At 68.1% G+C, this 44,540-nt stretch carries 44 protein-coding genes and 6 pseudogenes; 21 read left to right on the plus strand and 29 right to left on the minus strand.

Features of this window, described 5'->3' with window-relative positions:
- A partial coding sequence (locus NQU54_RS41055; protein ID WP_372506325.1) for an MFS transporter occupies positions 1-399 on the plus strand: 399 nt, incomplete at its 5' end.
- Between the two features lie 197 nt (positions 400-596).
- On the opposite strand, the gene NQU54_RS41060 is transcribed toward NQU54_RS41055, so the two are convergent.
- Positions 597-2,030: an MFS transporter gene (locus tag NQU54_RS41060; RefSeq protein ID WP_257635440.1), complete on the minus strand. Its 1,434-nt coding sequence runs from the start codon at positions 2,028-2,030 to the stop codon at positions 597-599.
- 88 nt (positions 2,031-2,118) lie between these two features.
- Between NQU54_RS41060 and NQU54_RS41065 the strand changes: the two genes are divergently transcribed.
- On the plus strand, positions 2,119-2,772 hold the full coding sequence (locus NQU54_RS41065) for a TetR/AcrR family transcriptional regulator (RefSeq protein ID WP_257635441.1): 654 nt from the start codon (positions 2,119-2,121) through the stop codon (positions 2,770-2,772).
- Here the strand turns inward: NQU54_RS41065 and NQU54_RS41070 are convergent.
- The gene (locus tag NQU54_RS41070; RefSeq protein ID WP_257635442.1) at positions 2,750-3,154 is read right to left on the minus strand and encodes a MerR family transcriptional regulator; all 405 of its coding nucleotides are present in this window, start codon (positions 3,152-3,154) and stop codon (positions 2,750-2,752) included. The genes NQU54_RS41065 and NQU54_RS41070 overlap by 23 nt on opposite strands.
- Before the next feature lie 395 nt (positions 3,155-3,549).
- On the opposite strand from NQU54_RS41070, the gene NQU54_RS41075 reads away from it, so the two are divergent.
- The 3 genes and pseudogenes from NQU54_RS41075 (at position 3,550) to istB (ending at position 6,235) form a co-directional block, all read left to right on the plus strand.
- Entirely contained in the window at positions 3,550-5,055 is a 1,506-nt protein-coding gene (locus NQU54_RS41075; protein WP_257635443.1) for a SulP family inorganic anion transporter, read from the plus strand.
- A 126-nt stretch (positions 5,056-5,181) separates the two neighbouring features.
- Entirely contained in the window at positions 5,182-5,469 is a 288-nt protein-coding gene (locus tag NQU54_RS50345; RefSeq protein WP_372506326.1) for a PIN domain-containing protein, read from the plus strand.
- A pseudogene (istB, locus tag NQU54_RS41085) lies at positions 5,466-6,235 on the plus strand (IS21-like element helper ATPase IstB). The gene NQU54_RS50345 and the pseudogene istB overlap by 4 nt, the downstream one beginning before the upstream one ends.
- A 298-nt stretch (positions 6,236-6,533) precedes the next feature.
- On the opposite strand, the gene NQU54_RS41090 reads toward istB, so the two are convergent.
- The 3 genes from NQU54_RS41090 to NQU54_RS41100 form a co-directional block, all read right to left on the minus strand.
- Positions 6,534-7,376, minus strand: a complete 843-nt coding sequence (locus NQU54_RS41090; RefSeq protein ID WP_257635444.1) for a MerR family transcriptional regulator — start codon at positions 7,374-7,376, stop codon at positions 6,534-6,536.
- A 318-nt stretch (positions 7,377-7,694) separates the two neighbouring features.
- On the minus strand, positions 7,695-8,549 hold the full coding sequence (locus tag NQU54_RS41095; RefSeq protein ID WP_257635445.1) for an alpha/beta hydrolase: 855 nt from the start codon (positions 8,547-8,549) through the stop codon (positions 7,695-7,697).
- The gene (locus tag NQU54_RS41100) at positions 8,546-9,772 is read right to left on the minus strand and encodes a metal-dependent hydrolase family protein (RefSeq protein WP_257635446.1); all 1,227 of its coding nucleotides are present in this window, start codon (positions 9,770-9,772) and stop codon (positions 8,546-8,548) included. The genes NQU54_RS41095 and NQU54_RS41100 overlap by 4 nt, the downstream gene beginning before the upstream one ends.
- A 92-nt stretch (positions 9,773-9,864) precedes the next feature.
- On the opposite strand from NQU54_RS41100, the gene NQU54_RS41105 reads away from it, so the two are divergent.
- Positions 9,865-10,461 (plus strand): TetR/AcrR family transcriptional regulator, encoded by a 597-nt coding sequence (locus tag NQU54_RS41105; RefSeq protein WP_257635447.1) that lies wholly within the window; start codon positions 9,865-9,867, stop codon positions 10,459-10,461.
- Between the two features lie 67 nt (positions 10,462-10,528).
- Here the strand turns inward: NQU54_RS41105 and NQU54_RS41110 are convergent.
- The 3 genes and pseudogenes from NQU54_RS41110 to NQU54_RS41125 all read right to left on the minus strand — a co-directional run.
- A pseudogene (locus tag NQU54_RS41110) lies at positions 10,529-10,888 on the minus strand (helix-turn-helix domain-containing protein); the annotation flags it as partial.
- 481 nt (positions 10,889-11,369) lie between these two features.
- A complete protein-coding gene (locus NQU54_RS41120; protein WP_257635478.1) occupies positions 11,370-11,666 on the minus strand; it encodes a hypothetical protein in 297 nt (98 codons plus the stop codon).
- A gap of 319 nt (positions 11,667-11,985) precedes the next feature.
- Positions 11,986-12,377 (minus strand): annotated as a pseudogene (locus tag NQU54_RS41125) (helix-turn-helix transcriptional regulator); the annotation flags it as partial.
- A 93-nt stretch (positions 12,378-12,470) separates the two neighbouring features.
- On the opposite strand from NQU54_RS41125, the gene NQU54_RS41130 reads away from it, so the two are divergent.
- On the plus strand, positions 12,471-12,869 hold the full coding sequence (locus tag NQU54_RS41130) for a VOC family protein (protein WP_257635448.1): 399 nt from the start codon (positions 12,471-12,473) through the stop codon (positions 12,867-12,869).
- A gap of 49 nt (positions 12,870-12,918) precedes the next feature.
- Positions 12,919-13,509 carry a helix-turn-helix domain-containing protein gene (locus tag NQU54_RS50350; RefSeq protein WP_372506328.1) on the plus strand — a complete coding sequence of 197 codons (591 nt, stop codon included), beginning with the start codon at positions 12,919-12,921 and terminating at the stop codon, positions 13,507-13,509.
- Here NQU54_RS50350 and NQU54_RS41135 read toward each other — a convergent pair.
- The 3 genes and pseudogenes from NQU54_RS41135 to NQU54_RS41145 all read right to left on the minus strand — a co-directional run bounded on the left by NQU54_RS41135 (position 13,463) and on the right by NQU54_RS41145 (position 16,444).
- Entirely contained in the window at positions 13,463-14,098 is a 636-nt protein-coding gene (locus NQU54_RS41135; RefSeq protein WP_257635449.1) for an HAD family hydrolase, read from the minus strand. The two genes, NQU54_RS50350 and NQU54_RS41135, sit on opposite strands and share 47 nt — an antisense overlap.
- A gap of 35 nt (positions 14,099-14,133) precedes the next feature.
- Entirely contained in the window at positions 14,134-15,126 is a 993-nt protein-coding gene (locus NQU54_RS41140; protein WP_257635450.1) for an LLM class flavin-dependent oxidoreductase, read from the minus strand.
- A gap of 110 nt (positions 15,127-15,236) precedes the next feature.
- Positions 15,237-16,444: pseudogene (locus NQU54_RS41145) on the minus strand (MFS transporter).
- A 70-nt stretch (positions 16,445-16,514) separates the two neighbouring features.
- Between NQU54_RS41145 and NQU54_RS41150 the strand changes: the two are divergent.
- The 9 genes from NQU54_RS41150 (at position 16,515) to NQU54_RS41195 (ending at position 26,028) form a co-directional block, all read left to right on the plus strand.
- The gene (locus NQU54_RS41150; protein ID WP_257635451.1) at positions 16,515-17,276 is read left to right on the plus strand and encodes a DeoR/GlpR family DNA-binding transcription regulator; all 762 of its coding nucleotides are present in this window, start codon (positions 16,515-16,517) and stop codon (positions 17,274-17,276) included.
- A gap of 1,346 nt (positions 17,277-18,622) precedes the next feature.
- Positions 18,623-20,833, plus strand: coding sequence for a DUF262 domain-containing protein (locus NQU54_RS41160; protein ID WP_257635453.1), 2,211 nt, complete (start codon positions 18,623-18,625; stop codon positions 20,831-20,833).
- 365 nt (positions 20,834-21,198) lie between these two features.
- Positions 21,199-21,399: a hypothetical protein gene (locus tag NQU54_RS41165; RefSeq protein WP_257635454.1), complete on the plus strand. Its 201-nt coding sequence runs from the start codon at positions 21,199-21,201 to the stop codon at positions 21,397-21,399.
- Positions 21,399-22,079, plus strand: a complete 681-nt coding sequence (locus NQU54_RS41170; RefSeq protein WP_257635455.1) for a restriction endonuclease — start codon at positions 21,399-21,401, stop codon at positions 22,077-22,079. Before NQU54_RS41165 ends, NQU54_RS41170 begins: the two co-directional genes overlap by 1 nt.
- A 43-nt stretch (positions 22,080-22,122) precedes the next feature.
- Positions 22,123-22,836, plus strand: a complete 714-nt coding sequence (locus NQU54_RS41175) for a restriction endonuclease (RefSeq protein WP_257635456.1) — start codon at positions 22,123-22,125, stop codon at positions 22,834-22,836.
- Positions 22,837-23,100: 264 nt separating this feature from the next.
- The gene (locus NQU54_RS41180; RefSeq protein ID WP_257635457.1) at positions 23,101-23,409 is read left to right on the plus strand and encodes a site-specific integrase; all 309 of its coding nucleotides are present in this window, start codon (positions 23,101-23,103) and stop codon (positions 23,407-23,409) included.
- A gap of 141 nt (positions 23,410-23,550) precedes the next feature.
- Positions 23,551-23,730 (plus strand): hypothetical protein, encoded by a 180-nt coding sequence (locus NQU54_RS41185; protein WP_257635458.1) that lies wholly within the window; start codon positions 23,551-23,553, stop codon positions 23,728-23,730.
- 315 nt (positions 23,731-24,045) lie between these two features.
- The gene (locus NQU54_RS41190) at positions 24,046-24,756 is read left to right on the plus strand and encodes a tectonin domain-containing protein (RefSeq protein WP_257635459.1); all 711 of its coding nucleotides are present in this window, start codon (positions 24,046-24,048) and stop codon (positions 24,754-24,756) included.
- 486 nt (positions 24,757-25,242) lie between these two features.
- Entirely contained in the window at positions 25,243-26,028 is a 786-nt protein-coding gene (locus NQU54_RS41195) for a sulfite exporter TauE/SafE family protein (protein WP_257635460.1), read from the plus strand.
- A 214-nt stretch (positions 26,029-26,242) separates the two neighbouring features.
- On the opposite strand, the gene trxB is transcribed toward NQU54_RS41195, so the two are convergent.
- The 3 genes from trxB to NQU54_RS41210 are packed head-to-tail and all read right to left on the minus strand — an operon-like array spanning position 26,243 to position 28,342.
- Entirely contained in the window at positions 26,243-27,241 is a 999-nt protein-coding gene (gene trxB, locus NQU54_RS41200) for a thioredoxin-disulfide reductase (protein ID WP_257635476.1), read from the minus strand.
- Positions 27,238-27,657, minus strand: coding sequence for an arsenate reductase ArsC (locus NQU54_RS41205; RefSeq protein ID WP_257635461.1), 420 nt, complete (start codon positions 27,655-27,657; stop codon positions 27,238-27,240). Before NQU54_RS41205 ends, trxB begins: the two co-directional genes overlap by 4 nt.
- 52 nt (positions 27,658-27,709) lie before the next feature.
- Positions 27,710-28,342 (minus strand): arsenate reductase ArsC, encoded by a 633-nt coding sequence (locus NQU54_RS41210; RefSeq protein WP_257635462.1) that lies wholly within the window; start codon positions 28,340-28,342, stop codon positions 27,710-27,712.
- 107 nt (positions 28,343-28,449) lie between these two features.
- Here NQU54_RS41210 and NQU54_RS41215 point away from each other — a divergent pair, with 107 nt between their 5' ends.
- Both NQU54_RS41215 and arsB read left to right on the plus strand, forming a co-directional pair.
- Positions 28,450-28,764, plus strand: coding sequence for an ArsR/SmtB family transcription factor (locus NQU54_RS41215; RefSeq protein WP_257635463.1), 315 nt, complete (start codon positions 28,450-28,452; stop codon positions 28,762-28,764).
- A complete protein-coding gene (gene arsB / locus NQU54_RS41220; RefSeq protein WP_306279608.1) occupies positions 28,755-29,861 on the plus strand; it encodes an ACR3 family arsenite efflux transporter in 1,107 nt (368 codons plus the stop codon). The genes NQU54_RS41215 and arsB overlap by 10 nt, the downstream gene beginning before the upstream one ends.
- Here arsB and NQU54_RS41225 read toward each other — a convergent pair whose 3' ends face one another.
- From NQU54_RS41225 to NQU54_RS49555, 5 genes are all read right to left on the minus strand, one after another.
- Entirely contained in the window at positions 29,862-30,686 is an 825-nt protein-coding gene (locus tag NQU54_RS41225; protein WP_257635464.1) for a TIGR02391 family protein, read from the minus strand.
- Positions 30,687-30,767: 81 nt separating this feature from the next.
- Complete coding sequence (locus tag NQU54_RS41230; RefSeq protein ID WP_257635465.1) at positions 30,768-31,277, minus strand: GNAT family N-acetyltransferase; 510 nt, start codon at positions 31,275-31,277, stop codon at positions 30,768-30,770.
- A gap of 26 nt (positions 31,278-31,303) precedes the next feature.
- On the minus strand, positions 31,304-31,675 hold the full coding sequence (locus NQU54_RS41235) for an ArsR/SmtB family transcription factor (RefSeq protein ID WP_257635466.1): 372 nt from the start codon (positions 31,673-31,675) through the stop codon (positions 31,304-31,306).
- Positions 31,676-31,730: 55 nt separating this feature from the next.
- Positions 31,731-32,558, minus strand: a complete 828-nt coding sequence (locus NQU54_RS41240) for a flavin-containing monooxygenase (RefSeq protein WP_308408536.1) — start codon at positions 32,556-32,558, stop codon at positions 31,731-31,733.
- Positions 32,455-32,781, minus strand: coding sequence for an NAD(P)-binding protein (locus NQU54_RS49555; RefSeq protein WP_306279601.1), 327 nt, complete (start codon positions 32,779-32,781; stop codon positions 32,455-32,457). Before NQU54_RS49555 ends, NQU54_RS41240 begins: the two co-directional genes overlap by 104 nt.
- A 107-nt stretch (positions 32,782-32,888) precedes the next feature.
- Between NQU54_RS49555 and NQU54_RS41245 the strand changes: the two are divergent.
- Both NQU54_RS41245 and NQU54_RS41250 read left to right on the plus strand, forming a co-directional pair.
- Positions 32,889-34,303 (plus strand): annotated as a pseudogene (locus NQU54_RS41245) (NAD(P)-binding domain-containing protein).
- Positions 34,300-35,175 (plus strand): annotated as a pseudogene (locus tag NQU54_RS41250) (MFS transporter); the annotation flags it as partial. The pseudogenes NQU54_RS41245 and NQU54_RS41250, both read left to right, overlap by 4 nt.
- A 79-nt stretch (positions 35,176-35,254) precedes the next feature.
- On the opposite strand, the gene NQU54_RS50355 reads toward NQU54_RS41250, so the two are convergent.
- The 10 genes from NQU54_RS50355 to NQU54_RS41295 form a co-directional block, all read right to left on the minus strand.
- Complete coding sequence (locus tag NQU54_RS50355) at positions 35,255-35,680, minus strand: transposase (RefSeq protein ID WP_372506332.1); 426 nt, start codon at positions 35,678-35,680, stop codon at positions 35,255-35,257.
- 50 nt (positions 35,681-35,730) lie between these two features.
- Positions 35,731-36,177, minus strand: coding sequence for a helix-turn-helix domain-containing protein (locus NQU54_RS41255; protein ID WP_257635468.1), 447 nt, complete (start codon positions 36,175-36,177; stop codon positions 35,731-35,733).
- A gap of 203 nt (positions 36,178-36,380) precedes the next feature.
- Positions 36,381-37,658, minus strand: coding sequence for an IS701 family transposase (locus NQU54_RS41260; RefSeq protein WP_257635469.1), 1,278 nt, complete (start codon positions 37,656-37,658; stop codon positions 36,381-36,383).
- Positions 37,659-38,224: 566 nt separating this feature from the next.
- Entirely contained in the window at positions 38,225-38,887 is a 663-nt protein-coding gene (locus NQU54_RS41265) for an adenylate kinase (protein ID WP_257635470.1), read from the minus strand.
- 52 nt (positions 38,888-38,939) lie between these two features.
- On the minus strand, positions 38,940-39,938 hold the full coding sequence (locus tag NQU54_RS41270; protein WP_257635471.1) for a LysR family transcriptional regulator: 999 nt from the start codon (positions 39,936-39,938) through the stop codon (positions 38,940-38,942).
- Between the two features lie 427 nt (positions 39,939-40,365).
- A complete protein-coding gene (locus NQU54_RS41275) occupies positions 40,366-42,192 on the minus strand; it encodes an AMP-dependent synthetase/ligase (RefSeq protein WP_257635472.1) in 1,827 nt (608 codons plus the stop codon).
- A gap of 46 nt (positions 42,193-42,238) precedes the next feature.
- Positions 42,239-42,739: a flavin reductase family protein gene (locus NQU54_RS41280; protein ID WP_257635473.1), complete on the minus strand. Its 501-nt coding sequence runs from the start codon at positions 42,737-42,739 to the stop codon at positions 42,239-42,241.
- Positions 42,732-43,511 carry an enoyl-CoA hydratase/isomerase family protein gene (locus NQU54_RS41285; protein ID WP_257635474.1) on the minus strand — a complete coding sequence of 260 codons (780 nt, stop codon included), beginning with the start codon at positions 43,509-43,511 and terminating at the stop codon, positions 42,732-42,734. Before NQU54_RS41285 ends, NQU54_RS41280 begins: the two co-directional genes overlap by 8 nt.
- A gap of 12 nt (positions 43,512-43,523) precedes the next feature.
- The gene (locus NQU54_RS41290) at positions 43,524-44,342 is read right to left on the minus strand and encodes an enoyl-CoA hydratase/isomerase family protein (protein WP_257635475.1); all 819 of its coding nucleotides are present in this window, start codon (positions 44,340-44,342) and stop codon (positions 43,524-43,526) included.
- Positions 44,339-44,540, minus strand: a 202-nt coding sequence (locus NQU54_RS41295) for a hypothetical protein (RefSeq protein WP_441005762.1), incomplete at its 5' end; no start/stop codon positions are given. The genes NQU54_RS41295 and NQU54_RS41290, both read right to left, overlap by 4 nt.

The raw sequence follows: 44,540 nt of genomic DNA on the forward strand, positions 1-44,540 counted from the left end.
TCAAGGCCCGCCGTCTCCCTGCCCCGCCGTCTGGACGAACTCGGCATCCACGACACGCTCCTCGTGGCGCTGTACGGCACGGTGCTCGCCTCCGCGGCGGCCAGCCTGATCGGCCTTTGCTACTCGCGGCTCACCGCCCGGTTCGGGCATGTGATGCTGCGGCGGGTCGCCGCCGCAGCGTGGACGGCGGCACTGCTGTTGTTCGCCGTGGCCGGGCACTGGGCGCCGCTGCTGGCGGTCCCGGTGCTGACCGGCGTGGGCAGCGGCGTCACCATGCCCACCCTGACCGTTCTGGTGGATCGAGCTGCACCGGCCGGACAGCGCGGTACAGCCACTTCGCTGCCGGCGACCGCGCTGTTCGGTGGGCAGTTCGCTCCCCGCTGCTGTCCGGCCCGCTGATCGATGCCACCTCGACCACCACGGGCGCGCTGGTCGCCGCGGCTGGATGCGCGGGCATCCTCGCCGCGCTGCTGCGGCTGCGTGAACCTGAATCACCGGACGAGGAAGCGGAGTTGGGTGTGCAGAAATCGCAGGATGCGCCGCTGGGTGATCCGACGTGATGCGTCGGCGGGTAACCGCTGCGCCGGATGTCGGGCTCACTGGTTGGCTGCAGTGCGTGGCAGGGGCGGAAGGGTGAAGGCGAGCGCCGCGACCGCCGTGCAGACGACGGCGAGCGCGGTGAACACCACTCGGTAAGAGGCCGGCGCGCCGGTGGCGGTGGCGGCGAGCGTGACGAGGGCGGCCAGGCCGATGGTGCCGCCGATCTGCCGGGTGGCGTTCATGAGGCCGGAGGCGGCGCCAGCGTCCCGGGGCTGGATGCCTGAGGTGACCGTGGTGGTGATGGGGGTGATCAGCAGGCCCATTCCGGCCGACATGACGATCGCCGGCCCGAGCAGCCCGTCCACATAGCCGCTGCCCTCAGCGATCCGGCTTTGCCACACAAACCCGGTGGCGGACAGCAGCGCGCTCGCGATGATCAGGCCGCGCGATCCCGTGCGGCGCATCGCGGCCGGGGCGAGGCGGGCGGTGGCGATGCCGACCAGCGTGTGAGGGAGAAAGCCGAGCCCGGTGGCGAGCGCCCCGTAGTGCAGGGCGTCCTGCATGTACAGGCTCAGGAAGTACCACATGGGGATGAAGCAGGCTCCGGCCAGCAGCATCACCGTATTACCCGCCCAGACCGGCCGCAGCCGCACCAAGCACGGCGGCACCAGCGGCGCACTGGCGAACCGGGCTTCCACCAGGACGAACGCGGCCAGCGCGAGCACGCCGAGCGCCAGTCCGGCGAGCGTTTCGGGCCCGGTCCAGCCGTGCTCCTCGGCCCGGGAGACGCCGTAGACGAGGGTGCTCACGCCGAGCGTGGCCAGCACCGCCCCCGGGACATCGAGGCCGCCGCCTCCACCGCGCGGCCGGTCGGCGGGCAGCACCCGTACTGCGGCGAGCACGGCCACCGCGCCGATGGGGACGTTGACCAGGAGGATCGACCGCCACGACAGCGACTCCGTGAGGACTCCGCCGATCAGGTTCCCGGCCGCCCCGCCCGCAGAGCTGACCGCGGTCCAGATCGCCAACGCCCGTGTACGGGACGGGCCTTCGGCATAGGTGGTGGTGAGCAGGGTGAGGGTTGCCGGGGCCAGCACCGCGGCGCCCAGCCCCTGCACGGCGCGCATACCGATCAGGATCCCAGGGGTGGTGGCGAGGCCGCCGACCAGGCTGGCCGCGCAGAACAGCACCAGCCCCCACAGAAAGGCCCGGCGCCTGCCGTACAGGTCCGCCAGGCGCCCGCCCAGCAGCAGGAACCCTGCGAAGACCAGGGCGTAGCCGCCCACCACCCACTGCAGGCCGGAACCGGTGAAGCCGAGCGCGCGCTGGATCGAGGGCAGGGCGACGTTCACCACCGACACGTCGAGCACCACCATGAACTGCGCCGCGCACGCAAGCCACAGCACCGACGACCGAGCCCGGCTGTCCCTCACCGTCGCGACCGTGTCCGGGCCGCCGCTGCCGGTGTCGTGCGCCTCGCGGAATCCCATGTCCCTCCCACCCGTCGACCACCGATCCGTTTTCATCGTACAGCGGTACTATAAAACCGGGTTGCCGCGCGAGACCAAGGACTGATCAGTGCCGAAACGGGTCGACCACGCCCAGCGCCGGGCGCACATCACCGACGCCCTGGTCCGCGTCGCCGCCGCCCAGGGGCTGCATGCGGTGACGATGCGGGCGGTCGCCGGCGAAGCCGGGATGTCACTGAACCTGGTGCAGTACTACTTCGAGACCAAGGCCCAGCTGATGCACGCCGTCCTGGAACGGCTGGAACAGCAGAGCCACGAGCGATGGGCACACCGCCTCGACCGGCTGCCGCGTCCAGTGACGGCACGCGCGTTCATCGACACGTTCCTCGCCGAGGCGCTGCCCACCGACACCGCCAGCCGCGCCTTCCACCTGGTGTGGACCTCGTACGCGGTGCTGGCCATGACCGACCCCGAACTCGCCGTTCAGCCCTTCGTCGCAGGCCCCGACCGCCTGGAGGCCCAGCTGGCCGAAGTCCTGGAGCAGGCGCAACGCGACGGCGCCATGGACACAGAACGGGACGCCCCTCGCGAGGCCGCCCACCTGCTCTCCCTCAGTCACGGCCTGGGCACCAGCGTCCTGGTCGGCCAGCGCACCGCACCGGCGGCCCTGAACATCCTGCACGACCACCTGGACCGGCTCTTCACCGACCCGTCACGCGACCGCCTCGGCCTGGAGGCCGCTACGAAGCGGTCCCGCTCGTGAGGCGGCCGGCCAGGGTGGCGGCGAACTCCTCCGCCCGCGCCAGCTGCGTGCGCAGGTCGGCGACCCGCTGCTGCGCGGCCTGCTCGAAGTGCCGTACACGGTCCAGGAGCCGCGCCCGCTCCTCGGCGGGCACCTCGTCGCCGGAATCGAGACGGTCGGTGGCGGCGAGCAGGTCGCGCATCTCGTCCAGCGTGAAGCCGAGCGGCTTCATCCGGCGGATGACCATCAGGCGCGCCACATCCGCCTCGGTGTAGAGGCGGAATCCGCCCTGGGAGCGGGCGGAGGGGATGACCAGGCCGGTCTCCTCGTAGTGCCGGATGGTGCGCAGCGACAGCTCGGTCCGCGCGGCGACCTCGCCGATCTGCATGTGCTCGCCGCTCACGCGCCTGCCTTCCACCTCGTCCATCCTGCTGGCGCAGGAACCGCTTCGATCTCTACCGTAACGTTAGGGTAGAGTTGCCGGGGTGCGGACGGCTGTTCCGTCGCACTCCATGGTGCGGGATCCTCTCCCGTGCCGCCCTGTCGGGGCCGACGACGCCCCCGGCGAAGACCGATGCCTGCAGGAGAGAGCGAGCGGATGCCCATGCTGCCCCGCGCCGCCACCTGCCCGCCATGACCCTTCGCCCCTGAGCAGCCGCCTGCCCGCGGGGCGCTGCCTCCCTTTCGACCTCGGCCCGCCTGCACGCGGGCTTCGCGATGGACCGGCCCGGTCCTCGCACTCCTCCCGCATGCCCCACAGCTGACCGGGCGTGCCCGACCACGACAGGTACCGCCCTCTTGTCTGCTCCTGCACTCTCCCCGGCCGCACGACTGCGCGGCCTCAAGCCCGACTGGATCCACGACCCCAAGGTGTGGCGTACCGAGGTCCTCGCCGGCCTCGTCGTCGCGCTCGCCCTGATCCCCGAGGCGATCTCCTTCTCGATCATCGCCGGGGTCGACCCGCAGATCGGCCTCTTCGCCGCCTGCACCATGGCAGTGACGATCTCGATCGTCGGTGGCCGCCGCGCCATGATCTCCGCCGCGACCGGCGCCGTCGCCCTGGTCATCGCTCCCCTCAACCGCGAGCACGGCCTGGGCTACCTCGTCGCCTGCGTCATCCTCGCCGGCGTCTTCCAGGTCACCCTCGGCGCGCTCGGCATCGCCAAACTCATGCGGTTCGTGCCGCGCAGCGTGATGGTCGGCTTCGTCAACGCGCTCGCCATCCTCATCTTCATGGCGCAGGTGCCGGAGATGACCGATGTGCCGTGGCCCGTCTACCCGCTCATCGCGGCCGGCCTGGTCCTGATGGTGCTCTTCCCGAAGGTCACCAAGGCGGTCCCGGCCCCGCTGGTCTCCATCACCATCCTGACCGTGGTCACCATCGCCGCCGGCATCGCCGTGCCCACCGTCGGCGACAAGGGCGAACTGCCCTCCGCCCTGCCGGTGCCCGGCCTGCCCGACGTGCCCTTCACCCTCGACACCCTGACCACCATCGCCCCCTACGCACTCGCGATGGCCCTGGTCGGCCTTATGGAGTCGCTGATGACGGCCAAGCTGGTCGACGACATCACCGACACCCGCTCCAACAAGACCCGCGAGTCCATCGGCCAGGGCATCGCCAACATCGTCACCGGCTTCTTCGGCGGCATGGGCGGCTGCGCCATGATCGGCCAGACAATGATCAACGTGAAGGTCTCCGGCGCCCGCACCCGCCTGTCCACCTTCCTGGCCGGCTCGTTCCTGATGGTGCTGTGCATTGTCTTCGGGCCAGTCGTCTCCGACATCCCGATGGCCGCGCTCGTCGCGGTGATGGTGATGGTGTCCTTCGCGACGTTCGACTGGCACTCCATCGCGCTGAAGACGCTCAAGCGGATGCCCGCAGGCGAGATCACCGTCATGGTCATCACGGTCGCGGTCGTGGTCGCCACCTCGAACCTCGCCATCGGCGTCGTCGTCGGCTCGATCACCGCCATGGTGATCTTCGCCAAGCGTGTCGCACACCTGGCCAACGTCACTTCGGTCACCGACCCCGACGGCAGCCAGGTCGTGTACGCCGTCACCGGCGAACTCTTCTTCGCATCTTCCAACGACCTGGTCACCCAGTTCAACTACGCCACCGACCCGGACAAGGTCGTCATCGACCTATCCGGCACCCACATCTGGGACGCCTCCTCCGTCGCCGCCCTGGACGCGATCGAGACCAAGTACGCCCAGCGCCGCAAGCAGGTCGAGATCATCGGCCTGAACCAGCCCAGCGCCCACCTCCACGAAAAGCTCAGCGGCGAACTCACCGCAGGGCACTGACCGGCATCACCGCAGCCGACGGCCGCAGGAAGGCACACCCCTGCGGTCCGTCCGTCATAACGCGGGCCCTGCTGGTGCTGGACACTGCACGGTGCCTCCGATCGCGATCCTCAAGGCGCCGCCGACATGGCCGACGCGTGGAACAAGCTCCCGGCAGGATTCCGTACAGGGCTGGTGCAGACACGAACCGAAGGACTGTGCGACGCCCTCACCGGCCAGCCGCGTGCACTACTCACCGAGGCTCTCAGCGACGGGCAGGACACCGGACCACTCCAGGCCCTGCTCAACCGGGCCGCGGTCACCCGGATCGAGGTCGGCCGGATCGAGGTCGGCCGCCGGCCGCTGTCGGTCTATGACGAACTCACCGGCACCCGGCCCATCAACTCCCGCCCCCAGAGCAGGGAATCGTCTTGAGCGAGCTGACCGGCAACCGCATCCGCACCACGGCCACCAAGCTCGGCCTGCCCCATCTCGCCGACGGGCTGGACCAATTGGCCCGCCGGGCTGAGGAGGGCAAGCTCGGCTACCTCGACTTCCTCGACCTGGTGCTGTCCGAGGAACTCGCGGTCCGCGACGACCGCCGCTTCCGCCGGTCTCTGCTGTTCTCGAAGCTGCCGCACCACAAGACGCTTGACGACTACGACTTCTCGTTCCAGCCCGATCTCGACCCAGCAAGGTCAAGGACCTGGCCACCCTCTCCTTCGTCGAGGCCAAGGCCAACGCGGCCCTGCTGGGTCCGCCCGGGGTGGGCAAGACACACATCGCGGTCGCCCTGGCAGTCGCGGCCTGCCGGGTCGGGTTCTCGGTCTACTTCACCACTCTCGACGACATGGTCCGCCATCTCAGGGCTGCCGAGACAGCGGGCCGGCTGACCAGCAAACTCGGCTCCTACCTGCGGCCCGGCGTTCTCGTGGTCGATGAGGTCGGCTACCAGCCCCTCGAACGCGTCGAGGCGAACCTGGTCTTCCAGGTCATCTCGAAACGCTACGAGAAGGGCTCGATCATCCTGACCTCGAACAAGACCTTCAGCGAATGGGGACAGGTGTTCGGCGACGAGGTCCTCGCCACCGCGATCCTCGACCGACTCCTGCACCACTGCGACGTCGTCGCGATCAACGGCCCCAGCTACCGACTCAAGAACCGCCTCAAGGCCATCGAACGGGACACCAACGTGGCCTGACCACTGGCCACGTTCAAACGTACCGGCCCGGCCGCATCGGAGAGTACGCGGACAGACTCGCATCCTCACCCAGCCATGACCTTCACGGAACTGCGGACAGAGCCTTGAAAACGGCCAGGGATGCTCCTCGCATCACTCGCTCTGGTGTTCAACGAAGTGGGGAGTTTCAAAGGAGCGTGGCCCGGGTCGTCGGCTTGGGTCTCCCGCTCGTGGAGTGTGCGGGCCGTGTCGAGACGTCGAGACGCTGGCTTCGTGTCGGTGGCCAATCCGGGATCCTCACGCACGGCCACACCAGCGATCAGCTGCCTGCGGAGAGGCCCCCGTCAAGGAGCTGTGCCGTGAGTTCAATGCACCGCGTCCGGGCCGCGGAGAAGCCGTAGGGCATCTTGGTGACCGCTTCGAAGGCGCTCATCTGGGTGTCCTCCTTGTCGCTCGCCTCGGCGTCGTCGATCTCGAAGAGCTTCTCCTCGGCCTCGTCCATTCCGGCCGCTTCCATGGCCTGTTCCAGGGCCTTGTGGTGAGCGCAGTGCTGCGCGGCGAGTTCCTCGACCTGCGGGTCGTGGGGGTCGACGGTGTCATCGAGGGCGGCGTCGGCCGCGTCGAGGCGGTCTGCCTCGGCCCGTAGGTCGGGGTGGGTGGCCAGGGTGATGAACACGCTGGCCTGAATTGCGGCTCCCAGCGGCCCGAAGATCCGTTCCGTGACCAGCAGGGCGTCCAGGTCGGAGGGGCGCAGTGCGCCAGAAGGCAGGTGGCTGAGCCGGTCCGTGACCAATGGGGAGAGCAAGCCCAGTGGGCTGCCCACGACCCGCAGGCGCTGGACTGCCGCGCGCTGACGCTTGATGTCGGCCTCCTGGGCGGCCAGGGTCTCCTCCAGCCGGCCCAGGACGTCCTCAATGTCCCGGGCTTCGTCGAAGGCGGCCCGCATGTCGTCCAGGCTGATGCCGGCCTCGGACATCTTGCGGATCCACAGCAGGCGGATCATGTCGTCGTAGCCGTAGCGGCGGCGTCCGTCTCCACCTCGCTCAGGCTCCGGCAGCAGACCGATCTGGTGGTAGTGGCGAATGGCGCGCGGGGTGGTCCCGGCGAAGGCGGCGGCATCACCGATCTTGACCTCGCGGGGAGGCGTGACGGAGGGGTACATCGCAGACAGGCCCTTTCGTACTGTGGTGCCCTCGACGACACCACATGCCGCTACGGCATATGCAACTACACACCACCCAGATCCTGACGGGCTATCGGGCGGTCCCTCGCTATTGGTGTCCCGTCCCAGGACAGGCCCGGAACTGGTGGGGAGATCCGTCGAGCAGGTCTGATGGCACCCCGAGCAGGGGTTGGGGATTTTCAAGGAGCCCCATCAACGCTGTCGAATCCAGAGAAGTTGACTCAGATATGAATGCAACACAGATGGCACCACACCGCCGCCCAGCGCGGCGGTCAGGCAGAGCCTCGGCGTCCAGGCTTACTGGGCACGGCAGGTCCTGAGGTAGCTGAGGAACGATGCCTGCAGCCCGGTCACGTGCGTTTCGTGCATGAGTGCGCTGGTGACGGATCCGCTGCGTGAGGTGAGGCGGTGAAGGAACGTGGCCGCGTTCTTCGCGAGATTCTGGTAGACCGCCACGTCTCCGAGGATCTCTCGGTCGTTGAAGGTCACGTGAAGCTTGGTAGCAGGCAGGGTGTCACCCATTGCTTGAAGGCGAGCGAAGACCTGACTGTCTGCATGGACAATGCCGGGGCTGCCCGCGCCGATGCTCTCGAAGAAGGTGCTATTGGTGAGCCAGGCGTAGAGACTGAAGAGTCCGCCGTAGGAATAGCCGAAGAGGCCGTGACCGCTCGGGGCTGTGCCGTAGTCGCGTTCGATCCGCGGGTGTAGGTCCTCGGTAAGGAAGTCCAGGAACATATCCCCGCGGCTGTCGCTCAATTCAGCGAGGTAGGCGTCGGCTTGCTCGCGAGTCATCGTGCCCGCTTCGACCCCCATCTCCACCGCATCGATGTACTCCTTCGCGATGGGTTCGCCGGGGGGCACGAGGTCGCGGTTGCGCAACCTCTCCCAGTGCTCTGCTTCCTCGCCTGCGTAACCCACGCTGACCTGGACGTAGGGCTGAATCGACTGCATGGGGTCCAGTTGCGTGACGATGAGTGGGGCGGTCATGCCCACGGCCCAATTGCCGTCGAGCACGTACACGACAGGCGCTTGCACCGCGGCAGGGTCGTAGCGCGGTGGCGTGGTGACCCAGACGCCGTAGTCGTGCCCACCGCTGGAGCGCATCTCGAAGTAGTCGGTGTGGGCGAGGCAGCCCTGCCACATGGTGCTCATCTGAGGTCCTTCACGATTCGGCCGGCCTGGATTACGAGGACGGCGTTGGTGGGGTCGGAGAACAGTTCTGGGTCTTCGAGCGGGTTGCCGTTCCAAAGAACGAGGTCTGCCTGTGCGCCGGGAGTGATGACACCCACCTGGCCGGACAGACCGAGGATCTCGGCGTTGGTCTGGGTCGCGGCCACGAGCGCTTCCATCGGCGTCTCGAGGGCTGCGCGCAGGCTGAGTTCTCTGCCGCGACGGTCCTGGGCCGGACCGATGAGATCGGAACCCAGCCCGATCCGTACTCCTGCGTGCTTGGCGACAGCGAGCGCCTTCGTCATCTGCTCGCGTGCGCCCTTGGCTCGGTCGCGGGTCGACTCGGCGAGACCGGCTCCGGCGGTGTCGTGCAGCAGTTGCTCGACGACAGCGAACGTGGGCACGAGGGCAACCTCGCGAGCGGCCATCAGGGTCGCTGTGGATTCGTCGAGGCTAGTGCCGTGCTCGACACAGCGCACCCCGGCCTCGACCGCATTTCGTATGCCCTCGTTGTTGTGGGCGTGAACTGTCACATAGGTGTTCCGTGCCGCAGCTTCTTGAACTGCAACAGCGATCTCTTCGACGGTGAACTGGGTGTCGGTCAGTCGATCATGTGCGCCCACCACTCCGCCGGTCACGCAGAGCTTCAGGAAGGAGGCTCCGCGACGGAAGGCTTCGCGGACGTTGTGCCGCAGCTCGTCCGCGTTGCCCGCCATCATGGAGAGGGCGCACAGGCCCGCGATGTGGTGGCTGCTCCACAGCTCGGTGGGTTCCCATTCGGCTCCGTAGTAGCCGTGCCCGCCGATCTGGCACTGAACAGGTCCGCACGACAGGACGCGCGGCCCTCTGACCTTGCCCTTCGCGATCGCGGTGACGACACCGCCGTCGATCCCGCCGGTGTCGCGAACGGTGGTGAAGCCGGCGTCGAGCGTCGCGCCGGCCGTGGCGAAGATGTCCGCCGCGATCTCGGCGGCGCTTATCTGAAACGAGAAGTGCGGCTGGATCGGGCTCGACAGGCCCAGGTGGACGTGAGCGTCGATCAGGCCGGGCGTCATCGTCAATCCCTCGGCATCGAGACGCTCGCCGTGGGCGCTGGAGGCACCGAGTTGGGTGATGCGGCCGTTCTCGATAGTGATGTCGAGGTTGCTGGGATCGCGCCCCGATCCGTCGATGACCGCCGCGCCGACTACATGAGCAGGTCCCATAGTCGATCCTCCGCCGTTGCGAGCTGACTGCGACCATGTGCGAAGCAACACGGAACCGCCAATCCTTCTTTTCCAATGGATAAACTGTGGGAGTGATCCTGTCAACCTCGGAACGCAAGGGCAGCGCGCGCGAGCGACTCCTGGCACGGCTTCTCGACGCCTTCGGCGAGGCCCTTCCCCCGCCGGAGATGTCGCTCCGTGAGATCGCCGCCCGGATCGAGACCAGCCACGCCCTGTTGCGATACCACTTCGGGTCACTCTCGGGCGTCTTGGCCGCCATGCTCAAGGCGCAGCGATCCCGTGACAACGAGGCACTTTTGGAGGCCGCCCAGCAGGGCACCTTCGACGATTTCGTTGTGGCGATCTGGCGTACTTACACCCGGCCGGAGCAGCTGTCGCGTGCCCGCGGCTTCTTCTACGTCGTCGGACTGGCCGCGTACGGCCCCGAGGACTTCCGTGAGTTCGTAGAGTCGATCGGTGACCTGACCGTGATGCTGTCCTCACTCGCGGAACGCGAAGGGCTCGACACGAAGGAAGCGCGGGATGTGGCCACCGTCACCATTGCCGCGATTCGCGGCCTCCTCTTGCAGGAAGTCCTGACTCCCGGAACCCGCTCGGAGGACGCGGTCACCTTGATCCTGCGCATGAGAGAGGGCCGATCCGTTCCACGATCACGCCCGGAGCGTTAACGAGTTGGTGTCTGATAGCGGGTGGGGCGTGTTTGGCCTGGATGTGGCCTGTTTTCAGGTGGTGGTGCGGTCGGAGACGAGGCTGGCGAGTGGCATCCAGCCGCAGCTCGATGCCTTCGGCCCGGGCGTAGGCGAACACGTCGGCCAGAGTCCGTAATCGCAGGCCGGGGCCGCCGGGGACCGCGCACCCCCGCTCGGCCAGGAGCGTACGTATCTCTGCGATCGCACGGGTGATGGTGGAGCGGTCGACGCCGAACAGCAGCCCCAGTACCGAGTGCGGCAGGTCGTGCCGCAGATGGATCAGCGTGGCCACCAGCCGGTCGACGAGGACCAGCTGGTGGCGGGCGCCGGCTCCCGCGGCCCGCTTCCTGGCCCCACCTCGTGCAGCATGGCGACGGGGCTTGCCAACGGCACCGGCTTCAACCGGCCCGAACCCGACCACATCCGCATCGTCACCCTGCCCAGGGTCGACGGCCTCCGCTACGCCATCGAACGTATCGCAGGGTTCCTCGAGACCAAGCGGCGCAGAACCAGGCACGAGCGGCTCCGCCTGGCCCTCTCACCGGAAGGCCCACTCAAGACGTGCCCGCATCGCGAATCAGACATCGCAATATTGGCGAGCAATCTCCTTTCCCCTTGTGCCTTCTACCCTCCAGTTCCTTCTGAGCGGACTGGCAGTCCCCCAAACGTCGTACCCAAACCGAAGGTCTGATCGATTCTCCGACGGGGCCGAAGGACGTATACCGGCCTGCACTGGGAGTTCGGACAGCAGCGCAGGCCGATTGCCGGGGACTCGCTCGGCCCATCGCTGAGCAGGGCCGTCCGGGGGCACGTCAGGATCGCCATACGAGCCTGCGAGGACTCAACGCCCTGGCCACCCGCCCGGCCGTGGTACGGCAAGTTGTCGCTCAGCGGAGGTGGATGTCGTGGATGGACCAGCCGCGGGCCGTCATCGCCTCGACGTACCGTTCGGCCCGTGTGCGGTGCGCGGCGAAGGCGAGCAGGTGTGTGGGGCGGGTGGCGCCCACGAAGACGAGCTGCGCCGCGCGCTGGATCGTGACCAGGGCCTTGGAGGCGTCCTGCTGCCGGCTCAGGAGTCCGAGGACCTCGTGTACGTCGTATTTCTTGCCGCTGCGTTCCAGGCATTCGAGGATGAGCGTGGCCGCGTGTGTTTCGCCCCTTGGCGCTCTGGATCGATCCCGCAACGGACGGCACTACCCCGTGCTCCTCATCGGATAGCGGCTCAAGCGCGGGAGTCGGCAGGGACACGTATGGGGCGTGGGCAAGGGGATCTGCGAGGCGTGCGACTCCTTTCAAGGGGCTCTGGGTGAGGTCGGGCAGCACTCGCAGTAGCCGGTCGGTGAGGGCTGTCCATGTGTCGTTGGTGTCGAGTGGGCTTGTCAGGATGTCGTGCAGGAGCAGGCGTGCCCGGCCTCCGGTGGTAGCCGGGTCTCGGTCCAGTCGTCTCAGCGGTGGCAAGTTGCCGGAGTTGGCGAGTCGGGCTACGTCACGGATTACGTTCCACAGGAGTGTGTCGAGCCGGCGGGCGATGTGCTTGGGCAGCATCCGCCGGATCTTCGCCGGTGCCGTCTCGCTTGCCGTGTGCTCCGCCGTCGTCAACCCTGCCTGGCGCCAGGCGGCTGCGCGGTTGGCGACCAGGCTGGGGGCAGCACGGCCAGCGCCTCGTCGTCGCTGAGCATCAGCGGAGGCAAACGGTACCCGGGGGCGAGCCGGTACCCGCTGTAGCGGCCGCGCACCGATTCCACGGGCACGTCCGGGTCGATGAGCTGGTCCACATAGCGCCGCGCGGTGCGCCCTTCGACGCCGAGCCGGTCGGCGAGCTCGGTCACCGTTCGGGTGCCGCCCGACTGGATCAGTTCCAAGAGTGTCAGCACGTGGCCGGTGGGTCGGGGCATGTCCGCAGCCTGACGCGAATACAGGGCCGATTCTGTCCACTATTTCTCCTAGCCTGCTCAGTGCACGCCTCCAGCACAGCCAAGGAGATTCCCATGGAGTTCGTCTCGATCCGCATTATCACCAGCGACGTAGCGCGCCTCGTCGAGTTCTACGAGCTGGCCACGGGGGCGCGGGCGACGTGGGCCACCGAGGACTTCGCCGAACTCAGGACCGCGGGCGCCACCCTCGCGATCGCCGGCACCCGCACCGTCCCGCTGTTCGCCCCGGGCTCGGCCCGCCCGGCGGACAACCACAGCGTGATCACCGAGTTCCTCGTCGACGATGTGGACCGCGTGCACCAGAACCTGACCGGCGTCGTCACCGACTTCGTCACCGAGCCCACCACGATGCCCTGGGGCAACCGGTCGCTGCTGTTCCGCGACCCCGACGGCAACCTCGTCAACTTCTTCACCCCCGTCACCCCGGCGGCCATCGAAAAGTTCGCACGCTGACACCCCGCACAGCAGCTCACCCGGGAGCCCTGAGATCCCAGGGCTCCCGGTGAACCCGGCCACCGAGTCCAGGAACGCCACCAGCAGGGAACACCGGAACCACCGCCGACCCCCGAAGGGAGGTCTGCGCTTGCGTCTGCGGAGCGACGCCGGACATCCGATCGAACACGTCGCTGCGGAAGCCGAGGTCTCCCGCCGCTGTCTGACCAAGTGGTACGCCCGCTGGCGCGCGCACGGCGAGAACGGACTACTTGGCCACTCCTCCCGCCCCGCCGCCGGCCCCGCCCGCACCCCCGAGGACATCGCCGACCTGGTGGAGGCGCTGCGGCGGCAGACCACACACGGGCCAGCGCGGCTCGCCGCCGGCCTACAGCGGCTGCACGGCGTCACACTCGCGCCCGCGACCGTCCACCGCATCCTGGTGAGGCGAGGACTCAACCGGCTCCGGGACCTCGGCCCACCCGGCTGGCGAGCAGCTGCGCGAGGTCATCCGCTTCGAGCACGACCGGGGCGGCGACCTGGTCCACGTCGGCGTCAAGATGCCGGGCCGGGGGCGTTGCTGCCCCGGGCTCCCCGCATGGCTGTCCGAGGCCCTACCCGGGCGGTGTTGGTCGTCGGGTCGGTAGCCAGGTGTCGATGACTGGTGTTAGTTCGTCGGGTCGGGTGAAGATGTGTCCGTTCATACCGGTGGCCTGTGCTGCGCATACGTTCTCTTCGCGGTCGTCGACGAAGAGGAAGTCGGCGGGTGCGGCCTGCATGGCGACGATGCAGTGGTGGAACGCTGCTGGGTCCGGTTTTGCTGCGTGGATCTTTCCGGAGAAGGCGGCGTGGTCCAGCTTTCCCAGCCAGGGTTGTGTGGCGAGGAAGGCGTCCGCGTGGTCTGCGGGAATGTTGGACAGCAGGGCGACCTCGGTGACCTCGCGCAGGGACCGCACGTAGGCGACCATGCGCTTGTCGACGCGTGACCAACTGCGGATGTCGGCGAGCCGCAGTTCCTCGATCGTGTCGGCGTCGGCGGAGCGTGACAGCCACCGCAGTACGGCCGTCCAGTACTCGGGCCCGGACCACTGCCCGGCGTCGTAGGGCGGACGGCAGGCCCAGTACGCCTCGGCGAAGGCGTCTGCGGGTGTGTTGCACCGGGCGGCCATCTGCGCCAGGGCGCCCGGGCGTTGGTGGCGGGCGATGACCCCGAAGAGGTCGAACAGGACGATGCGTCGGTGGGGCGACATGGTGGTGGGTTTCTCCGGTTCCCAGTGGTTTCGGTTCAGGGGCGGGGGGCCAGGGCGCGGGCGAGCGAGGCGAGGGATGTCAGGGCGTCGGGGCCGGTGGGAGCGAGGACGACGCTGGTCGCGCCTGCTGCGTGGCGGGCTGTGATCGCTTCGTGTGCCTGGCTGGGGGTGCCGGCGATGCTCAGTTGGCGGACCCAGGCGGCGGGCATGGTCCGGGCGAATTGCCGGGCGTCGGCGCAGGCGGCGCGGTGTTCGCGCAGCTGCGTGGCGAACGGCAGGGGGTCGATGTGGACGGCCCAGTCCGGCTCCCCGACGGTACCCAGGCCGTCGCGGACGCGTGCGAGAGCGGCGTCCGCGTCGTCGTCGACGGCGGCGGCGTCGTAGGTGACGACTTCGAGGCCGCTGGGGTCACGAGCGCTGCCCAGGTGTCGTTGTGAGGCGGCGATGTAGGCGGGGGCCGCGGGCTCGGCCAGGAGGAGCCCGTCGGCCACCTCGCCTGCGGCTGCCTGTGATTTCGGGCCGCGTACGCCGAGGATGACCGGGGGGACGATGTCGGGGGTCTCGGTGAGGACGACGCCTTCGCAGCGCACGTAGCGGCCGCCTGCCGGGCCGGGCTCGCCGCGCATGAGCAGGCGCAGCGCGGTCGTGTACTCCTTGATCAGCGTCAGGGGGCTGGCGGGCCAGGCTCCGGCCTGACGCATCCAGTCGGGCATGCCGTGGCCGATGCCGGTGATCAGCCGGCCGGGGTAGAGCTGGGCGAGGGTGGCCAGTTCCATCGCGGCGAAGCACACGTTGCGGGCGCCGGCGGGCATGATGCCGATTCCGACGGTGATGCTTGCCGTGCTGGCGAGGACGGGGCCGGCCTGGGCCAGTCCGCCGCGCCAGCCAAGGTCCTCCACCACCCACACCTGGTCGAACCCCAGCTCTTCGGCTCGCCGTGCGTAGGGCAGCACATCCGGGACGGGCAGGTCGCGGGGGAGCAGGACACCGACACGGCCGCGGGCGGGGGTGGCGTCTGTCTCGGGCATCGACGGCTCCTTCTGGTGGCGGTGGGTTCTCCCCTGCTGGTCCGGCGACCGGCGGGGGGTGTGGAGGGGGCCTGTGCGGCACGGGCGTCAGGGGCGCGCCGCACAGGCGGTCAGCGGCTGCTGCGTGCCACCTCGCGCGTGCGGCCGGATCCGGTACGCAGGAGTCCGGCGGTCGCGGCGGCGATGGCGCACAGCAGGGTCAGCAGCAGCAAGGCGTGGTTCAGTGCCACGAGATGGGTCGGCCAGCCGATGACGGCGGGGCCGGAGAACATGCCGAGGCGGCCGAGCCCGGCGACGCTGGCGCCGGCGGCGGAGGGGCCGGCGCGTCCGGCCGCGCTGAACAGCTGGGAAACGCGGCCGGACAGTCGCGGGCCGGACAGCGCCCGGCCCGCGAACGCGGCCCATATCCACGGCGAGACGGCCACGATCGTGATCCCGACGGCGGCCGTGGCCGCGCCGTAGGGCAGGACGGCCATGGGCCTGGACCGGTCGGAGACGCGGTCGGCGAGCAGCCGTCCGGTGGTCGTCGCCGCCGCGTAGGTGCCGTATCCGACGGCGGCGGTGCTGGCGGGTGCGCCGAGGATGTCCTTCAGGTGCAGAGCGCTCCAGTCGTTGGCGGCTCCCTCGCTCAGCATGACCATGGCGGCCAGGGCGGCGAGGACCCGGATATGTCCGGGGGCGCTGCGTCGCTTCCCGGACTGTGCCCCTTCGCCCTCGGCGGTGGTGGTGGCAGGCGTCATCGCGGTCGGCGGCAGGCGGCGTGCCGACACCGGTGCCGTCACGACGCCCGCCAGTCCCACGGCGCCCATGCCCGTGGCCGGCTCGGGCCGGCGTTCGCGGCGCCCGCTCCGACGAGTGAGGCGATGACACCGCCGGCGGAGAACATGGCGTGGAAGGCCGACATGACGGGCCGGTTGTATGCCTTCTCCACATGCACGGCGTGGGCGTTCATGCTCACCTCGAGCAGGCCGTTGCAGAAGCCGGAGGCCGGCAGGGCACCCGCCGGTATCCGCGGGTTCCGGGGCAGGCCGGGCGGCACCACAGCCGTGCTGGACGGCACGCCGGCGACAGGGAGTACGACGCGCGCCCCGAGAGGGTCGGCCAGACGGCCGGTGACCTGCATACCGGTGAAGGCCCCGAGACCCAGCAGCACCAGCAGGCTCCCCGGCGTCGCGTGGCTGATGCCCACGCGCTCCTCGACGTCGGGGATGTGCACCACCCAGGTGCCCATCAGGGTGCCGCACAGGACGAAGTAGGCGAAGGTCGCCACACGGGCGGATCGAAGCGAGCGGTCCATGCCGACCACCGTAACGAACATATTTTGTGTTTGGAAACCCCCGTAAGTGAACGGTTTGCTTGTTCGTTTTGGGGTGGTGTTCAATCGCGGTATGAGCAACGCAGACCGTCACGGGCTGATCGCGCAGACCGTCAGGGAGGCGGGCAGTGTCACGGTCCAGGCGCTCGCCGAGCTGACCGGCGCCTCGGAGATGACCATCCGGCGCGACCTCGACACCCTGGCCGCGCAAGGTGTCCTCGAACGCGTCCGCGGCGGGGCACGCACCCTGCTGCTCCGGGGGGAGGAGCCGCCCTTCGCGCTGCGCGCCCGTGAGGCCGTCGACGCCAAGCTCCGGATCGCGGCCGAGGTGTCCTCGCTCATCGCCGACGGCGAGACTGTCCTGCTGGACAGCGGCACCACCTGCCTGGAGGTCGCCCGCCTGCTGCGTCAACGACCGGTCACCGTGATGCCCCTGTCGCTGCAGGCCATCCACCTACTCGGCGACGCCCCGGGTCCGACCACGCTGATGGTGCCCGGCGGACACCCCCGCGCTGCCGAGGGAGCCCTGACCGGCCCCCTCACCCTCGCCTCCCTGTCGGCACTGCGCTTCGACACCGCGGTCATCGGCTGCTGCGGCCTGAGCGCGGCGGAGGGCCTGACCGCCTACGACCTCGACGACGCGGCGGTGAAGAAGGCGAGCATCGCCTCCGCGCGCCGCGTCATCGTCGCCGCGGACGGCAGCAAACTCGGCCGCACCGCCTACGCCCACGTCGGCCCCTCCACACAACTGCACACCCTCGTCACCGACACCACGGCATCTACCGACGAGGTGGCCGCGCTCGAAAACGGCGGCACCGTCGTCAAAACCGCCTGACGAGATCCCCGCGCGGACGCACCGCCCGTCACCGCACCGGCACCTGACCGCCGGCGCCATGCTGTACAACCCCACTGATCCTCGCTGCGCTGATACCCCGAGGAAGATGACTGGCGAGGCCCTCGGCGTACGCCTGCGCCTCGCGGTCCTCGCACTCAACTCTCACCAACGGGGTCCTTGCCCGAGCAAGATCAACAACCGCCCGCCGAACCCCGCCGCCCCCCGATCGGCTCGCAGAACCCGTTCTTACTCAAAAGCGGAACCGACCCCCCTTCTGAGACTTGCATTGTGCGGAAATCCGGGCCCATGGCGGACCTTCATCCCCCTCCTCTGCCGACCGGCCAGACGCCGACGACGTCGAACAGCACACCTGTCCGAAGCGCGGCGCCCAGCCCGGCTCGCCGTGCTGCTCACGCGGCGGCGCGGTTGCCTCCGCCTGCCACACCCGCCGCTTCACCATGGTGCCCCGGCTGAAGAAGGAGCTGAGGGTGCCAACCCCCGGCCGGCCGTGGGCCGGGCCGGCCGTGGGCCCAGGCAGCCCGCCGCCGGTGTCGATTGCCCCGGACCTGCCGAGCGCGGACATCCGCATCGGCTACGCCCGCTGCTCGACCCTCGGGCAGGAACTCCACTCCCAGCTCGACGCTCCCAGCTCGACGCGCTCAGCAAGCACGGCATCCCGAGGGACAAGATCTTCAGCGAGAAGATCAGCACTCGTGTCCGGGTCCGGCCCGCCCTCGAGGAGGCGTTGAGGACGGCGCGGGAGGTCAAGGCGCACGCCCCGCACTGCCGGGTCATCTTCACCGTGTACGAGATGAAGCGCCTCGGCCGTGATGCCGCCGAGCTCACCGCCTCCCCGACGGTCCGGCTCCTGCCGCTTCCGCCGGTCTCGGCTCTCTCGCGCACCCTCTTGAGGTGGACGCGGCATTCGCCCCACTCCGCCGTGCCGGATGTGCTGCCGGCCGGAACGGACGCGTCGAGCGGTCTCTCTGCGCGTGCCGCCAGAAGAGCTTCGAGGACCCGCGAGCGGGCGCGGGCCAGGCTGTCGTCCTCGGCGCGCTGCTTCCACAGACCCGTGTCCATCCAGACCAGACGGTCATACGCGCCATGCTGCTGGCGGCTCTCACGGTTCCTCGACCCTGACGGCACCCCCTCGACCCCGTAGGAGCCCCACTCATCCGGAACAGCCGTTGCCTTGAGGCAAACGGCTTCCCTGCTCTCCATCACCGGTGTCCTGGCAGCGCCCGACTTGTGCTCGCTACGGGCGCTGTCTATGCCTGGCTGTAACGGGTTGGCAGCATGGACATGCACGGGGCGCGAGCGGACATGTGGCGGAGGGGAGCGTCGGTATGGGCGTCGACGAGATCAAGTCCCAGGGCTTCAGCCTGAAGGAGCTGTTCCGCGACGTCGCTTACCAGGTCGACTACTACCAGCGTGACTACACCTGGGGCGAGGAAGAAGTACGCACCCTGCTGCGGGACTTGTGCACGTCCTTCTCACACTGGTCGAACGACCCGGCGCTCATCCGCCGGCCGGGCAACGCGCCGCAGTACTTCCTCGGCCCGTTCGTCTACTACGAGAAGTCCAAGAACCGGCGCTGCCTGGTAGACGGCCAGCAACGGTTCGTGACGCTCCACCTGCTCTTCCTCCAGCTACGGGCTCGCGTCAGGGATCACGGAGACGCACGGCGTGTCGACAGGCTGAACAGGGCGATCACCACCGACGGCGCCCACTTCTCCATCGGGATCAGTGATCACGAGCCGGTGCTGCGCGCCATCGATGAGGGCCGTGTGTACGAGACCGGGCTCGGGGACTCCCTGTCCCGCCGGAACCTGTGGGCCCGCGGTCAGCAGATCGAGACCCAGCTGGCGGAGGAACTCGACGCCGACAAGCTCGACAGGTTCACCGACTGGCTCCTGGACCGGGTGGTGCTGGTCGGGATCCGGGCGGCCAATCAGGACCACGGCTACCGCATGTTCGAGACGATGAACGACCGCGGTGCGCGGCTCACCGCCGTCGATCTGCTCAAAAGCCATCTGCTGGCCAACGTCGGGACCGGAGAGGACCAGCTGAACACCCGTTGGCAGGAGATGCTGCGAGAGCTGGCCACAGACCGTGAAGACCCAGGCGCGGCCGCACGCTTCATCAAAGCCACACTGCTGGCCCGCTACGCCCGCCCCGACCATGCCGAGGACCGCCGGCAGATCGACGCCAACCTCAACGTGTGGGTGCGGCACAACGCAAAGTACCTGGGGCTGGTTCCCGATCGCCCCGAGAACTTCCTGGACTTCGTGCAGAGCCTGCTGGAGACGGCACGGCTCTTCAGGCCTTTCCTCGCCGCGAGCCGCGCGCTGAAAAAGGACGGCGACAGGCTGGAGGCGGTGCTGTTCAATGAGCGCAACGGGCTCGGCGAACAGACGGTGGCGATCCTCGCCGCCATCCGCCCCACCGACCCCCCATCCCAAGCCAAGGACAAAGGCCGTCTGGTGGCCGCCTACATCGACCGCTGGTACGTGCTGCAGGTACTACAGGACCTGCCCGTGCAGGCACCCGAAATCGCCGAGCTTGTCCACAGCAGGCTCGTTCCCATGCTGAGGGAATGCCGCACCCCCGCCGACGTAGCAGCCGCACTGGGCCGACTCGCCCTGAGCGATGGCAACGCGATCCCCGAGGCATCGACCCTCGGGTTGCGGGGCAACAACTCGCACCAGATCAGGTACCTGCTGGCCCGCGCCACCGCCTACGTGGAGGAAAGCTGCGAGCGGCCACACGATCTCCTCGCCTACCTCGACAGGACTCAATTCCACATCGAACACCTGTGGGCCAACCATCCGCGCCGGGTCGAAAAGGAAATCCCGGACCCGGTCGTCTTCCGAAGCCTCCGCAACCAACTCGGCGGCCTGGGATTGCTCGAGGGGCGAGAGAACTCAAGCATCAACGACATGCCGCTGCACGACAAAGCCCCCTTATACGCGCGGAGCAACATCCTGCTCGGCATCATCTCGCCGGGATACAACCGCCGTAACCCACTCCTGCGCGACTTCATCAAGACACACCAGCTGGACAAACTCCTCAGGTCGTTCGGGTCGAAAGAGACAATGACACCCGTCATCCAGACCCGACAGAAGCTCTACCTTCACCTCTTCGACCTCATCTGGAATCCCGAACAACTCGGTTTCCCCACCCCGATACCCCAAGACGCTCCGCAACCCGACCAGAATACCGTCCCGCAGCCGCGTGCCACCCCAACCCGACGCAAGACGGCACGCCGTCGCACAGACGTGGCGAAGATGCTCGACGCCCGCATTCTCACAGCCGGAACCCGCATTGTCCTCACCCACCGTTCCATCGACCACTGGGCAACGATCAACAAAGACGGTGGCGTTGTGCTCGACGCCACGGGAGGAACCCCCTACGGACGAGTGGACGAGGCCGGCGCCGTCGTCCGGGGCACCAAGACCTGCCAGGGCATGAAGGAATGGCACATCGAGGATGAAACGGGTGCGCGACTCAGCCTGCGCACCCTGCGAGACCAGGCAGTGGCGGCTGACCGCATGTAGAGCAGCGATGGCCCATGCACGCGAATCGAACACGGCCCTGTTTTCGCCATTTGCGACTCATGCTCGATGACGGCTGGTGACGCTGTTCTTGCAGCTAGGAGCAAACGACAGGGACACAAGGGCGTGCGGTTTCCGATCTTCATGTGAGGTCGAGGTGCCGACCACGCGTTTCTCGACCAATGGTCAGGGTGCCTAGCCGGGAAGAATCGAACGGGACACTGCTTGTCCAGCAAGCGATGGCCTGTTCGTGCTTTACGCGCGTCGCATTTCTTGATCATCCAGCGGTCTTTGTCAGTGCCCGTTGCTACACCAATTCCCAAGGAGCTGTGCCGCACCCGGCGGCCGCCAAGGGGAGGGAAAGCAGCATGCCACCGCAGGGATACCACGTCGTCCGCAGCCACATACGGCGCAACCCGCGCCCTGGTACGAAGAAGATGAGCGGCTGGATGATCGCCGCGCTGATCGCGGGAGTCTGGCTGTGGGGCCAGGTCTTCGGCTTCGGCGAAGCCAAGTCCGATGAGCCGCCTTCGCCCAAGCCGTCGGTGTCCGCCCCGGCGGCACCCTGATGGCCCGGCGCCGACTACGGCTGCGCAAGCCCCGCGGCACCGGCGAGAACATCGCGGCCGCAGTCGTCGCTCTGGCCGCGGTGACCCTGTTGTTCCGGATGGCTCTCGCGGCACAGAGCGCGGTGGTCCGAGGGTGGCCGTTCCTCCTCGTCGTGGCCGCCGGTGGCCTCATCTACGGGCTCTGGCGGCTGCTCCGCTCAGCCCGAGCACGGCGGGCCCGGTCCGACATGCTGGCACGTTTGCGGATCACGCTGGCCGATATCGACGCCATGAACGACAAGGAGTTCGAGATCGCACTGCGGGACCTGCTCATCCGCGACGGGTGGTCGGCCCGCAGGGTCGGTGGAAAGGGTGATCAGGCCGCCGACGTCATCGGTGATCACCCACAGCGCGGTCGGATCGTCGTGCAGGCCAAGCACACCCGCGTCGGCGGGAAGGTGGGGTCATCGGTGTTGTACGCGGTGAAAGGGACGGCCGGGCCGGTCCATAGGGCCGATCACGCTGTCGTCGTCACCAACGGCGCCCTCACCCGGGATGCCATGGCGTGGGGCGACCGGCACGGCGTCCACTGGGCCGACCGGAAGAAGCTGCAACGCTGGGCCGAGAGCGGCGCCGCCCTGGACGAACTGCTCAAAGTCTCCGCGCGCTCCCGCCCGAACCGGTTCAAACGCGCAGCCTGACCGGCAGAGTCCCTGCTCATCATCCATCACGTCTGGGAGTGTGGTGTTCGAAGAAGACGGGTCCCTCGACCCGCTCCTGAAGTTCCTGCTGTACACAGTCCTCACGCTGACCGCGGGCAAGATGCTCTGGGAGTGGCTCACCGAGGACCTCAGCCGGTGGATCACCGTTGACCTGTGGGGCCTGATAGCCGACCACCCGTGGTGGACCGGACTGGTCGTCGCCAGCGGACTGCCCGTGCTTCTCCTGCTCGGCAGGCTCCTGTCCTTCCTGCTCGGTGCCGACACCTACGTCAGCCCGGAGGACACGCTCGCCGATCCGTCTGTCGATTCGGCCGACCCTGATGTGCTGACGTTCAAGATGAAGCAGCTCTCCGCGATGAGTGCGACGGGCTTTGAACAGGCGTGCGCCGATCTTCTGGTCCGTGACGGATTCCGGAGTCCGCGCCGGATCGGCGGTGCCGGGGACCTTGGCGTGGATGTCACCGCCCGTGATGACGAGGACCGTCTCCTGATTCTGCAGTGCAAGCAGTACCAGAACCCAGTCGGATCAGGGCATGTGCAGAAGTTCAACGGGACAGCCCGCCTGCACCACGGAGCCGACTTCCCCATCATGATCGCACTCAACAGCTTCACCCAGCCGGCAGTCGACTTCGCCCGGCACCACCAGCTCATCCTCATGGGCCGCCCGGAACTGAAGAAATGGGCCCACGGCCAGCACCTCTACGACGTCCTCGGCATTGAGAACACGACATGGTGATGCCAGTTCGACCGCCATCCTGCAGCCGCCCTCGCGCGTCCGGGGCTCAGCCGCCAACGATGCACCTAGCGTGCGCTTCTTCACAGGACCAGACAGAAGATCGCACCCCCGTTCCTGGGTGCCGGTCAAATCGGGTGACGGCTGCCCTCCGGGGCGACCGGGGGAGCCATCCCCCTCCTGGCCGCCTACGACTACGAAGAACGCACCTGGAATCCCCCGGCGCCCCTGCTGCTCCAGTGGGACCGCGGCGGCGAGAACTCCCGCATGAGCGGCGAGTTCATCCGCAACGCCCTGGCCGAGGTCCTCGCCTACATCGGCCTGACCGACTCCACCGGCCAGCCACTGGACTTCGCACCCCACGACTTCCGGCGCCTGTTCATCACCGACGCCATCCGCTCCGGCCTGCCACCCCACATCGCCCAGGTCATCGCAGGCCACACCAACATCAACACCACCATGGGCTACCACGCCATCTACCCCACCGAGACCATCGAAGCCCACCGCGCGTTCATCACCCGCCGCCGCGCCCTGCTGCCCGCCGAGGAGTACCGCACTCCCACCGACGCCGAGTAGGAAGACTTCCTCGGCCACTTCGAACGCCGCAAGCTCTCCGTCGGCACCTGCGCCCGCGCCTACGGAACCGCCTGCATCCACGAACACGCCTGCGTGCGCTGCTCACTGCTTCGACCGGACCCAGCACAGCGCGGCCGCCTGGTGGAGATCCGCGACAACCTCCTCGGCCGCATCGCCGAGGCCGAGCGGGAAGGCTGGCTCGGCGAAATCGAAGGACTCCAGGTCAGCCTGGCCGGAGCCCAGTCCAAGATCAGCCAGATCGACAGGGCCCCTCGGACAGGGCCGGTGATGCTCGGCATGCCAGCCCGGGAACCTGTGTGAGCGCTGTATCCGCTGAACGCTCGCTCCTGCCGTCTCTCGGTCTCCCGCGCCGGCCCCGTCCACCCCGGTCGGCAGGGCCGACCTGGTGGGAGGCATGAACCGGCGCTCGTGTCGATCCCTCCAGGGTGGGACAATGCTTCGCGCCAAAGTACCGCCTCCCGAGGCGCTCCTGTCTCCGCCCCACAAGGAGATAGGAATTGAAACACTTACGTACTGACTTATTTGAGATCAGGACAGGCGTTCTCCTGGCTTATCAGCTCATCTCATTGCGAAGGATGACGGCTACTACCGGATTCGAGAAAGGGCGTGCTCGACATGGCGGACTGGGTGAAGGTCGCGGGCGGTCTCAGTGCCATCTCGGTGGGGTCCAGGACGACGGTGTGGGGTGCGAACGCGGCAAGCGGCATCTACCGGTACACCAACTACGACGCGAACCCGTGGATCAACATCCCCGGGGGACTGAGCGACATCGGTGCCGCGGCAGACGGCACCGTGTGGGGAGTCAACAGCGGCAACCAGATCTACCGGTACACCGGAGACCAGGGGACCACAAACTGGGTGGGCATCAACGGGAGCCTGGTCCGCATCGACGCGGGCTCCCGGACGAACGTGTGGGGGGTGGACTCCGCCGGGGCCATCTACCGCTACACCAACTACGACGCCAACCCGTGGATCAAGATCTCTGGCGTCGCCACCGACATCGGCGCGGGCGCCGACGGCACCGTGTGGAGCGTCAACAGCGGCAACCAGATCTACCGATACATCGGGGACCAGGACAGCTCGACCACGTGGAAGAGCGTCCCCGGCAGCCTCAAGCGCATCGCGGTGGGCTCCCGGACGAACGTGTGGGGCATCGACCCCGCCGGAAGCATCTATCGCTACACCAACAACGACACCAGCGGCACCAACCCGTGGATCAAGATCCCCGGCGTCGCCACCGACATCGGCGCGGGCGCCGACGGCACCGTGTGGCACGTCAACAGCGCCGGCGACATCTACCGTTACACCGGCGACCAGCCGAGCTGATTCCGGCTCCGTGCGAGCCCCTTGCCGGGGACGGGCCGGGGGCCCGCACGGATGGCTTGGCCAGTACGCCCTGTACGTCAACTACTCAACCCGGGCGCCGACATCGAAACCTCAGCAGTTCAGAGAAGTGACGAGACCGAACGACACGGCTCCGGACCAGACAGGGCGCGGCATGGGGCACCTCCTCCGCCCCCTGGGGCCTTCCAGCGTAGACACGTCTGCGGCACGGTGCCCTGCTCAGACCGCTGCTGACCTGAGCAGGCGCCGGGGCCGGGTCCCGGCTCACGATGATCGCTCCCCGGAGGGGGCTGCCTCCGCACGGCCGTAACCCCGAGGTGACTGAGCGCCGTAGTTGGCGAGTCTGAGCGTCATGGTCGGCGGGCAAGGTAGCGCCGGGATCGCGCAGGTGGGGAGCACGCTGGGGACTGAGATGGAGGCGATCTACGCTGTTGCGGAAGGGGACAGGCGGCAGGGCGGGGGCATCGGGTGGAGTGGGAGCTGGGGGTGGCCGGCCTCGCGGTCGGGATGCTGATAGCCGTGGTGACCGCGCCGGTGGGAGTGTCCGGGGCGGTGTTCCTGCTCCCGGTGCAGCTCAGCCTCTTCACCGTGCCCAACCCGGCCGTAACGCCCACGAACCTGCTCTACAACGTGGTGTCGGGGCCCGGGGCCTTGCTGCGATACCGACGTGACGGCGCCCTGACGGGACCGCTCGTGCGCCGAATGGTGTTGGGCACCCTGCCCGGCGTGGTCCTCGGAGCGGTCATCCGCGTGTTCGCCCTTCCGGGCCCGCGCGTCTTCCGCCTCCTGGTTGCCATGCTGATGCTGCCGCTGGGCACCTGGCTCATCGTCCGGACCCTGCGTCCTGCGCCCCCGGAGGTCCGACGTCCCGGGCCCGCGCCCCGGGCGGTCACCGCCCTGGCGCTGGCGGTCGGGGTCGTGGGCGGTATCTATGGCGTCGGCGGTGGCTCGATCCTCGGCCCCGTCCTTGTCGGGCATGGTGTTCCCGTTTCCAAGGTCGCCCCGGCCGCGCTCGCCTCCACCTTCGCCACCTCGGTGGTCGGTGCCTCCACCTACGCCGTGCTGTCCCTGGCCCGCAGCGGCAGCATCGCCCCCGATTGGTTCCTCGGTCTGGCCTGTGGCTTCGGCGGTCTCATCGGCGGCTACGTCGGAGCCCGCATCCAACCGTGCATGCCCGAGACCTTTCTCCGCCTCCTCCTCGGCACCCTGGCCGCCGCACTCGGCGCCGTTTACGCGATCAGCGCACTGCGCTGACCTGGCCGATCAGCCTTCACTGTCACGGGACACCCGGGGCTGGCCGGAGTGGCAGTTTCGCCACCACTGGCTTCCAGGCCCTCCCACCACGCCTGTCAAGAACCTCTCCCTCGGATCGGGAACGGATCCCGGGGCGGAAAGCCCAGGATGCGAGGGCGGTGTGGCCGCGCCACACGTGGTCGCACCGCCCGGGATCCGTTTGCTTGCTTGGTGTTCAGGCGACGGGGACCGCCTGCGGTTGCGCGGAGGTTGTGTCTTGGTGGTTCAGGGCGGCGAGGTAGCGTTCGGCGTCCAGTGCTGCGGCGCAGCCGGTGCCGGCGGCGGTGATGGCCTGGCGGTAGGTGTGGTCGACGACGTCGCCGGCGGTGAAGACGCCGGGGAGGTTGGTGCGGGTGGAGGGTGCGTCGACTTTGAGGTAGCCCTGGGCGTCCAGTTCCAGCTGTCCCTTGAACAGTTCGGTGCGCGGGTCGTGGCCGATGGCGATGACCAGTCCGGTGGCGGCCAGTTCGCGGGTGGCGCCGGTGAAGGTGTCGCGCAGGACGACACCGGCGAGCTTGCCGTCTGCTTGTTTGATCTGGGCGATTTCGCTGTCGAAGGCGAAGGAGATCTCGTCGTCGGCGAAGGCGCGGTCCTGCACGGCCTTGGAGGCACGCAGGGTGGAGCGGCGGTGGACGACGGTGACGGAGCGGGCGAAGCGGGTGAGGAAGGTGGCTTCTTCCAGGGCGGTGTCGCCGCCGCCGACCACGATGATGTCGTGGTCGCGGAAGAAGAAGCCGTCGCAGGTGGCGCACCAGGGGACGCCGCGGCCGGAGAGTTCTTCCTCGTCCGGGAGGCCGAGTTTGCGGTAGCCGGATCCGGTCGCGACGATCACGGCCCTGGCGCGGTGGACGGTGGCGGTGGTGTCGGTGACGGTCTTGATGGGGCCGGTCAGGTCGACGGAGACGATGTCGTCGGCGATCAGCTCGGCGCCGAAGCGTTCGGCCTGGGCGCGCATGGCGTCCATGAGGTCGGGGCCCTGGATGCCGTTGGCGAAGCCGGGGAAGTTCTCGACCTCGGTGGTGGTCATCAGGGCGCCGCCTGCGGTGACCGCTCCTTCGAAGACGAGTGGTTTGAGGCTGGCGCGGGCGGTGTAGAGGGCGGCGGTGTATCCGGCGGGTCCGGAGCCGATGACGATGACCTCGCGTGCGTCGGTGCTCTCGGGGACGGCGTTCAGACCTCCGGCTTGGTGTCGATCTCGGCGATCAGCGCCTCGATGCGGGTCCTGATCTCGTCGCGGATGGGGCGGACGGATTCCACGCCCTTGCCCGCGGGGTCTTCCAGGGCCCAGTCGAGATACTTCTTGCCGGGGAAGATCGGGCAGGCATCACCGCAGCCCATGGTGATGACGTAGTCGGATGCCTGGACGGCCTCGGTGGTCAGGATCTTCGGCCGCTGTTCGGAGATGTCGATGCCGGCTTCCTTCATGGCCTCGACGGCGGCCGGGTTGACCTGCTCGGCCGGGATCGAACCGGCGGAGCGGACCTCGACGCGGTCGCCCGCGAGGTGGGTGAGGAAGCCGGCGGCCATCTGCGAGCGTCCGGCGTTGTGGACGCAGACGAACAGCACGGACGCGGCAGGGGTGGAGGACATCGGTTCATCCTTCGCGGATCGGTTCAAGCGGGTGATACGGACACAGGAAGGCTCAGGTGCCCGGGAGAGTGGCGAGCAGCTCGGTGATGTGGGCGTCGATCTCGTCGCGGATGGCCCGGACAGCGGTGACCGAAACGCCGTCCGGGTCGGCGACGGGCCAGTCCAGGTAGCGGCGGCCGGGCACGACCGGGCAGGCGTCGCCGCAGCCCAAGGTGACCACGATGTCGGCGGCCTGGATGACCTCGTCGGTCAGCGGCTTGGGGTAGACGTCCTGGAGTGCGACGCCTGCCTCGGTCAGTACCTGGGCGACTTCCGGCTCGACCTCGGCGGCCGGATCGGTGCCCGCGGAGGACACGACGACGCGCCCGCCCGCACGGAGCCCCAGCAGGGCAGCGGCCATCTGGGAGCGGCCCGCGTTGTGGCTGCACACGAACAGTACGCGCGGTATCCCGGTGCCCGCCGCCTGGGTGTGGGCGAGCGCGTTCAGGCGCTCGGTGGCCAGGCGCTCGGCGAGCACCACCAGGTGCGTGTTGACGTGCGCGGTCTCGGCCAGCCGCAGGTAGGAGTCGGCGAGCAGGCGCTGCACCGTCTCCGGCGAGAAGTGACCGGCGTGCCGGGCGGCCAGGCGGACCGCGCCGGTCGCCAGGCGCTGGTCGGGCAGGGCAGGGGATGGGGATGCGGTCATGAGAACCCTCCACGGGCTTTCGGAGCTGCGGGTGGACGCCGGCCGTCCCGGGTGGCGGCCAGGGGCCGGGCTGGCATCAGCTTCGAATGATGTGACAGTATCAGCCCATGCTGACGTCAGTCGACACTGATCTGATCCGGGTGCTGGCCGACCCGATCAGGATGAAGATCGTGAATCTGCTCGCCCGCGAGACGCTGTGCACCACCCACCTGGTGGAGGAGATCGGCGCCAAGCAGACCAACCTGTCCAACCATCTGCGGGTGCTGCGCGAGGCCGGGGTGGTGGAGACCGAGCCGTGCGGCCGGTTCACCTACTACCGCCTGCGGCCCGACGTCATCGCCACCCTGGCCGGGCAGTTCACCGAACTGGCCGAGACCGCCCGGACCACCGCCGCCGCCGACATCAAGAGGGCCTGCCCGTGAGCACCGCCGAAGAGACCACCAGCCGCCCCGCGGAGGGCACCGCCGCCGGTGTCGTCGGCAAACTCTCCACCCTCGACCGCTTCCTGGCCGTATGGATCCTGGCCGCCATGGCCCTCGGTCTGGGCCTGGGCCGGGCGATCCCCGGCCTGAACGACGCCCTGTCCAAGGTCGAGATCGGCGGCATCTCCCTGCCGATCGCCCTCGGCCTGCTGATCATGATGTACCCAGTACTGGCCAAGGTCCGCTACGACAAGCTCGACGCCGTCACCGGCGACCGCAGGCTGATGGCCTCCTCGCTGGTCATCAACTGGATCCTCGGCCCGGCCGTGATGTTCGCCCTCGCATGGATCTTTCTCGCGGACCTGCCCGAGTACCGCACCGGGCTGATCATCGTGGGGCTGGCCCGCTGCATCGCCATGGTCATCATCTGGAACGACCTGGCCTGCGGCGACCGCGAAGCCGCCGCCGTCCTGGTCGCCCTGAACTCGGTCTTCCAGGTCCTCGCGTTCGGCCTGCTGGGCTGGTTCTACCTGGACCTGCTGCCCGGCTGGCTCGGCCTGGGCGACGGCGAGCACCTGGACATCTCGATGTGGAAGATCGCGCTGAACGTCGTCATCTTCCTCGGCATCCCGCTGCTGGCCGGGTTCCTCACCCGCCGCATCGGCGAGACCAGACTCGGCCGTGAGCGGTACGAGGCCGGCTTCCTGCCGAAGATCGGCCCGTTCGCCCTCTACGGGCTGCTGTTCACCATCGTGATCCTCTTCGCCCTGCAAGGGAAGACGATCACCTCCCAACCGCTGGACGTCGCCCGGATCGCCCTCCCGCTGCTGGTGTACTTCGCCCTGATGTGGTTCGGCACCTTCGCCCTCGGCAAAGCCATCGGCCTGGCCTACGACCGCACCGCCACCCTCGCCTTCACCGCCGCGGGCAACAACTTCGAACTGGCCATCGCGGTCGCCATCGCCACCTTCGGCGTCACCTCCGGCCAGGCCCTGTCCGGAGTCGTCGGCCCCCTCATCGAGGTCCCGGTGCTGGTGGCGCTGGTGTACGTATCCCTTGCCTGGCGACGGAAGTTCAGCGCGCCTGCCACCCCCTGATCACAGGCGCACCAGGACACAGCAGGCGCGTTGCCGCCTCGGGCGGCAACGCGCCTGCCGCTGTTCTCGTGCGATGCCCTGGCTCACATCTCCACCGTGGCCGAGGCCACCCAGCGGGCCAGGACGCTGAAGGCCGCCAACCGCTCCAGCGCCTGGTGTTCCGGCAGCTCGGGCAAGGCCGTCCTCGTGGCTGCTGGGATTGCGGATGCCCGCGTAACACCCCTCGGCGAAGGACATGGCGCCGCGGTGAAGGCTGCGGAAGGTATCGCTGCCGTCATTGGCCATGAGCCGCAGTCGGGGCTGGCCAGGCTTGGGCGGATCCTGGGAGAACACGCTCTTGAAGAGGTTGGTCTCACTCACATCGCGGCGTCCGACCTTGTTCTGGGTCTCGGCGTTGACCTTCTTGGCGGCCGCGGTGACCGCCTCGCGGAAGTGGCCACTCTGCCACAGCGACCGGGCTCCGTCCCACACCCACGGATGCATTGTGGCGGCGCTGATCTGCGGGGCATCATCACCGAGGTGTTCTTTGATCTCCGCATCACGTACAAGGACGACATCGGCCCGCTGAACCGCCTCGCGATGCTGGCACCAGCGGTTGACACGCTTGTTGCGCTCGCTGGGGACTTCGGTCCGCCATCGCGGCAGCACGCGGTCCAGAATCTGCTCTACGACCTGCGCACTGGCGATGATCTCGTCCTGCGGACCGCGATTCGCACGGCCGCTGCTCAAGATGGTGGTCCCGGGAGGATCGGGCGGCCTATACAGCTCCGTCAGTTGCAGGAAACGCGCGAACTGCTCGCGAGCCCAGGCGATGTCGATGCTCATCCGGGCATCATCCACCCAGCCACCGACACCACATCGCCCCACAGCCGCGCATCCCCTTGTCACCGAATGCACGGATCGGCATCAGCCGATGGCCGGGCTGCGCCGCTCGATGAGCAGCACGTCGCGCCACGTGCAGTAGTGCCGGCCGACGCGCTCCCGGGTCCCGATGACCCGGAACCTGGCCCGCTGGTGCACGGCGAGGCTGGCGGTGTTCTCGGGGAAGATGCCGGACTGGATGGTCCAGATCCCGGCCGCCTCGGTGGAATCGATGAGCGCCTTGAGCAGCGCCGAGGCGACGCCCCGGCCGCGGGCGGCGGGGCGGACGTACACCGAGTGCTCGACCACACCGGCGTATGCACAGCGGCTGGAGACCTGGGTAACTGCGACCCAGCCGAGCACCGTCCCGTTTTCGTCCAGGGCGGCGAACCGATGCTCGGGCAGTTTGGCGGCGTCGAACGCCTCCCAACTCGGGGCGGTGGTCTCGAAGGTGGCGTTGCCTTCGTCGATGCCTGCCTGGTAGATCGCCAGCACCTGCTCGGCGTGCTCCGCCGCCAGCGGCACGATCAGCATGCTCGAAGCCCTGCCCGTCATCGCCCCCCCTGTGATTCGGGTTTCCGTCAGGCAGCGGCAGGCAGCGCGATCAGCTTGCCCATGGCCGCGAGCACGGACGGCTCCACCCGGTAGTACACCCACGTGCCGCGCCGCTCGGAGGTCAGCAGCCCGGCCTCCTTCAGCTTCTTCAGGTGGTGGGAGACCGTGGGCTGGGAGACGCCGACGTCGGAGATGTCGCACACGCACGCCTCTCCACGCTCATGCGAGGCGATCGCGGAGAACAGCCGCACCCGGACCGGGTCGCCGAGCGCCTTGAACATCCGTGCGGCCGTCTCGGCCTCCTCGGCGGTGAAAGGGCGCTCGGTCAGCGGCGGGCAGCACGGCGCCACCGGCTCGTCCTCCAGCAGCGGCAGCACCTGCACCTGGGTATTCGACATGCGTCTATGTTGACATACATCGAACCAAGCGAGCCCGTGGCCGATGGCCACGAGGTCAGGGCCGGCCCAGGGCGGCCAGGCGCCGGGCGACACGGTCCGCGTCGCGGCCGACCCCGCGCAGAGAAGCCGAAGACAGGCTGCGCTGCCATTCCAGCCCCACAAACGCCAGGCCGGGATGTGCGTGGGCGAGCCCGTTGCGATGGCGCGGGCGTCCCTGTGAGCCCAGAGCCCTCAGGGGGGCGAGGTAGCCGAGGTCGGGCCGGTAGCCCGTGGCCAGCACAATGGTGTCGATCTTTTCGGACAGGCCGTCCGGCCAGATGACCTTGGAGCCCTCGACGGTGGTGAACATCGGGCACCGGTCTGGGGCACCTGCGGCCACAGCCGCCCGGTAGCGGCCGTCGTCGATGACCGCCATGGTGGCCGGAGCATGCTGGAAGCGCCCCAGCGGTGCGATGTCCAGGCCGGTATTGAGCCAGAAGTGCAGGTCCCTCCCTCCCGGAGGGCGCTGCTCGAACCACTTGACGGGAGCGCGGGAGGCGAGACTGACCCGGGCGTGGCCGGCAAGTTCGGCTGCGACCTGCACGGCGGAGTTGCCGGCGCCCACCACCACAACCCGCCGACCGGTAAAGGGCTTCGGATCATGGTATTGCGCGACGCGCAGGAGCGTGCCGGTGAACGAGTCCAGACCAGGCAGGGCGGGCCGGTTCGGGCTGGCGAAGCCCCCGGTTGCTGCCACCACCGCACGGGCAGCCAGCTGCGATCCGTCCGCCAGGGTCATCTCAAACCCCTCCCCGTCCCCGTCGCCGCGGACTTCGTCCACGCGGTGACCGGTGCGGACCTCCGCGTCCGGTCGGTCGGCGTAGCGCAGGAGGTAGTCGACCACCTCGTCCCGCTGCGGGTCGCCGCCGAAGGGAAGGCCGGGAAGGGAGCTGTACCGGGCTGGGGAGAACAGGGTGAGGCTGTCGTAGTACCGCGGCCACGACCCGGCCGCCCGGTCGGATGCCTAGCACCACCGGCCTGATCCCGCGCTGCCGCAGGGCATGCGCTGTGGCCAGCCCGGACTGCCCGCCGCCGATCACTGCGACGTCAACGCGCTCCATCAACATCAACAACCTCCTTGATTTGATAAACGTCTATGTTGATGTTCATCGAATCAGGGGCCATGCTGGTCGCGCAACACATCGGCAGATGTCGAAACACGCAAGGAGTCACCGTGAACGCGCCCGCCATCACCGAGGCCACCGCCGAGCTGCCCGTTGTCGTGATCGGAGCCGGACCCGTTGGTCTGGCCGCCGCCGCCCACCTGACCGGCCGCGGCATCACGCCGCTGGTCCTGGAGGCCGGGCAGGCCGCAGGAGCGGCGGTGCGCGAATGGGCACATGACGGCTGTTCTCGCCCTGGGGTGAAGTGGTCGACCCGGCCGCCGAGAAGCTCCTGGCTCCCACCGGCTGGATGCGCCCCGATCCGGCGGCCTACCCCTCCGGTGGCGACTGGGCTGAGCAGTACCTGGAGCCGCTCGCCGACGTTCTCGGCGACAAGGTCCGCTTCGGTGCCACGGTCACCGGTGTCTCCCGGTCCGGCCGCGACCGGATCGTCGACGCCGACCGCGAGGCCCAGCCCTTCGTCGTACACGTCGCCTACGCCGACGGTCGCGAGGAGCGCATCTTCGCCCGCGCGGTCATCGACGCCTCCGGCACCTGGACCACCCCCTCCCCGGCGGGCGCCAGCGGCCTGCCCGCGCTCGGCGAGAAGGCGGCGACCGGCCGCATCACCTACCGCGTCCCCGATCTGAAGGACCCAACTGTCCGCGCCCGGTACGCGGGGCGGCGTACCGCCGTGATCGGGTCCGGTGCCTCCGCGTTCACCGCGCTCGCCTCCCTGGCTGAGCTCGCCAAGGCCGACGACGGCGCCGGGACGAAGGCAGTGTGGATCCTGCGGCGCGGCATCTCCGGGGCCACCTTCGGTGGCGGGGAAGCCGATCAGCTGCCCGCCCGCGGCGCCCTGGGCCTGGCGGCGAAGGCCGCCGTCGGCGACGGGCACACCGACGCGGTCACCGGCTTTCGCACCGAGGCGGTCGAACGCGACAGTGACGGGCGTCTGGTGCTGGTGGGGGAGGACGGCCGCCGCCTCGATGTCGTGGACGAGGTGATCGTCCTGACCGGTTTCCGCCCGGAGCTGTCCTTCCTGTCCGAGGTGCGCCTGAACCTGGACGAGCGCCCCCAGGCCCCCGTCGAGCTGGCGCCGCTGATCGACCCCAACGTCCACTCCTGCGGCACCGTCTATCCCCACGGCCACCGCGAACTGGCCCACCCCGAGCAGGGGATCCACCTGGTCGGCATGAAGTCCTACGGCCGCGCCCCCACGTTCCTGGCGATGACCGGCTACGAGCAGGTCCGCTCCGTCGTCGCGGCCCTCGCCGGTGACGGGGAAGCGGCCGACCGCGTCGAACTCACGCTGCCGGAGACCGGGGTGTGCGGCGGTGCCGGACTGTTCGACGCCACCGAGGCCCAGCAGGCCGGTGGTGGCTGCTGTGCCGCTCCCGAGTCCCAGCTCGTGCAGCTCGCCGCACCGGCCCGGGCCGCGGCCACGGCCGAGGAGGCGCCGGTGCAGGGCTGCTGCGGCGCGTGACCGAGCTGAGCACCCGCGTAGGCGGGGCCGTGACTGGAACCGGGGACCGGTCGCGGCCCCGCACCGCCCTGCCCGCCCTGTGCGCCACGCAGATCACCAGCTGGGGCATCGTCTACTACGCCTTCCCGGTCCTGAATCCGCAGATCACCGCCGCCACCGGCTGGCCTCCGGGCGCGACCATAGGCGCTTTCTCCGCCGCCCTGCTCATCTCCGCCGTCGTCGGCATCCGCGTCGGCCGCATCCTCGACCAACACGGCCCGCGCACCGTCATGACCCACGGCTCGGTCATCGGCACCATCAGCCTGGCCGTCGTAGCCGCTGCGCCCAACCTGGCCGTCTTCACCGTCGGCTGGCTGCTGGCCGGGCTCGCGATGGCCTCCACGTTCTACCAGTCGGCCTTCGCCGCCCTCACCCGCTGGTGGGCCCCCAACCATGTCCGTGCCCTGACGGTGGTCACCCTGGCCGGCGGCCTGGCCTCCACCGTCTTCGCCATCATCACCGCAGCACTCGCCGACCGGCTGTCGTGGCGCGCGACCTACCTGGTCCTGGCCGCTGTCCTGGCCCTGGTCACCATCCCGGCACATGCCCTCGCCCTGAAGGCGCCCTGGCCCACGCCGCCGCCAATCCCCGCCCATGTGCACAGCAGTCCTGAGGCGGTGGTCCGCAGTCGGCCTTTCTGGATGCTGCACTGTCCTGACCCTCTCCGCCCTCGCCATGGGCTCCCAGATCATCGCCTGGTCCCGCTCCTGCTCGAACGCGGCTACACCACCACCCAAGCCGCCTGGGCCCTCGGCCTGGGCGGAGCCGGACAGACACTCGGCCGGACCCTGTATGCCGCCCTCGCCCGGCACACCGGTGCCACCACGCGCACACCCGCGCAGCGGGGGAACCTCAGCGGGCCAGCCGCTTGTCAGCGGATGCCGCACCTCGGTGTACTGGGGAGGCTGAATCTCAGCGGCGTCTATTCGAAGGCGTGGATGACAGTGTCGAGGATGGCTCGTAGGCCTGCCCAATCCTGGCTATCAATGACCGAAGGGCGGCGATGGTGTGGGTGTTGAGGTTGTCCATCATCAGTACCACGGCGTCGGCGTCGGGATAGTCGACGCTCAGCAGCTGTTTTACCTGGCCGGCCCAGTCGGTCCGGGTCCGCCGGGACAGCGCCTGAACCCGACGCCACTCGCGTAAGGGCTCAGCCCACACGAAGATGGAGCAGGTGCCGCGGCGGATGTACTCGCTGTCCTGGCAGGCGTCGCGACCGGGGCGTGCCGGGAGCGTGGCGCGGGCGTCGCCGAGGAGCTGGTAGGGCTTCTCGTCCATGCACACCACCGGACGTGCCGGGTCATAGGGCCGGGCATAGACGGCCAGCACGTCTTCCATTCCGGCCGCGAACTGCGCGTTCGCCCGTGGTGGGATGGTCCAGCACTTCTTCAGGTGAGGACGCAGTTCCGTTTTTTTAGGACCCGCCCGATGGTGGAGTGGTCCAGATCGGGGAGGTCCTCGACCAGCGCGACGTGCTTCTCCAGCAGCCGCAGCGACCACCGTGCATAGCCCTGGGGTGGCTGTGAGCACGCCATCGCGATCAGCAGGGCTTCGACCTCACCGGTCACCGGTGAGGGCACCGGCGGGAGGTCGCGCTTCTTCCGCGTGATCGTGGCGCGGGCATCGCCGCCGGTCTCGGCAAAACGCTTGGCGACCAGCCGCAACGTCTCGCCGGAGACACCGAGCCGGGCCGCGATCACCTCCTTGGAATCCACCTCCCCCACCGAGGTGTCCAGCGCAAGCAGCACCCGGGCTCGCATGATCATCGATGCTGGGCGAACACCCGTCGTGGTCACCCGCACCAACTCCTCGCGATCCTGCGCGGTCAACCTCACCGGCCACTTCTTCTGCGAACCCATGACAACAGTCCCGTCTGGCAGAGGGGAAGGAATCTGCCAGACACTAACCTCCCAACCAGGCATGCCACAACTAAGCAGCGACAATCTACTAGTAGGACTCCGTTAGGTCTGTCTTGATCTTGGTGTGGCCCTGCCGGGCAGGGGTTGGTGGCAGGTGGTGCAGATGCCGGTCCAGCAGTTCAGCAGGTCCTGGAGGGCGTCGAGGGTCTGGTAGAGGGTGAGGCCGGTGTGTCGGCTTTTGGGGCCAGTCGCTGTTCGGTGAGGAAGGCGTGGGCGGCGGTGACCAGGGTGGCGTGGTGGTGCCAGCCGGTCCAGGAGCGGCCTTCGAAGTGGTCCAGGCCCAGGCCGTGTTTGAGTTCGCGGTAGTCGTGCTCGATGCGCCAGCGGATCTTCGCCAGGCGGACCAGCTCGGGGACCGGGGTGTCGTCGGGCAGGTCGGACAGCCAGAAGCGGGTCGGTTTGTCCTCGCCGTCGGGCCATTCGGCCAGCAGCCGCACTTCGGGCAGGACACCGTCCCACCGGCCGTGCCGGGCCACTGCGGCTGCCTGGGCCAGCCGACGTGAGCGCACCCCGGCCGGCCGGACCCGCATCGTGAGGAAGCGGGAGGTCATCGGGCCCCGGGACCCTTCCCGCCAGGTCACCTCGCTGAAGGCGTCCCGTCCGGCGGCCGCTGCCAGTTCCGCCACCGTCACCGGTGGCTGCCGGTAGCGGGGCTGGGGCCTGCGGCCGGTGCCGCACCAGGCGGGGGCCGTGGGGTGCGCGTCGTGCGGCTGGACGGTGATATCGCCGCGGATGCCGACCACGTACGCGTGTCCCCGCTCGGCCAGACCGGCGCGGAAGTCGGCGTTCTGTCCGTAGCCGGCATCCGCCACCACGACCGGCGGCACCAGTCCCCATCCGGCCAGTTCGTCCAGGGCGTCCAGTGCCAGGCGCCACTTCTGGCGGTGCCCGATGTCCTCGGGCACGCCGGTCCGCCGGCGCCGGACGGTGTCATCCGCCCACTCCCGGGGCAGGAACAGCCGCCAGTTCAGCGGGCACGAGGCCGTATCGGAGACCGCGTGCACGCTGACGGCGACCTGGCAGTTGGCCTGCTTGCCCAAAGCGCCGCAGTACTGGTGGGCGACGCCGACCGACATCCTGCCGTCCTTGGGGAACGACACGTCATCGACCGCCCAGGCATCCGGCCCGATCCGCGGCACCATCCGCTGCGCGATCCGCCGACGCACCGGCACCGGATCCCAGGTGGACTGGTTCACGAACTGCTGCAGGTTCTGCTCGTTGCCGTCCGGCAGCCGAGCGGCCATGGCCTGGACCGACTTGCGGCGACCGTCCATCATCAGCCCCCGCAGATAGCAGTCACCCTTGGCCCGCTGGTCCTTCCGCGGTACCGAGGCGAACACATCCGCCACGAATAACGCCAACGACGCCCGAACACGATTCACTTCATGTGCATCCACACACCCCTCATGCCCCTGAACACAGGCGACACACAGACCTAACGGAGTCCTACTAGCTCTCCACAGGGGAGGGGCATCGCGCGGGTGCCGTCGGCGACGACGAACGTGCCCCAGTGACCCAGCCGAGGGCTTCGGTCACGCGCTGGACCTGCTCATTGACGGTCTTGTCGCCGCCCCTAACGGCAGACCGCCACCGTGACCGCTCACGATCTATGGGTGAGCATGCCGAACGGCGAGTGCTAAGTGGCTGGCGGACGCAGGCGGCCCGCGCCTCCAGTGTGGGGCCGACAAGAAGTACAGAAATGCCGTCCGTTGACGTAGCGTCTCGTGTTGAGGCGTCTGACCTGATCGCGGTTCAAGGGCCGAGCGCGTCCTCGCGGCTGGTTCGAAGACCACGCCGTGTGTTCTTCGATGGCACTGGCCGGATGAGCGTAAGTAATTCATGGGCCTCCTGTGAGACGACGCCAGCGTTGTGGAGGACGTGACCGGCGTCGGCGCGCTCATTGCACACACGAGCAGAAGCCCCTTCCGGGGAGAGAGTTGCGGCATAGCGTGCGGATGAACGCCTACTTGCCGTCTTCGTCAGGCTTCAGCGCCTCCATGACGCACGTCGTGACGTCCTCCACCGTGCCGACCGCCGAGACCGTGACGACCAGGCCGTGGGCCTTGTAGTAGTCGATGATCGGCTCGGTCTGCGTGTGGTAGACCTCGAGGCGCTTGCGGACCGTCTCCTCCGAGTCGTCGTCACGCTGGTACAGCTCGCCGCCGCAGACGTCGCAGACGCCCTCCGCCTTCGGCTTGCTGTATGTCACGTGGAAGACGTGGCTGGAGTCCTTGCGGCAGATCCGCCGCCCGGCGATCCGCTTGACGACCTCTTCCTCGGGGACTTCGAGGTCCAGTACCGCGTCCAGCTTCATGCTCTCGGACTGGAGCATCTCGTCCAGAGCCTCAGCCTGGGACACGTTGCGCGGAAAACCGTCCAGCAGGAAGCCGTTCTCGGCGTCCGGCTTCTCCATGCGGTCCTTGGCCATCCCGATGGTGACCTCGTCCGGCACCAGGTTGCCCGCGTCCATGTAGGACTTCGCGAGCTTCCCGAGCTCCGTCTGCTGGCTGATGTTGGTGCGGAACAGGTCGCCCGTGGAGATGTGCGGGATCGACAGGTTCTTGGCGAGGAACGCGGCCTGCGTTCCCTTGCCGGCACCCGGCGGCCCGACGAGGACGATACGCATCAGCGGAGGAACCCTTCGTAATTGCGCTGCTGGAGCTGGCTCTCGATCTGCTTCACGGCTCGAGACAGACCTCATGTTTCGAACGGCACCCTGAACTGCTGAGTGTGTCTTCGCTGGTGTCATCGACCTGAACGCGGGAGACTCCTCGCGGAGAGTCAATCTCGGTCGCGTGCATGAAATCCAAGAAGCGAGCCGCGACAGGAGAGAGGTCCTGAGAACAGTGGTACGCCACGCCGATGACTCTGGTTGCATCCGGTGAATCCACGGGTACTGCGACGAGATCATCCAGACCGAAGCCCTGCACTTCCAGAGCCGGCAGAGCCGCCACGCCCACCCCAGCCCGTAGCAGGCCACGGATCGTCGCTGCGCTGCATGCATTGAAGCGCTCGCTCACTGAGATTGAGTACTCGCTGAACGCAGCGTCGGTGATTGCTCGGATGCTGGATCCGGGTCGCGTTGCGAGTACGGTCTCGCCCTTGAAGTCCGACCATGAGATGGACTCCTGCGTCGACCAAGGGTGGCTGCGGTGCGCGACGCCGTAGAACTGCTCCTGCAGCAGGGGCTCGAAGCAGAAGCTGTCCTGCAGGTCACCATGGGCGGTCAGCCCGAGTTCGACAGTTCCACCAGCGAGGCGTTCGACAACGTCATCCGCGGCTCCGTCTACGATCTCGAACTCCACCTCGGGGTGATCCAGCATGAAGCCGCGGATCATCTCCGGCAGCACAGCCGCCGCGAGTGACGGCAGTGCGGCTACGGCGATGGTTCCGGACTGCGCTGCCACGTAGGACATGAAGCGGCTCAGCCGCAGATCCATGTCGTCGAGGACGGCACCCGTCATGAGCAGGAAGGCCTGCCCCGCTGCCGTGGTGTCGATCTGCCGGGTGGTGCGGTCGAATAGCCGCACCCTCAGGAGACGTTCGACTTCCTTGATTCTTCTGCTGAGGACCGACTGAGAGATGTGCTCCGCCGCGGCTGCTTTCGTGAAGCTGCCGGATGCGGCGAGGGTCCGGACTGCGCGAAGCTGCTGGAGCGTCAAGTCAGGAATCGGCATGGCACCACCTAGCTAGTGCTTCACCCACGCGTGGATGGGCAATCACGACTGAACCTGCGATCTGGACCCGGAATCGACCTTCTGCGTACTCCTCGGCTTGGGCTCTCCGCAGTACAGAGACAGCCCCTCGCGGCGGCGGGCCTGAGCCGGCGGGTTGGGGAATGTGGCTCATCGTTCGGCGATGGAGAACTTTCGCTGGATCCAGTGCAGCTCGCCGAAGGTGCAGCAGCACCTGGGCCACCGCCAGCGTCATCAGCCACAGATGACGGCACCGTCAGGCGTGGGGAACGACCGCCTGGTCGTCGTTCAACACGGAGCGTGCCATCAGAAGGGTGTCCAATCCTTTGCTCGTACATAGATCTTGAACGCCCTCCTCCCACGCCTGCGGGCCGACTTCACTTCACGCGATCTTCGTGGAACCAGCCATCTAGTTCGGCTTAGAGCGCACGTGGTTCGCGATCGCCGCGTCATCGTTCGCGCCGTACATCTCGTCGATCAGCGCTGCGAACGAGCGCACGACGGCATTGCGCTTCATCTTGCCGTTCGCAGTCCGCTCTCCGTGCTCGACCTGCAGGGGCCGCGGCAGGATGCGAAAGTCCTTCAACTGCTCTACGCGGGCGAGGTCTGCGTTGACCCGATCCACCTCCGCTCGCAGGCGCTCGGCCAGCGCCTCTGCCGACTGCGCGTCCACAGTCGAGCTCGGCTCGAACAGAACGGTGAGGTACTTGCGGGCGTCACCGACGACGATGGCTTCGTTGATCAGCGAGCTTTCCCTCAGCCGGGTTTCAATGGGCTGAGGATTGATCGTCTTGCCGCCGCGAGTGATGATCACATCCTTCTTGCGGCCGATGAGCCGGATGTCGCCCTGGGGGGTGCGCTCCATCAGGTCACCGGTGCAGAACCAGTCATCCTGGAAAACAGCCTCGGTCTCCGCAGGGTTGCGCCAGTATCCGTCGAAGAGCAGCGGCGCGCGGAGCAGCATTTCACCATCGTCCGCGACCTTCACCTGGAAGCGCGGGTCCGAAAACTCCTTGCCGATGAAGCCAGGCCGAGGGAACTGCTGACTGAAGTGTGCGATGGGAGTGCCGGCGGTCTCGGTGAGGCCGTAACACTCGCGAAGGTCGAGCCCCCAGATCTGCCAAATCGCGAGGACGCTCTCGGGCATCGCGGCAGATGCGGTGTAGGCGATCCGGACACGATCCATTCCGACGGCTGCCCGTAGCGGCAGGAACACTCCGCGAAGGGCGGCAGCGTACGCGATCCGCAGCAATAGCGAGGGCCGGCGACGAGACCAGCGGAGCTCGGCCACCCTGCGGCCCACCCACATCGCGGCGTCATAGGCGTATCGGCGGAGTCGCGGCCAGGTTTCCGGCCGTGCGATCAGTTCGCCGGCAATCTTCTCGTAGAAGCGCGGCGGCCAGAGCACCACTGTCGGCCGTACCGCGCGCAGGACATCCTCATACTCAGGGATGCTGCAGTAGGTGACCACCAGCCGTGAGAGCAGCGGCGTGAAAACCGAAACCACCGCTGGCGCCACGTGGGCCAGTGGCAGGAAGCCCACCACATCGTGATCGCGGCTGATCAGCTGTGGGTAGAGTCCGATGACGGTCTGAATCGAGTGCTGAAGCGTGCGGTGCGAGTGTGTGACGCCTTTCGGTGCTCCCGTGGACCCCGACGTATAGAAGAGCACGGCGGCATCGTCGAGAGAGCCCGCAGAAACCAGTTTGGACAGGCGATCCGGGCCGTCGGCGTACCGTGCTCCTTCTTCCCGCAGCGTCTCCCACCTTGTCCCCTTGATCGTCTGGGGCAGCGCCGGCGGGGCGTCGTCGATTCCGACCACGAGCCGCAGCCTCCGTGTGCGCGCGGCGATCCCCGCTACTTTGGTGAGGTCTGTCGTCGTCTCGCCGACGAAGGCGACCGCCTCGCTGTGCACGAGGAGTTGCTCGATCTCGGCGGGCGGGTTGGTCGGATACACGCCGATCACGACGCCACCGACACTCTGCACGGCCAGAGCGGCGAACACCCACTCTGGGCGGGCGCTGCTCAACACCGCGACGCGATCACCGTGCTTCACACCTTGCGCGGAGAGACCGAGTGCCAGATCGCGCACCTGGTCCGCGTACGACCGCCACGTGACCGCCTGTGCAGCACCATCACGCCAGTAGCGCAGCGCAACGGTGTCAGGTTCTCGGCTCGCGCGATCGAGCAGCAGCCCCGGTAGCGTCCGGGTCGGTTGGAAACTGGTCAGATCCATGAGACGGCCTCTCTTACAGAGCTGACAAGCCCGGGCCCGATGAGATTCATGCTGCACTCTCCCCAAGAGGGAGGAAGCCGCCTCTGTACCAGGTCACCGGCTTGCTGCTACCTGTCCGCGCGTCGTGCACCCGACCGATGAGGATCACGTGATCTCCGCCGGGCACGGCCTGCTCCAGTTCGCACCGGATGACCGCCGCTGCATCGGACAGCAGCGGATGACCTGCCTCATCGAATTCGAAGCTGCCGTAAGCGAATTTATTCTCACCCTTTGTCGCGAATTTTATCGCCAATTCCGCGTGTGCGTCCGTCACGATGTTCACGACGAAGTGCTTGGCCGCCATGAAAACAGGAAAGCAGTCCGCCCTCCGGTCCAGGCACACCAAAACGAGCGGCGGATCGAGAGACAAGGAAGCGAAGGAACTCGCAGTGAACCCGTGCAGTGTTCCTTCATCGCTTCGCGTCGTTACGATCGTCACGCCTGAAGGGAACTGGGCCAATGCCGAACGAAAGGCAGCCGGGTCCAGTCCTTGAAATTGATCAACCATTGTACCCCTCGCGGGCAGCTCGGGCGGCAGGGTCAAGGAAGACCGTGCGCGCGTCGGCCACCGTGACGCGGAGCTGTTCTTCGTCTGGCCAACCGGCAGTCCCTGAGCGAAGAGCCCGCTTGAGCGCTGCGAACACGGCCGACGGCTTCGCTGCTGCCTTGCGCGCATCCGCCAGCGCAGTCGAGAGCAGGTCGTCCTGGTTGACCACCTGGTCGACGATGCCTATCGCCTTCGCATCGAACGCGTCGATGGGCTCTCCGCCCAGCAAGAGTCGCCGGGCTGCGCGGTCGCCCAGGACCCCGCGCACTTGAGCGATTCCCTTTACGGCCGGCAGCATTCCGTGCTTGATCTCGGGGAAGACGAAACGCGCTGTAGTCGACGAGTACACCACGTCAGCGAACAGCGCCATTTCGATACCGCCACCCACGCACCAGCCGTTAACCGCACACACCAGCGGCCGGGGATAGTTTTCCAGTGCGCAGAGCAGCGCGTGGAACGACTTCATCCGCCCGGCCATCGCATCGGCGTTGAAGTCGACGGCTTCCTTCATGTCGCCACCCGCGCAGAAGAAGCGCTCGCCGGCGCCCGTCAGAACCAGCGCGGGGGCATCAGGACCCTTGGCGAGGGTCTCCAGCTTCGCCGTCAGGTCGCTGACGAGCGAGTCGCTGAGCGCGTTTGCGGGCGGGTGGTTCAGAGTGATGACAACCACGCCGTCCGCTTCGTCGGACGCGTGGACAGCGCTGAGCGCTATGTTGTTCGAACCTGCGGTCATGCTCGTCTCCGGTTAGTTCGCCGGGGCGCTAGCGATGCGAGCGGAGGGGAAGTCCACAGGGCGCTTTTCCCGGAATGCCTGGCGCGCTTCGGCGTAGTCGGCGCTGGCGAAGTCGATGATCTCGAGCGCCGAGGACAGTTCGTGCTGGGGCACCGCGTTGGTGAGCCAGGTGTTGAGTGCGCGCTTGGTGAAACGGAGAGCCTGCTGGGAACCACGCGCCAGCTGGGATGCGACCTCGAGAGCACGGGGCAGTACCTGCTCACGGGGAACGGACAGACTCACAAGCCCGATCCGCTCAGCTTCGGCACCGGTCAGCTTCTCGGAGGTAAGCACGTAGTACTTGGTCTTGGCCATGCCGACGAGCAGTGGCCAGATGAGTGCAGCGTGGTCGCCGGCCGTCACGCCGACCTTGGTGTGGCCCTCAATCAGCACCGCGTCGTCCGCGGCGATGCTGATGTCGGCAAGGAGCGCTGTCGACAGGCCGTAGCCAACTGCGGGACCGTTGATCGCGGAGATGATCGGCTTCTCGATGCGCAGGACGGTGGCAACCCGCTTACGCTCCGTCTCCAGCATCGCGAGCGTCTGCTCGGGCGTGGGATCGGGCTGCGCCACGTCCATCCCGGTACAGAAGGCCTTGCCGGCTCCGGTGACAACCACGACCCGGGTCTGATCGTCGCGCTCGACGTCGGCCCAGATCTGGTTCATCTCCTCGAACATGGGCATGGTGAGCGAGTTGTACCGCTCGGGCCGATTGATCGTGATGAGGAGGACACCGTCGTCGCGGCGTTCGACGAGGACGTCGCCAGTGCCGTGCTTGTAGAGGTCACTCATCGTGCGGTCTCCTTGGTGTGGTTGGCGTGGTATTGGCGGAGTGCTTCTTCGTGGGCGGGGCGTGCGGCGCGGATGTCGGCGAGGACGTCGTCGGCTGAGCGGACCACGTTGCGGGGGTTCTTGAAGCGGGGGATGACGTACTTGCCGAAGAGTTCGATGGAGCGCATGAGCTGGTCGTGGGGGAGGCTGTCGACTCGC

The sequence above is a fragment of the Streptomyces malaysiensis subsp. samsunensis genome (assembly GCF_024519315.1).
GTDB lineage: Bacteria > Actinomycetota > Actinomycetes > Streptomycetales > Streptomycetaceae > Streptomyces > Streptomyces malaysiensis.

Coding starts and splice junctions, on each gene's coding strand:
- NQU54_RS41215 (WP_257635463.1), top strand. CDS start 28,450: ATGCTGACGTCAGTCGACACTGATCTGATCCGGGTGCTGGCCGACCCG.
- NQU54_RS41090 (WP_257635444.1), bottom strand. CDS start 7,376: ATGTACCCCTCCGTCACGCCTCCCCGCGAGGTCAAGATCGGTGATGCC.
- NQU54_RS41190 (WP_257635459.1), top strand. CDS start 24,046: ATGGCGGACTGGGTGAAGGTCGCGGGCGGTCTCAGTGCCATCTCGGTG.
- NQU54_RS41210 (WP_257635462.1), bottom strand. CDS start 28,342: ATGACCGCATCCCCATCCCCTGCCCTGCCCGACCAGCGCCTGGCGACC.
- NQU54_RS41225 (WP_257635464.1), bottom strand. CDS start 30,686: ATGAGCATCGACATCGCCTGGGCTCGCGAGCAGTTCGCGCGTTTCCTG.
- NQU54_RS41205 (WP_257635461.1), bottom strand. CDS start 27,657: ATGTCCTCCACCCCTGCCGCGTCCGTGCTGTTCGTCTGCGTCCACAAC.
- NQU54_RS50355 (WP_372506332.1), bottom strand. CDS start 35,680: ATGGAAGACGTGCTGGCCGTCTATGCCCGGCCCTATGACCCGGCACGT.
- NQU54_RS41170 (WP_257635455.1), top strand. CDS start 21,399: ATGGCCCGGCGCCGACTACGGCTGCGCAAGCCCCGCGGCACCGGCGAG.
- NQU54_RS41230 (WP_257635465.1), bottom strand. CDS start 31,277: ATGACGGGCAGGGCTTCGAGCATGCTGATCGTGCCGCTGGCGGCGGAG.
- NQU54_RS41060 (WP_257635440.1), bottom strand. CDS start 2,030: ATGGGATTCCGCGAGGCGCACGACACCGGCAGCGGCGGCCCGGACACG.
- NQU54_RS49555 (WP_306279601.1), bottom strand. CDS start 32,781: ATGTTGATGGAGCGCGTTGACGTCGCAGTGATCGGCGGCGGGCAGTCC.
- NQU54_RS41135 (WP_257635449.1), bottom strand. CDS start 14,098: ATGTCGCCCCACCGACGCATCGTCCTGTTCGACCTCTTCGGGGTCATC.
- NQU54_RS41140 (WP_257635450.1), bottom strand. CDS start 15,126: ATGCCCGAGACAGACGCCACCCCCGCCCGCGGCCGTGTCGGTGTCCTG.
- NQU54_RS41275 (WP_257635472.1), bottom strand. CDS start 42,192: ATGGATCTGACCAGTTTCCAACCGACCCGGACGCTACCGGGGCTGCTG.
- NQU54_RS41280 (WP_257635473.1), bottom strand. CDS start 42,739: ATGGTTGATCAATTTCAAGGACTGGACCCGGCTGCCTTTCGTTCGGCA.
- NQU54_RS41265 (WP_257635470.1), bottom strand. CDS start 38,887: ATGCGTATCGTCCTCGTCGGGCCGCCGGGTGCCGGCAAGGGAACGCAG.
- NQU54_RS41130 (WP_257635448.1), top strand. CDS start 12,471: ATGGAGTTCGTCTCGATCCGCATTATCACCAGCGACGTAGCGCGCCTC.
- NQU54_RS41095 (WP_257635445.1), bottom strand. CDS start 8,549: ATGAGCACCATGTGGCAGGGCTGCCTCGCCCACACCGACTACTTCGAG.
- NQU54_RS41160 (WP_257635453.1), top strand. CDS start 18,623: ATGGGCGTCGACGAGATCAAGTCCCAGGGCTTCAGCCTGAAGGAGCTG.
- NQU54_RS41270 (WP_257635471.1), bottom strand. CDS start 39,938: ATGCCGATTCCTGACTTGACGCTCCAGCAGCTTCGCGCAGTCCGGACC.
- NQU54_RS41150 (WP_257635451.1), top strand. CDS start 16,515: ATGAGCAACGCAGACCGTCACGGGCTGATCGCGCAGACCGTCAGGGAG.
- NQU54_RS41290 (WP_257635475.1), bottom strand. CDS start 44,342: ATGAGTGACCTCTACAAGCACGGCACTGGCGACGTCCTCGTCGAACGC.
- NQU54_RS41180 (WP_257635457.1), top strand. CDS start 23,101: ATGAGCGGCGAGTTCATCCGCAACGCCCTGGCCGAGGTCCTCGCCTAC.
- NQU54_RS41285 (WP_257635474.1), bottom strand. CDS start 43,511: ATGACCGCAGGTTCGAACAACATAGCGCTCAGCGCTGTCCACGCGTCC.
- NQU54_RS50345 (WP_372506326.1), top strand. CDS start 5,182: ATGGCCGACGCGTGGAACAAGCTCCCGGCAGGATTCCGTACAGGGCTG.
- NQU54_RS41235 (WP_257635466.1), bottom strand. CDS start 31,675: ATGTCGAATACCCAGGTGCAGGTGCTGCCGCTGCTGGAGGACGAGCCG.
- NQU54_RS41100 (WP_257635446.1), bottom strand. CDS start 9,772: ATGGGACCTGCTCATGTAGTCGGCGCGGCGGTCATCGACGGATCGGGG.
- NQU54_RS41165 (WP_257635454.1), top strand. CDS start 21,199: ATGCCACCGCAGGGATACCACGTCGTCCGCAGCCACATACGGCGCAAC.